This is a genomic window from Actinomadura monticuli, from assembly GCF_041463655.1.
GTDB classification, from domain to species: Bacteria; Actinomycetota; Actinomycetes; order Streptosporangiales; family Streptosporangiaceae; genus Spirillospora; species Spirillospora monticuli.
In genome coordinates this window covers 114,610-169,485 of record NZ_JAXCEI010000015.1, presented here as the reverse complement: position 1 = coordinate 169,485, position 54,876 = coordinate 114,610, and the positions used below count along the sequence as shown (strand labels likewise).

The window sequence follows — 54,876 nt, the reverse complement described above, 5'->3', positions numbered from 1 at the left end:
TCGTGGCGAAGCTGCCGGTCCGCGCGGGCGCGCAGGTCGCCCTCGACGCGGTACTGGTCGTGATCGAGGAGACTCGATGACCGCGGCGGAGCGAGGATCGTCGGGCCACCCGGCCCGGGGGTCCGGGGGGCGCCCCCCAGAAAGGAGAGCACGACGATGAGGACACCCCTTCCCGGTCTTCCGGAGCGGGTCACGATCTACGAGGTCGGCCCGCGGGACGGGCTGCAGAACGAGAAGGCGGTCGTCCCGGCCGAGGTGAAGTCGGAGTTCGTGACCCGGCTCGCGGACGCGGGGCTGCGCACGATCGAGACGACCAGCTTCGTCCATCCCCGGTGGGTGCCGCAGCTCGCCGACGCCGAGCAGCTCCTCGACATCCTGCCGCGCTCGCCCGAGCTGCGCTATCCGGTCCTCGTCCCCAACGAGCGGGGCCTCGAGCGGGCGCTGTCCAACGGCGTCACCGAGATCGCCGTGTTCGGCAGCGCGACCGAGACGTTCGCCCGCCGCAACCTCAACCGCACCGTGGACGAGTCCCTCGCGATGTTCGCCCCGGTCGTGGAACGCGCGCGCGCCGAGGGCCTCTGGGTGCGCGCCTACGTGTCGATGGCGTGCGGCGACCCGTGGGAGGGCGACGTCCCGATCCCGCAGGTCGTGTCCGTGGCGTCCCGCATGATGGACATGGGCTGCTCCCAGCTCAGCCTGGGCGACACCATCGGCGTCGGCACGCCCGGCCAGGTCACCGCGCTCATCGAGGCGCTGGGCGAGGCGGGGATCGGCACCGGGCGGCTCGCCGTCCACTTCCACGACACCTACGGGCAGGCGCTCGCCAACACCCTCGCCGCGCTGCGCGCGGGCGTCACGGTCGTGGACGCCTCGGCGGGCGGCCTCGGCGGCTGCCCGTACGCCGGGAGCGCCACCGGCAACCTGCCCACCGAGGACCTCGTGTGGATGCTGGACGGCCTCGGCATCGAGACGGGCGTCGACCTCGGCAGGCTCGTCGCCACCAGCCGCTGGATGGCCGGGCACCTCGGCCGGCCCAGCCCGTCCCGCGTAGTCCAGGCCCTTTCGCCGGAACCTTCCCCGGAATCGGAGTAACTCCATGATCGACTTCACGCTCGACGACGAGCAGGAGGAATTGCGGCGGACGGTCGAGCGGTTCGCCCGCGAGAGCGTCGCCCCGGTGATCGGGGACCTGTACGAGCGCGGCGAGTTCCCGTACGAGATCGTCGCCGCGATGGGCAAGATGGGGCTGTTCGGGCTGCCGTTCCCCGAGGAGCACGGCGGCATGGGCGGCGACTACTTCGCGCTGTGCCTCGCCCTTGAGGAACTCGCCCGGGTCGACTCGTCCGTGGCGATCACGCTGGAGGCGGGCGTCTCGCTGGGCGCGATGCCGATCTACCGGTTCGGGTCGGCCGCGCAGAAGGAGCGGTGGCTGCCGCTGCTCACGTCCGGCGAGCGGCTGGCCGGGTTCGGGCTGACCGAGCCGGGCGGCGGTTCGGACGTCCCCGGCGGCATGCGCACCACCGCCCGGCTGGACGGCGACTCCTGGGTGATCAACGGGTCGAAGGCGTTCATCACCAACTCCGGCACCGACATCACCGCGTTCGTCACCGTCACCGCGTTCACCGGCGCGAACGAGATCTCCACGATCATCGTCCCGAACGGCACGCCGGGCTTCACCGTGGGGCGCAAGTACTCCAAGGTGGGCTGGTCGGCGTCCGACACGCGCGAGCTGTCGTTCGACGACGTCCGCGTCCCCGCCGAGAACCTCGTCGGCGAGCGCGGCCGGGGCTACGCGCAGTTCCTCCGCATCCTGGACGAGGGCCGCATCGCGATCGCCGCGCTGTCGGTCGGCCTCGCCCAGGGCTGCGTGGACGAGTGCCTGCGCTACGTGCACGAGCGGCAGGCGTTCGGCAAGGAGATCGGCCGCTACCAGGCCATGCAGTTCAAGATCGCCGACATGGAGCTGCGCGCGCACACCTCCCGCCTCGCCTACTACGCGGCGGCCGCGAAGATGCTGCGCGGCGAGCCGTTCAAGAAGGAGGCCGCGATCGCCAAGCTGGCCGCCTCGAACGCCGCCATGGACAACGCCCGCGACGCGACGCAGATCTTCGGCGGCTACGGCTTCATGAACGAGTACGCCGTCGGCCGCTTCTACCGCGACGCCAAGATCCTCGAAGTGGGCGAGGGGACCTCCGAGGTGCAGCGGATGCTCATCGCCCGCGCCCTCGGCCTCCCGCCCTCCTGAGCGACTCGCCGCCCGTCCCCGGGGTCGCGGGACGGGCGGCGGTCGCGGCGGGCCGTCAGCGGATCTTCGAGAGGTCCAGCAGGGTCGTCACGTCCTTGCCGGTGAGGAAGAACCGCGGGTCGCGGTCGTTCTTCCCGCGGCCCATCACCTCGTTGTGCCGCCGTATCCCGGTGTCGAGCAGCGTGCCGGTCTCGACGTCGTACAGGACGTGCGTCTTGGTCGAGGGCCCCGCCGGGAAGTAGGGAAGGAAGCGCCCGTAGATCACGCTCGCCGGCGGTCCCGCCTGCTGGGCGGTCAGCAATCTGCCGGCCTTCCCGTCCCTGCGCTGCACGGCGGTGCCCACATCCGGGCGGTTGGCGGCGCACCAGGTCACGGAGCATGACCATGTTCCCCTGAACGGCGCGAGACGGGCGTTGCGGCGCTCGCCGGTCCGCACGTTCCGCAGCGACCGGTACGTGATGTCCCCGGACCGCGCCCCGTCCCGCACGGGTGAGCCGATCCAGGGCCAGGACACGATCCCGAAGCCGTCGGTGCCGGGGATCTTCGCGGGCTCGCCGCCCGACAGCGGCATCCGGTAGACGCCGTCGCCCATCCCCCACACGATGGTGGCGCCGTCGATGAGCAGCGTGGACACTTCCGCTCCCCGCATCCCGGCGAGCTTGCGCGCGGCGCCGCCGCGGAGCGGCGCCCCCCAGATCTCGACCGTGTCGCGGCCGTCCACCCGGTACGACAGCCACCAGACGACCCGGTCTCCCCCGACGGTGATGTCGGACGCGAAGATCTTCGACCCGCGCGGGACCACGATGTCGGTGATCGCGCTGGCCCGGCCGGCGCCGAGGTCGTAGGACCACAGCCTGTCCGGGCGCTGGAGGGACGACCAGGTCGCCCCCACCAGGGTGCCGTCGTCCAGCAGCTCGACGGGGTGCAGCCCGCGCCCGTTCGGCAGCCGGCCGGGGAGGCTCCGGACGGCGTCCGGCCATCGTTCGCGCACCTTCACCGGCGTGCCGAGGTCGGCGCGCGTCACCGGCTTCAGTTTCCCGGCCGTGGCGACGGGAGCCGCCTCGCCCCCCGAGCGCACCACCGCGCCGGCGGCGCCCGTCCCGGCGATGACCGCCGCGACGGCGAGCCCGGCGGCCGTCGCCCGGCGGCGCCGCATCCGGCGGTGGCCCGCCTCGACGCGCTCCAGCAGTTCCGGCGGGACCGCCGGCGCCTCCCGCGCCGCGGTCGACAGCGTGCCGCGCAGCGCGCGGTCCAGGTCATCGGTCATGGTGCCCTCCAGCGGCGGACGCGGCGGCCGGACGCCAGTCCGCGCGAAGCTTGTCGAGCGCGCGGGCGGCCTGGCTGCGCACCGTCCCGCGCGATATGCCGAGCGTCCCGGCGATCTCCTCGTCGGACAGGTCCTCGTAGTAGCGCAGCACCAGCACCGCCCGCTGCCTCGGCGGGAGCGTCCGCAGCGCCTCCCACAGCCGCGGGTCGTGCTCGGCCCGCTCCAGGCCGCGGTCGTCGTAGTGGCGCTCGGGCACCCTGCCGACGAGGTGCTCGCGTCTTCGCCGCCGCCACATGCTGATGTGCTGCCGCGCCATGATCTTCCGGGCGTAGCCCTCGGGGTCGTGCTTGTTGGCGACCCGTCCCCAGGCGCCGCGCAGCCTGATCAGCCCCTCCTGCAGCAGATCGGCCGCGTCGTCGGCGTTGCCCGTCAGGACGAAGCCGTAACGCAGCAGAGCCTGGGCGCGGGCCGCCACGAAATCCTCGTACGTCACGCCGTCCTCGTCCAAAGGCACATCCCTTCCTCGCCCCCAGGACGCGCGGCGCCCCGAAACTGTTGCACGCCCCTTCGCGCCGGGGGCGCGCGATAGGGTCGGCGGATGTTGCTGCGCGCCTATGGGATCGCCCGGTCGCTGGTCATGTACTACGGGGTTCCGGGCAAGCACCGGCGCGCGGCGCGCCTGTACGGCGAGTTCCTGCGGGACGGCGACGTCGCGTTCGACATCGGCGCCCACGTGGGCGGCCGGGTGCGGGTGTGGCGGCACCTCGGGGCGCGGGTGGTGGCGGTCGAGCCGCAGCCCGACTGCCTGCGCGTGCTGCGGCTGTTCTTCGGCCGGGACCGGGACGTCACGATCGTGCCGGGCGCGGCCGGGGCGGAGCGGGGGAGGGCGCGGCTGGCCCTGTCGTCCGCGACGCCGACGGTGTCGTCCATGTCGCCCGGCTGGATCGAGTCCGTGACGACCGACAGCAGCTTCGCCCGCGTCCGCTGGGACCGCTCGGTCGAGGTCGAGGTGACCACGCTGGACGACCTCATCGCGGCCCACGGCGTGCCCGCCTTCTGCAAGATCGACGTCGAGGGGTTCGAGGCGGACGTCCTCGCGGGCCTGTCGCGGCCGGTTCCCGCGCTGTCGTTCGAGTACATCCCGTCGGCGCACGACGCGTCCCTGGAGGTCCTCGGCCTCGTGGAGCGGCTCGGCGCGTACGAGTACAACTACTCCCCCGTCGAGACGATGCGGTTCGCCAGCCCTCGCTGGCTCGACGGCGACGCGCTGCGGAGGCGGCTGGAGCGCATCCGGCCGCGCGGCCGCTCCGGCGACGTCTACGCCCGGCTGCGCACGGACTGACCTCCCCGGTCAGGCGGCGCGCCGTCGCCCGCCGCGCCGGACGCGCCGTCCGCAGCGCCCGCGCCGCAATGAGCGTCAGCGGACGGCTCCGGCGATGACCGCGGCGACCATCGGGTGGACGGCGGCGCGCTCGGGCGGGCTGTCGGCCCGGTCCGCGACGAGTGGCTGGACGTGGTGCCGACGTTCGGCCCCCACGGCCAGATCCCGCCGGACGGGCGGGAGGAGGTCCTGGCGGGCATCGGAGCCGCCGTCGACGAGGCCGGCGGCGCGTTCACCATGCGCTACGCCACCATGGCGACCGTCGCGTCCCGCGTTTCGTGAACACGCGCGCCTCGCGGACGCCCGCGTCCGGTTGCTAGCCCGCGGGCGCCGCGAGGGCCGACAGGTGTCCCTCCACGGCTTCGGCGGGTAGTTCGCGGAGGCTGACGCGCGACTCCAGCGCCTCGTGGAGGACCGGGTACATGTTCGCCGGCGACCATTGCGCGTTGATCGACTTCTCGGCCAGGAAGAGGGTCGGGACGCCGTTGACGACGGGGACGTCCTCGATGGACGCGGACCCCGGGAAGAACAGGGTCGGGACCGCCCTCGCGCCGCCGTCGCCGCGCTCGACGCCCGGATAGTGGAATCCGAGACGCTGGCGGTCGATCAGTTGCCCGGCGTTCTGGTGGTCCTGCTGGGACAGGCCGCGGTTCTGCGCGTAGCGGACGGCGGCGGGGTCGGTCGGGTCGGCTCCGAGGTATCCGGGGCCCGCGTGGCGCAGCAGCGCGTCCTGGGCGAGGGCGAAGAAGTGGTACATCCGGTCCTGGACGCCGGTCAGGCCGAGGACGAAGCCGCGGCGGTTGCGCGCGTCGAGCAGCATGATCTCCCGGCCGTCCAGGAGGGCCAGCACTTCCCGGATGTAGTAGAGCGTCTCGTAGTGCGGTTCCAGCTCGTCGGCGAGCGGGGAGACGTGCGGCCGGTCGCGCAGCCGCCGCCGCGCCTGCTCGTCCCGGCTGAGCATCGTCATGGCCGCGAGCAGGACGAAGGGCAGGGCATGGTGGGCCCGGACGAGGTCGGGGTCGTCCGCGAACAGCTCGTCCTCCGCGCCCGCCCCGCCGTTCACGACGTAGTCCTTGGCCAGGCGCAGGCCGCGCTCCATCACCCGCAGGACCGCGTCGACCGGGACCGTCACCGTCCCGCCCCGCTCGACCAGGACCCCGCACACGAAGGCCATCATCCCGGCCCGGAAGACGTCGCCTGACTCCAGCGACGCGGCCACCTCCGCCATGGCCGCGTCGGGGTCGGTGATCGACCGCAGGAACGCCTGCACCTCGGCCCGGCCGATCAGGTCGGTCCCGGCCCGGCACTCGTCGAGATCGCTCGGCCCTGTGATGAACCCGGCGATCCCCGTCATCCGCGACATTCGATCATGGTAGCGGCGCGCCGCCCCCCGTCTACGGCCGTCCACCGAACCGGGCCGACCAGAGAGTAGTTGATAGCTTGACAGCTAACTCCATTAGCCTTAATTTGGCTAATGTCGTTAGCCACCCCTCCCCGGAAGGCCGCAGACCATGAGCGCCCTCACCGCACCCGGCAGGTTCTCCGCCGTCCGCACCGCCCGCCGCGTCGCCTGGTCGGCGAACGCCCTCTTCTGGGCCGCGTTCGCCGTCCTCGAAGGCGTCAACCACGGCTGGCTCGCCGCCCTCTTCGCCGCGGCCTTCTTCGCCGCCCCCGACCTGACCTTCCTCGCCGGTCTGCGGGACGCCCGCAAGACCGAGCACGGCCGGCTTCCGCCGCGCGCCGTCCCGTACTACAACGCCGCGCACCGGGCTCCGGTCCCGCTCGGGCTCATGGTGATCTACACGTTCGCGCCCGTGGCGTGGCCGCCGCTGTTCGCCGCGCTGTGCGGCTGGATGGCCCACATCTCCTTCGACCGCGCCCTCGGCTACGGCCTCCGCACCAAGGACGGGCTCCAGCGCGCCTGACCGCCCGCCCGCCGGCCGGGTCCATGCCGTGCGTCACACCTGCTCCGAGGCGGTGTCGAGAGTACACCAGTGTCTGCTAGAAAAACCCGGACGCTTGCAGGCCCAACGACGGGTGGCACATGGAACCCCTGCATCCCGGTGATCCCCGCCGGATCGGACCGTACGAGCTGGAGGCCCGGCTGGGCGCCGGCGGCATGGGGCAGGTGTTCCTCGGGGTCTCGCCCGGCGCCCGCAGCGTCGCCGTCAAGGTCATCCGCGCCGAGCACGCCGAGGACGAGCGGTTCCGCCGCCGGTTCGCCCGCGAGGTCGAGGCGGCCCGCAGGGTCGGCGGGTTCCACACCGCGCAGGTCGTCGACGCCGACCCCGAGGCCGACCCGCCGTGGCTGGTGACCGCGTTCATCCCGGGGCCGTCCCTGCGGGAGGTGGTCGCCGAGCGCGGCCCCCTCGACGCGGACGCGGTCCGGGCGCTCGCGGCGGGGCTGGCGGAGGGGCTCACCGCGATCCACGCGTGCGGGCTGGTGCACCGCGACCTCAAGCCCGGCAACGTCATCATGGCGGCGGACGGGCCCCGCATCATCGACTTCGGCGTCGCCCTCGCGACCGACGCGACCGCGCTGACCTCGCACAACGTGGTCGTCGGCACCTACGCCTACATGTCGCCTGAGCAGGTGCTCGGCGACGTGCCGGGTCCGCCCGGCGACGTGTTCGCGCTCGGCTGCGTGCTCGCCTACGCGGCGACCGGCGGCGGCCCCTTCGACGCCACGTCCATCCCAGCGATCGTCCACCGCGTGCTGCACGAGGAGCCGGACCTGTCGGCGCTCCCCGCGGACCTGCGCAACATGATCGCCGCCTGCCTCGCCAAGGACCCCGGGCGGCGGCCCACGCTGGACACGCTCATCAAGGCGCCGCGGAGCATCGAGGCCCCCGCGCCGGAACCGGCGGACTCGCCGGACGACACCGCCCGCACGCACGTCAACGCGACGCTCGCCGCGACCCGTCCGGGGGAGGTCCCGGCCGCCGCGCCGTCCGGCCCGGCCCCCGTCGGCCGGCGGGCGCTGCTCATCGGCGCCGGCGCGGTCACGGCCGCCGCCGTCGTGGGCGTCCCCGCCGCGATGTTCCTGACCCGGGGAGACGGGGAGGCGAAGGCGGCGGCGCCCCCGGCGCCCGCTCCCCGTCCGCAGGGCCTCGTCTCCCCCAGCGGTTCGCTCAGCGCCGGGGAGGTCAAGGCCCTCAACGAGGTCGCCATCACCGCCGACGGCCGGACCATCGCCGCCGGTGGCCTGGACTCCACGATCACGCTGTGGGACGTCGCCAGCGGACGCGTCCTGCGGACGATCCAGAAGACCGGCTGGGTGAGCGCGCTGGCGTTCAGCCCGGACGGCCGGTCCCTGGCCAGCTCGTGCAGCACCCCCGGGCTCCTGCTCATCTGGGACGCGGCCACCGGCCGCATCAAGGTCAACGTGCGGAGCGGGGAGTTCGGCCTGAACTCGCTGGCCTACAGCCCGGACGGCCGCACGATCGCGGGCGCCAACCCCGACGCCCAGCTCTTCGACGCCGCCACCGGCGGCAGGCTGCGGTCGTTCGACCTCCGCAACAGCGGCGTCAACGCGGTCGCCTACAGCCCGGACGGCAGGCTCGTCGCGGTCGGGGTGGACGGGTACTACGAGAAGCCGCCCGGCAGGACCGTCCAGCTCTTCGACGGCCGGACGCTGCGCAAGCGCGGCCAGTTCGTCGGCCACACCGCGGCCCTGACCGGCGTGGCGTTCAGTCCCGACGGCAAGCGGCTGGCCAGCAGCGGCGCCGACAAGACCGTCCGGATCTGGGACGTCGCGTCCCGGCGTGCCGTGCGCGTCCTCACGGCGGGCGAGGCGACCGTGCGGGACGCGAAGTTCTCCCCGGACGGAACGTCCGTCGTCGCCGCCTGCTCCGACCGGACCATCCGGATCTGGAACGCCGACACCGGCGCGCTCACCGCGACACTCGTCGGCCACGCCCAGCCGGTCGAGCGGATCGCCCTCACCCCGGACGGCCGGACCGTGGCCGGCGTGGGCGGCGGCAAGGCCGACGGCACCGTGACGCTATGGAAGGTCTGACCCTTGGATCCGCTCCGCAGTGACGACCCCCGCCAGGTCGGCCCCTACCGCCTGGACGGACGGCTGGGCGCCGGCGGCATGGGCGAGGTGTTCCTCGGCTCCTCGCCGAGCGGGCGCGAGGTCGCGGTGAAGGTCGTCCGCGCCGAGTACGCCGCCGACCCGGGCTTCCGCCGCCGGTTCGCCCGCGAGATCGAGGCGGCCCGCAAGGTCGGCGGGTTCCACACCGCGCAGGTCGTCGACGCCGACCCGGAGGCCGCGTCGCCCTGGATGGCGACCGCGTTCGTCCCCGGCCCGTCCCTGCGGCAGGTCGTGGCGCGCCAGGGGCCGCTCGCGCCGCCCGCGGTCCGGGAACTGGGCCGGGGCCTCGCCGAGGGCCTGGCCGCGATCCACGCGTGCGGGCTGGTGCACCGCGACCTCAAGCCCGGCAACGTCATCATGGCCCCGGACGGCCCCCGGATCATCGACTTCGGCATCGCCCGCGCGGCCGACGCGACCGCGCTGACCTCGACCGGCGCGGTCGTCGGCACCTTCTCGTTCATGTCGCCCGAGCAGCTGCGCGCCGACGCGACCGGCCCGGCGAGCGACGTGTTCGCGCTCGGCTGCGTGCTCGCCTACGCCGCGCTCGGCCGCGGCCCGTTCGACGCGCCGACCGTCCCCGCGATCGTCCACAAGATCGTCGGCGCGCCGCCGGACGTGGCCGGCCTCACCGACCCGCACCTGCGCGACCTGGTCGTCCGCTGCCTGGAGAAGGACCCCGGGCGGCGGCCGTCCGTCCAGGAGGTCCTGAGCGGGCTGAGCTCCGCACCGCCGCGCGGGCTCCCCCGCCGCGCCCTCCTGCTCGGCGGCGCGGCCGTCGCGGCGACCGCCGCCGTCGCCGTCCCGGCCGTCCTGCTGTGGCCCTCGGACGCGCCCGCGGCCAAGCGGAACGCCCCGAAGACCCCGATCGGCGTCCCGACCGGAATCAGCCTCCCGAATTCGGAGGTCGCGGTCTTCGACCTGGCGTTCTCCCCCGACGGCCGGACCCTGTGGGGGGCCGGCTACTCCTCGATCCTGCGCTGGGACCTGGCCACCGCGCAGGTCACCGCCCGCAAGATCGAGGACTACGACAAGACCTACAAGCGCCCCATGTCCTTCACCTCCGACGCCCGGACCCTCGCCACGGGCGGCGACGCCGGGACCATCCGCCTCTGGGACGTGGCGTCCGGGCGGATCCGCAAGACCGGGCCGCGAGGCGGCAAGGCGCTCGAATTCGGCCCGGACGGCCGGTCGCTCGCCGTCAGCAGCGAGGGCGGCTCCCCGTACGTCCAGATCTGGGACACCGTGACCGGCCGGACCGTGGCGATGAAGATCGACTACGCCGCCGGCACGCTGGCCTTCTCCCCGGACGGGAGGAAACTCGCCGGCGACCGGTCCCTGTCGGGCCGCTTCACGCTCTGGGACGCCTCGAACGGCGACGGCGCCGAGGTCTCGCCGCTCTACGCCACCGACGTCCCGTGCCTCGCGTTCAGTCCGGACGGGACGACCATGGCGGTCTCCACCGGCGGCTACTACGGGTTCGAACTCCGGAACGCGGACGACGGCGGCCTCAAGAAGACCGTCAAGGACCTCGACGGCGAAGTCCGGGCCGTGGCGTTCAGCCCCGACGGCGACACCCTCGTCACCGCCGACAAGAAGAACATCCGTCTCTGGCACGTCCCGACGGGCCGCAACACGGCGACGCTCCCCGGCGACCCCGACAGCGAGCAGACCGTGGTGTTCTCCCCCGACGGCCAGAACTTCGCCACGACCAGCGGCGCCGGCACCACCCGTCTCTGGACCTTCAGCCGGTGAACACCGCCACGGGCATCGTGCCGCGGGCCTTGGTCACAGCCGGGTCACAGCTCTTGGCGCCGTGCTGTGACCGCCCGCCGGATAGGAATGGCCGCGAAAGGCGATTCCGAAAGGTGTGACCATGGATGCGAATTCCGTACGCGGTGTCGACCGGCGGCGCCTGCTCGGGTGGGGCGGACTCGCGGCGGGCGCGGTGGCGGCGGGCGCGCCGCTGGCGAGCGCCCGGCCCGCCCACGCGAGCCCGGCGCATCCCCGCTCCGACATTCCACCGGACGCCCGGCCCGGCGGGGCCTACGACCGGTACATCGCGAAACTCGCCGCCGAGGACAAGTTCTCCGGCGTCGTGCTGCTCTCGCACAAGGGCCGGACGGTGCTGTCCCGCAGTTACGGCATGGCCGACAAGGAGAAAGGAATCCGCAACCACGAAGGTGTCGCGGTCAACCTCTCCTCGGGAATCCAGCCATTCCTCGCGGTGGCCGTCATGCAACTCGTGCAGCACGGTGAACTGGGCCTGGCGGACGCGGTGGGCGCCCACCTGACCGGCTTCGCCGAAGACGTCGCCGAGCAGGTGACCGTCCACCACCTGCTCACCGGCACCGCCGGACTGAGCGTCCCGAAGCTGGACCTGCAACGCGTCTTCAACAGCAAGGAAGAAGTGCATGAGTTCAACCGCCAGTGGACGCGGCAGGCGGAACTCGCGGCCCCTCCCGGCTCGGGGTCCCAGACCCACAGCGACGGCGCCGGCGCCGGCCTCTCCATCGCGGCGCAGATCGTGGAGGCCCTGAGCGGCATGGCGTACTGGGACTACGTGCACGAGCACGTCTTCCGGCGCTGCGGCATGACCGGCTCCGCGTTCTACACCAGGACGCAATGGCTCACCGACGCGCACATCGCCCACTCGTACATGCGGCAGGCCGACGGCAGCCGGGTCGACGCCGTCCGCAACCTGGACAAGGGCAGCGTCAATCCGGCGATCGCCGGCAAGAACCCGGGCCGCAGCTTCATCGGCTACGCCACGGACGACGGCTTCGCCACCGCGCCCGACCTGGTCCGGTTCGCGAACGCGCTGCGCGACGGCACGGTGCTCGGCCGCCCCTACGCCGACCTGCTGACCGGGGCCAAGATCCCCCGCGGGGAGGGCCGGGACGGCGCCCCGCTCACCCGCCCGTCCTTCACCGGCTACACGGGGCCGATCAAGATCATCGATGGCCAGTGGCTGTTCGGCCGCGGCGGCGGCACCGGCGGCAGCAGCACCAACTGGAACGTCTACCCGGACACCGGCTGGGTCGGCGTCGTCCTCAGCAACTACGACGACGTACCGATACAGGACATCCTCCAGCAGGAAACGCGGGCGATCACCGGCCAACCCTGACGCGCGGCCGGCGATCGAAGAAGTCGCGGACCGGCGCGCGGGGCGCCGGGGACGGACGAAAGCGGGGACGGCGTGATCTTCAGGAGCTGGCACGGCCTGCTCGGCACCTTCACCGGCGTCGTGCTCATCACGGTGGCCGCCCTGCCGCCGGCCGCGCTCGCGGCGTGGGCGCTGGCACACCGCCGGAGCGCGACCGGTGACCGGGCGTCGGCGTGGCGGACGGCGGTCGCCGACGTCGGCATCCTCTACGGGACGGTCCCCTGGGTATGGATGATCATGCTGCCGGGCGACCGTGCCGGAACCGTCCCCGGCCGGGTGAGCCTGGTGCCGCTGCGGGACCTGGTCACGATGCCGGCGGGCCAGATCGTCGGCAACCTGCTGGTGTTCGCGGCGCTGGGCCTCCTCGTCCCGCTGCGGTTCCCTGCGCTGGCGTCGCTGCCGCGGATCCTGGCGCTCGCGGCGTGCGGCTCGGCCATCGTCGAGACGGCGCAGTACGTCCTGCGACTGGACCGGGTGTCCTCGGTGGACGACGTCCTGCTCAACGCCACCGGCGCCGCGCTGGCCGCGCTATTGTCGCGTCGCTGGTGGCGCACCCCGGCAAGGCGCGCACCGGATAGGAACGATGTGGAGCCGTTCGTGGCACCGGAAGGCCGGTGAGCGGGCCGCACGCCGCCGTCTAACTCGAAGGATCTGCCGGATGGACACCCGAAGCCGAGATCCGCGGCCGGCCGGGTCGATGGAGGCCGGGTCGATGGAGTACGTCGGCCGGGTGCCGGCCCCGCCGCTCGACCTGTTCATCGACGATATTTATTGCCTGACCGGGGTCCCGCGCCACCACCGGATGAACGTCCCGCCGATGCCGTCGGCGCACTTGTTCATCAACCTGGGCGAACCCGCCCACCTCTGGGACTCCGATCCTTCGGTGCCTTCTGCGGTGTTCCCCGACGGATGGTTCATGGGCACATGGACCAGGCGTTTCCTCTACGAGTACCCCGCGCGGGTGCGGCTCGTCGGGGTGCATTTCAAGCCGTGGGGCATTTCGCCGTTCATCGACATGCCGGCGAGCGAGCTGCGGAACCGGTGGGCGCCGGTCGACGCCGTCTGGCGACGGTCGCTGGACCGCATCCGCAACCAGGTCGGCGACACGGTGTCGGCGGCCGAGACACTCCGGGTTCTGGAGGAGGAGTTGCGGTCACGGCTGGCCGAAGGGTCGTCGCGGGGTCTCGACCTCGTCCGGCACACGGGCAGGCGGCTGGAGGCGTCCCACGGCGCGATCCCGGTCGCCGCCCTCGCCGACGCAGCCGGGGTGAGCGGCAATCATCTGTCCGAGCAGTTCAAATGCCATGTCGGGGTCACCCCGAAGCGGGTGGCGCGGATCTACCGGTTCGCCCGGCTGATCCTGTCGGTGGACGCCCAGCGCCCGGTCGACTGGTCGGAGCTCGCCCACACGGCGGGCTACTTCGACCGGGCCCACTTCACCAGGGAGTTCAAGGATTTCACCGGCCACACACCGACGGAATACCTGGACCTGCGGCGCCGGTTCCCCGCCGACCGGGGGTTCCCGCCGGACAATGGTCCGATGCCCGCCGATTGATTTTTTACATGCACGCCCGCCGCCGCGGGCGGCAGGATCGGCGGCGAACGCGCAGGCGGACTTCGAGGGGGGACCCCGTGGGCACGGTGATCATGCACAGCGTGGCGTCGGTGGACGGCTTCATCGCGGACGCGAACGACGATGTGGGGCCGCTCCACGAGTGGTACTTCAACGGGGACGTCCCGCTCACCGAGGCCGGCGACGAGGAGTACGACCATTCCGGCTCCGGGAGCGCCATCAAGGTGTCACGCGCGTCGGCGGAGTACGTCCGGCCCATGTGGGAGTCGATCGGCGCGATCGTGATGGGCCGCCACCTGTTCGACCTGGTCAACGGCTGGGAAGGCCGGCCACCCGCGGGCGACCACGTGGTCGTCGTGTCGCACCGCCCGAAACCCGAGGGCTGGCACCCCGAGGCGTCCTACCACTTCGTGGACGACGTGACGGCCGCGATCGGCAAGGCCCAGGAGCTCGCCGGGGACCGGGTCGTCAGCGTGAACGCCGGCGAGGTCGGCGGGCAGATCCTCGCGGCCGGCCTCGTGGACGAGGTGGCCATGGACGTCGTGCCGGTGGTGTTCGGATCGGGCAAGCGCTACTTCGGCAGCATCACGGGGCAGCATCTGCTGGAGGAACCCGACGTGGTCGTCCAGGGCGACCGCGTCCTCCACCTCAAGTACAAAGTGCGCCGCTAGGACGTGATCACCGTGGATGACCTGGACGCGCACGCCCGCTCGCTCATCGACGCCAACCTGTACCTGACGCTCGGCACCGCCGACGCCGACCGATGTTGCGCGAGTGGGCGGCGTCGTGGGCGGACACCCAGTAGAACTCGGCGTAGTCGGCCGTCGCGAAGTACACGGGCGAGACCCACGGGCGGCCGACGCCTCACTCTGCCTGAGCGAGCTGGTCACCAACGCCCCGCGGTACACCGAGTCAGGGAAGGACGGTCAGATCCGTGTGGAGGTGACCCGCTCAAACGAACTCGTCCGCGTCGAGGTCATCGACGGCGGCGGCTCCAAGACCGTCCCCCGTCTGGCCACGGTGGACGAGATGGACGTCTGCGGGCGCGGCCTGCGCATCGTCGCCTTCCTCGCCGCCGACTGGGGCGTCATCGAGCGCGACGAGGGCCACGCCGTGTGGTTCGAGATGCGCGCCGGATGACCGTCGCCCTGATTCGCCCCGCGCGAGAGACTGAAGCGCTGGCTCGCGTCCGACTCGCGTCCCCACCTGAGGCAGGGATCACATGGCGGCGGGAGATCGCCAGCGGGTCCTCCGCTGCTTCGGACGCCATTTTCCAGCCCCTCACCTGGGATTACTACTGAAAGTATTCGCCACGTCGCATAGCGGGGCCAGTTCGGGTGAAGTTTTCCTTCCCGGACGGCGATGACTTCGGGGGCTGCCGGGGGTCTGCCCCCTCGTGACTCGTGAAGGGAGGGGTTCGGTGTCGCGTCGGTCACATCCGGTTGACCTCGAGTGTGGTCGAGGTCTCAGCCTGAAGCCCTGGGAGCTGCGCGGATCTGTCGGACCCCGCTGGAATACTCCCGGAGCGCTCGGAGTTTAACGGTTCGCGAAAGTGTCAGTCGCTGCAGTATTTTTGCGACACCCCCGGAAACATGCCCACGGTCCTCGCGTGCCCTCGTGCGGGCCTTGACGATTGGAAGAGAGTTGACCGCTCCCGCGTCCCAAGCGACCGCGGATGGCCCGCTGAAGGCACCCGACGCCGGCGGCGGCCTCGACCGCGGTGTGCTCGCCGTGGCGGGCGTCGTCGTGCTCGGCGCGATCATGTCCATCCTGGACGTGACCGTCGTCAACGTGGCCATCAACGACCTGGCCAAGGAGTTCAACACCTCGCTGGCGACGATCCAGTGGGTGGCGACGGGCTACACGCTGGCGCTGGCCACCGTGATCCCGATCACCGGATGGGCGTGCGCCAGGTTCGGGACCAAGCGCCTCTACATGGTCTCGATCGGGCTGTTCGTGATCGGCTCGACCCTCGCCGGCCTCGCCTGGTCGGCCGAGTCGTTGATCCTGTTCCGGGTCCTGCAGGGGCTCGGCGGCGGCATGATCATGCCGGCCGGCATGACGATCATGACGCAGGCGGCCGGCCCGCAGCGGGTCGGCCAGGTGATGAGCATCGTCGGCGTGCCGATGCTGCTCGGCCCGATCCTCGGCCCGATCATCGGCGGCTACCTCGTCGACGACGTGTCGTGGCGGTGGATCTTCTTCATCAACCTGCCGATCGGCATCGTCTCGCTGGTGCTGGCGGCCCGGATCCTCAAGAAGGACGAGCCCAAGCCGGCCGAGCGGCTCGACCTGCTCGGGCTGCTCCTGCTGTCCCCCGGCCTGGCGTCGCTGATCTACGGCGTCGCGCGCGGCGCCGAGGCGCGCGACTTCCTGAAGACCGAGCCGCTGGTGTTCACGGCCGTCGGCGCGGTGCTGATGGTCGGGTTCGTGATCCGGGCGCTGTTCGCCCGCAGCCCGCTGATCGACCTGCGGCTGCTGAAGCGCCGGTCGGTGGCCGCGGCCTCCGGCACGATGCTGCTGTTCGTGACCGCGTTCATGGGCGCGATGCTGCTGCTGCCGCTGTACTACCAGGTCGTGCGCGGCGAGGGCGCGATGGCGTCCGGCCTGCTGCTGGCCCCGCAGGGGCTCGGCGCGATGGTCACGATGCCCATCGGCGGCAAGCTCACCGACCGGATCGGGCCCGGACGGGTCGTGCTCGGCGGCATGGTCGTCGTGGTGCTGTCCGTGGCGGGCTTCGCGGCGGTGCTCGAGGGCGACACGTCCTACTGGACGCTCGGCGCGGTGCTGTTCGCGATGGGCCTCGGCATGGGCCTGACGATGATGCCGACGATGGCCGCGGCCATCCAGACCCTCACCCACGACGAGGTGCCGCGGGCCAGCACGATGCTGAACATCATCCAGCAGGTGTCGGCGTCCATCGGCACCGCGATGATGTCGGTGCTGCTGGCCAACCAGCTCAGCGCCAAGCTGGGCGGCGGGGCCGGCGGCGAGATCGGCAGCACCGAGAAGGTGCCCGCGGCGGTCATGGAGAAGATCGCCGGCCCGATGGCGGACGCGTTCCAGCACACCTACTGGTACGCGGTCGGCCTCATCGCCCTGGGGTTCCTGCCGGCGCTGCTGCTGCCGCGCAAGCGGCCGGAGACCAGCGCGGTCGACGCCCCGATGCCGATGCACTAGGACGTCCCTGGCGCATTCCAAGCCCCGCCCGGGTCCCGTGAGTGGACCCGGGCGGGGCTTGGCCGTTCACGGCCTTCTGAGGCCCCTCCACGGCCCATGCCGGGCCGTGGAGGGGCTGTTCAGGACGTCACGGGCGGCTTCGCGGCCCAGTACTCGTCCTTCAGCAGCCGCTTGTAGAGCTTCCCGGTCGGGTGCCGGGGCAGCTCGGGACGGAAGTCGACCGTCCGCGGGCACTTGTAGTGGGCGAGCTGGTCGCGGCAGTACGCGATCAGCTCGGCCTCCAGCTCGGGCCCGGCCTCGTCCATGGACAGGGGCTGGACGACGGCCTTCACCGCCTCGCCCATCTCGGCGTCCGGGACGCCGAAGACCGCGACGTCGGCGACCTTGGGGTGCACCGCGAGGACGTTCTCGGCCTCCTGCGGGTAGATGTTCACCCCGCCGCTGATGATCATGTAGGCGCGGCGGTCGGTGAGGTAGAGGAAGCCGTCCTCGTCGACGTAGCCGACGTCGCCGAGCGTCGTCCAGCCGCGGCCCTTCGGGTCGCGGGTCGAGGCGGTCTTCTCCTCGTCGCCGTGGTACTCGAACGTGGGGCCGTTGCCGAAGTAGAGGGTCCCGGACTCCCCGGCCGGCAGTTCCTCGCCGTTCTCGTCGCAGACGTGGACCTCGCCCAGGACGGGGCGTCCGACGGTGCCCTTGTGCGCGAGCCAGTCCTCGGAGTTGGTGTAGACGAAGCAGTTGCCCTCGGTGCCGGCGTAGTACTCGTGCAGGATCGGGCCCCACCAGTCGATCATCCGCTCCTTGACCGGGACGGGGCAGGGCGCGGCCGCGTGCACGGCGCAGGCCAGCGACGACATGTCGTAGCGGGCGCGGGTCTCCTCCGGGAGCTTCAGCATCCGGATGAACATGGTCGGCACCCACTGGCTGTGGGTGACGCGGTACTTCTCGACGGCGGCGAGGGCCTGCTCGGGGTCGAACTTCTCCATCACCACGACGGTGGCGCCGAGCCGGTGGAAGATGAGCGAGTACCGCAGCGGCGCGGCGTGGTAGAGCGGCGCCGGGGACAGGTAGACCGAGTCCGCGGTGGCCGCGAACAGGTGCGAGATCAGCATGTAGAGCGGCCCCGCCTCGCCCATGGGCGCCTGCGACAGCGGCGGCTTCACGCCCTTGGGCCGGCCGGTGGTGCCGGACGAGTAGAGCATGTCCATGCCCTCGCACTCGTCCTCGATCGGGGTGGGCGGGTGCCCGGCGACGCGTTCCTCGTACGACTCGTAGCCGGGGGCCGTGCCACCGAGCATGAGGCGCAGCGGCACGTCCGGCGGGTTCTGCGCGGCCGTCTCCATGGACGCGCTGGTGATGAAGACCTTCGCCTCGCAGTTGCCCACGATGTAGGCGAGCTCCTCGTGCTGGAGCCGCGAGCTGATGGCGGTGTAGTAGAGCCCGGACCGCTGGGCGGCCCAGGCGATGGCCAGGTAGAGCGGATGGTTCTCGAGCATGAACGCGATGTGGTCCCCCGGGCGCAGCCCCTCCGCGCGGAGCAGCTGCGCGAGCCGGTTGGACTCCTCGTTCAGTTCCCTGAAGGTGACGACCCGCCCGGAGCCCGCCATGATCACGGCGGGCTTATCGGGCGTCTGAGCTGCGATTTGCCCCAGGTGCATGGCCGCAACCTACCGGGCCGGACCGCCGAATGGAATGCCATTCGGTTTCTTGGGCCGAGCAAGCCGGGCCGGGACGACCGGACCGGACGGGCCGGCCCTCAGACGAGCATGTGGTCGAAGTCGCCGTCCTTGGCTCCGCCCACGAACGCCTCCACCTCCTCGCGCGTGTAGACGAGTACCGCTCCCTCGGGGTCCCGGGAGTTGCGCACGGCGATCTCCCCGTTGGGGAGTTCGGCCATCTCGACGCAGTTCCCGGACGGGTTGCTCCGCCGGCTCTTCTGCCAGACGAGCCCGCTGCGCCGGACGTCCGACATGTGGTGGCCGTCCATGTCTGCCCCCTCTAGGCGTCTTGGTCTCCCCGCAGGGAGACCGCGATCTCGCCCCACCCCACACAATGGTACGAGATGCACGTGCATTCGTTCTTGCATTCGTTCATGCAGACGGTCTTGCATCTGCACGGCTTGGGGAGCAAGATAGCGAACGCCCGCCGGTGACCACTCCGCACGCCTCTGAGGTTTGACCATGACCGTTGACCAGGCAGACGAAGTCGCAGCCCCCGCCGCCGTGGGAGGCGGCCGGCCGCGGCACGCCGCCGCCGCGGTGCACGCGCCCTGGCCGGACGCGGCCCAGATGCCGCCCCGGCCGAACGCGCCGGCACAGCCGCGGCCGAGCGTCCCGGTCGCCGTGCCCGGCCTCGCCGGGCTCTGGCCGGCCCCGCACGCCGGCACCCCGCGCACCGCGCGCCGGGTGCTGCCCGCGGAGATCACCGCGCCCCGCTCGGCGCGCGAGTTCACCCACGCCACGCTGGACGAGTGGGGTCTGTCCGGCGACGCCGGAGACGTGGTCGTCGCGGTGTCGGAACTGGTGACCAACGCGCTGCGGCACGGCCTGGAGGGGCTCCCCCAGCCGCTGCCGCTGTGCCCGATCCAGCTCGTGCTCGTCGGCCACCCGCGGCGGCTCGTCGTCTCGGTGACCGACCCGTCGGCGCGCGCCCCCGAGCCGCTGCCGAGCGAGCCCGACCGGTTCGTCGAGGGCGGCCGCGGCCTCGTCGTCGTCGGGGCGATCAGCGACGCGTGGGGCTGGGCGCGGCTCGCCACCGGCGGCAAGGCCGTCTGGGCGGCCTTCGACCTGCGGGTCAGCCCTCCAGTGCCGCCGGAAGCGGCTGCTCGTCCGGGACGGACCGCTCCGGACGCTCCAGCTCGCTGAGGAACGACCGGGCCCAGCGGTCCACGTCGTGCTCGATGACGCGGCGGCGCATCGAGCGCATCCGTCGCGCCTGGTCGGCCGGCTCGGCGTGCAGCGCCTCCAGCAGCGTGTCCTTGAGCCCGTCGATGTCGTACGGGTTGACCTGGAACGCGCCGCGCTTCAGCTCGGCCGCCGCGCCGGTGAACTCGCTCAGCACCAGGGCGCCGCGCAGGTCCTTGCGGCAGGCGACGTACTCCTTGGCGACCAGGTTCATGCCGTCCCGCAGCGGGGTCACCACCATCACGTCCGCGGCCAGGTAGAGCGCGGTCAGCTCGGCGCGGTCATACGAACTGTGCAAATAGTGGATGACCGGAAATCCGATCTCGCCGTACTCCCCGTTGATCCGCCCGACCTGCTGCTCGATCTCCTCGCGGAGCAGCTGGTACTGCTCGACGCGCTCCCGGCTCGGCGTGGCGATCTGCACGAACACCGCCTGGCCCGGCTTGAGGTGGCCTTCCTCGAACAGCTCCCCGAGCGCCTGCAGCCGCTGCGTGATGCCCTTGGTGTAGTCGAGCCGGTCCACGCCGAGCAGGACGGTGGCGTCGCCCAGGTCGGAGCGGATCTCCTGCGCCCGCTCCTGGACGTCCGGGCGCCCGACCAGGTCGTTCAGCTCGCCGACGTCCACCGAGATGGGGAACGCGCGGGCCCGCACGACGCGGTCGTCCCAGAAGACGTCGTGCTTGACGTAGCGGGCGTCCAGGAGGCGCCGGCAGAGCCGCACGAAGTTGGCCGCCGCGCCGGGCAGCTGGAACCCGACCAGGTCGGCGCCCAGCAGGCCCTCCAGGATCCGCCGCCGCCACGGCAGCTGCCAGAACAGCTCGACGGGCGGGAACGGGATGTGCAGGAAGAAGCCGATGCGCAGGTCGGGGCGCAGCTCGCGCAGCATCGACGGGACGAGCTGGAGCTGGTAGTCCTGCACCCAGACGATCGCGTCCTTCGCCGCGACCTTGGCCGCCGCCTCCGCGAACCGCTTGTTCACGCCGACGTAGGCGTCCCACATGGCGCGGTCGTAGACGGGCGGGGCGACGACGTCGTGGTAGAGCGGCCAGAGCGTCGCGTTGGAGAAGCCCTCGTAGTAGAGCTCGACCTCCCGCGCCGACTGCGCGATGGGGTGGAGCGACATGCCGTCCTCCTCGAACGGCTCGATCTCCTCGTCCGGCGCGCCGGTCCAGCCGATCCAGGTGCCCTGCCGCTGCCGCATGACCGGGGCGATGGCGCTCACCAGCCCGCCCGGACTGCGCCGCCAGCGGGGGACGCCGTCCGCCCCGACGCTCCGGTCGACCGGAAGCCGATTGGCCACCACAACGAACTCACTACCGCGCGACACCTGCGACCCGCCTCTCCGAGAACCCTCAGCGAGCACTCATGCCCAAAAACGGTCATCAGGAACATCTTGTCACTTCGACGCTAAGGATCAGGAGGCGGAAAAGGCGGATGTCAGGGGCCTGGGAGGACGCTCCCGGGCGATTGGAGCGGACCATATTCCTTTCCGGGCAGGTGACCGGTCCTGACGCGATGGTCACGGCACCTGGAGCGGAGGCCGGAATGTTGCCCAGATCACATTTCCCGCGGGCCGGGCCCCGGGCGTGGCGCGGCCCGGCCCTGATCAGGGCGGTCAGGCGGGCACGGACCGCCGTTCGGGCGCGGGTTCGCGGCGGCGGCCCCACAGAACGGAGTCCACGGAGAAGCGGCCGGCGCCCGTGAAGGCGAAGAGCAGGCAGACGGCGCCGAGGATGAGCACGTACTCGTACCCGCCCTCCTGGTTGAAGAGCCCCTTGCCCATGTGGACGTACCAGAAGGCCCCGGCCATGTCGAGGGCGATGAGGACGCCCGCCAGGGGCACCAGGACGCCGGCGATGAGCGCGAGGCCGCCGAGCAGTTCGACCCAGGTGCCGTAGACGGCGGCGAGCCCCGGCAGTGGGATGCCGAGATGGTCGAACGTCCGGGCGACGGCGCCGTGGCCCTCGTCGGCGAGCTTCTGCCAGCCGTGCGCGACGAAGACGGCGCCGACCGCCAGCCTGCCGATCAGCAGACCGGTGTCGGGCAGGGCGGGATGGCGGCGGGGTGGGAGCATGCCTCGTCTCCTCCAGGTCGGGGATGGGAACGGGTCCTAGCGGGACGCCGACCAAGATGATTCAAATTCAGACCATTTAGAAACTTCAAGGGTGTTTTCATGCCAACTAGAATCACCGCATGAACGAAGCGGGGGACGCGCTGGAACCGCGCGAGCTGCGCGCCTGGACGGCCTTCCTCGCCGCGGGCCACTTGATCGACCACGAGATCGAGCGGCAGCTCAAGCACGACGGCGGGCTGTCGCACGCCGAGTTCGAGGTGCTGGTGCGGCTGCGCTCCGCGGCGGACCGCCGGCTGCGCATGTCGGACCTGGCGCGGGAGGTGATGGTGTCCAAGAGCCGCCTCACCTACCAGGTCACCCAGCTCGAACGGGCCGGGCTCGTCAAGCGGACGGGCTGCGCGACGGACCGGCGCTCGGTGTGGGCGGAGCTGACCGACGACGGCGCCGCCGCCCTCGACCGCGTCAGGCCGGGGCACCGCCGAGTCGTCCGGGAGGCGCTCATCGACGTGCTGTCGCCGGAGGAGATCGACCTGCTGGGCGACGCGCTCAGCCGCGTGGCCGACCGGCTGCGCGGCCACTAGCCGCCCGCCCGCTAACGTGGTCGGTGGGCACCGTCACCGGCCGGGGGGCACGAGCATGCGCGACTTCGGGGGGATCATCGAGCGCTCGCCCGCGCGCGCCGTCCGGCCCGCCTCGGCGCAGGAGGTCGTTTCCGCCGTGCGCGAGGCCGCGGCGGACGGCCTGGACGCGGTCCCGCGCGGCGCCGGACACTCCGCATACGGCCAGTCGGTGACCACCGGCGTCTCGATCGACCTGCGCGGGCTCGCCGGCGTCCGCGAGGTCGGCGCGCGGCACGCCGTCGCCGGGGCCGGGACGACCTGGCGCGAGGTCCTCGACGCGACGCTGCCGCACGGCCTGACGCCGCCCGTCCTGATCGACTACCTGGACGCGACGGTCGGCGGGACGATCTCCACGGGCGGCGTCGGCGGGACGTCCCGCCTGTACGGGACGCAGGCCGAGAACGTCCTCGCCCTGGACGTGGTCGCCGACGGGGACCTGGAGTCCTGCTCGCCCTCCGTCCGGCCCGAGCTCTTCGGCGCCGTCCTCGGCGGGCTGGGGCGGCACGGCGTCATCACGGCCGCGACGCTGCGGCTCGTCCCCGCACCCGAGCATGTGCTGGCCTGCACGATCCCGTGCCGGGACGCCGCCGGCATGCTCCGCGTCCTGCGCGAGGCGCGCGCCGAGCACGTCGCGGGCCAGGTCAAGCCCGCGGACGGCGGCTGGGCCTTCGAGGCCAAGGCCGTCCTGTACGGGGACGAAGGCGCGCCGCCGCCGGGCACCGCGGAGACCGAGCGCCTCGGCTACCTCGACTTCGCGGACCGGATGCGCCCCGACGTGGCGGAGTTGGTCGTGCTCGGCGAGTGGGCGCGCCCGCACCCGTGGGGGACGGTCTTCCTGCCCGCCCCCCGCGCCGCCGCCGTGATCGAGGCGACGCTCGCCGGGATGACGGCTGACGACCTGGGCCTGAGCGGCGTCATCGTGGTCAAGCCGCTGCGGGCCGGCCGCCTCCCGGCGCCGGCCCTGCCGGACGACCCGGTCCTGTTCGGCGTCCTGCGCACGGCCTCGCCGGGCTGCGCGACCGTCCCGCGGATGCTCGCCGCCAACCGCGTGCTCCTCGAGAGGGCCCTGGCCGTCGGCGGAACCCGCTACCCCATCGACTCGACCGGGTAGGCGGCCTGGAAGGCGAGCCGCCGGTCGGCGGGCGCCTGACCCGCCCGGGAGGGGCCCGGGTCCGTCAGCGCGCGGCCCAAGGCGTCGGGGGCATGGCCGCAGGCCGGCGGGTCGCGGGGACGGCGCGGGGGCCCGCGCGCCGGTCTCAGAGGGCCAGGGCGAGGACCTCGGCTCCGGGGAGGCCCGCGACGGCCTTGCCGGGGAGGAGGATCTTCGACTTGCGCAGGCCGCTGCCGATGACGACGTGCGGGGCGGCGGCGACGGCCTCGTCCACCAGGATCGGCCAGCCCCCGGGCAGGCCGACCGGGGTGATGCCGCCGTACTCCATGCCGGTCAGCGAGGTCGCGTCCGCCATCGGCGCGAACGACGCCTTGCGGGCGCCGAGGTGCTTGCGGACGACGCCGTTCACGTCCGCGCGGCCGGTGGCGAGGATCATGCACGCGGCGTAGGAGACTTCGCCCCCGCGCTTGGCGGCGACGACCACGCAGTTGGCGCTGGCGTCGAGGGGGACGCCGTAGCGCTCGCAGAACGCGGCGGTGTCGGCGAGTTCCGGGTCGATCGGGGCGGCCTCGGCGTCCGGCAGGGCGCCGATCGCGGCGGCGACTGGGTCCGCCAGGAGGTCGGGCCGCGCGTTCGCCGGTCCCCAGTCGAGCGTGCCGAGCATGTGTTCCGTCCCCTCTCGTTCCTTCCCGGCCCTCCAGCCTGCCACGGTCTTGACGCCGGAACGCATTCCGTGGTCCAGTGGCTGAGCCACTAGACCTCTGGAGGTTCCCCGGTGCCGTCCACGCCGATCCCCCGCGACACCGTCGTCGACTCGCTCGTCGGGCGGCTGCGCGACGACGTGCTGAGCGGCCGCTACCCGCCCGGCTCCTACCTGCCGCCCGAGCGGGAGCTCGCGGCCGGCTACGAGGTCACCCGGACGTCGCTGAAGCACGCGATCGTCCGGCTCGCGCAACTGGGCCTGGTGGAGACGCGGCACGGGGTGGGGACGCGGGTCCGCGACTACGAGCGGCTCGGCGGCCCGGAGCTGCTGCCGATGCTGGTCAGCACCGTCGGGCCGGCCTGGATGGCGGAGATCTTCGAGGTGCGGCGCGAGGTCGGCGCGCAGGTCGCGGCCAAGGCGGCGGCGAACGCGACGGACGCGCAGCGGGCGCGGCTGCGGGAGCTCGCCGCCGAGGTGCGGGAGGCCGCCGGCGGCGAGGCGGCGCAGCTCGTCGAGTGCGAGATCCACCGCGTCATCGCGGCCGCCACCGGCAACCGGGTGTACGGGTTCATGGTGAACGCGCTGCTGAACGCCTACCTGACCGTCCGCGAGGGCTTCGCGCACGCGTTCGCCGACCCGCCCGCCGCGGCCGACCGCCTCGCCCCCCTGATCGGCGCCCTGTGCGACGGGGACGCCGAGCGCGCCCGCGCCGCCGCGAGCGCCTACTTCGCCGAAACCGAGTCGGTCATGCTGGACGCGCGATGACCGCGCCGTGCCGGAGCGAGGGGACGTGCGGCGCGGTGCTCCTCCTCGCCGCGATCGCCGGGAGGTCTCGATGAGCGGACGGCTGACGACGTTCAGGGAGGTCATGGAGGGGACCCTGCGGCTCGCCGGAGAGGACGCGGAGCGCCCGATGCGGTTGGAGCTGAGCGTCCGCCTGCCGGGCGTCCTGCGGCCGTGGGGCGACGTCGAGGGCGATCTGGCCGGGCGGCTGCGCGTGCCGGGCTGGGCGGACGTCCCGGTCGCGGGGCGGCTGCGGGTGGCGCCGGTGGCGGCGCGGCGGATCCGGTACACGCTGGAGTTCACCGCCGGTGACGGCCGGCGGCTCAGGCTGGACGGGTGGAAGTCGGTGTCCGCGCGGCGGCCCGTCCGGTCCATGACGGTCCTGCCGGCGACGGTGACCGACGCGGACGGGGGCGTGGTCGGCGAGGCCCGGCTGCGGTTCCACCTGCGGCGCGATCTTGCGGCGTTCCTCGCGAGCTTCCGGGTGCCCGCGCCGCCGGACGATCCCATGCGGTCGCGGTGGCGGGGGCAGGCGGGGCGGCTGGAGGTCTGGTACACGACGCTGACCGACCCGGCGACCGGCACCGGCGTGTGGCTCCACCACGAACTGGTCGCGCCGGTCGAGGGCGGGGCGCGCGCGCACGGGTGGGCCGCCGTGTTCCCACCCGGCGAGAGGCCCGTGCTCGCACGGTTCGGCCCGTACGGGTGGGAGCGTCCCGAGGACGCCGCGTTCGCGGCCGGGCCCGTCGCGCAGACCGCCGAGCGGCTCACCGGCACGGCCGGGACGATCTCCTGGGACCTGCGCGAGTCGGGCGGAGGGCGGCCGGTCTGCACGTTCCCGCGCTGGGCGTGGGAGCGAGAGCTGCTGCCGGCGGCGCAGATCGTCCCGAAGCCGGCGGCGGCGTACGACGGCCTGGTGCGCTTCGGCGACCGGACGCTGGAGCTGGCGGCCGCGCCGGGCGCGTCCGCCCGGATCTACGGGCACGGGAACGCGCGCCGGTGGGCGTGGCTGCACGCCGACCTCGGCGGCGGGGACGTGTGCGAGATCGTGGCGGCCGTGTCGACGCGGCCGGGCCTCGACCGGCTGCCCCCGCTTCCGTTCGTCCGGCTGCGGGTGGACGGGCGGGACCTGCCGTCCGGCGACCCGCTGCTCGCGGCGCTCCGGCTGCGCGCCGGCATCGGGCTGCCGACCTGGACCGTCCGGGGACGGATCGGTGACCGGTACCTGCGCGTGGAGGTGACGCAGCGGCCGGAGGAGTCCGTCCGGGTCGACTACGCCGACCCAAACGGCGCCCCGGCGGTCTGCCACAACTCCGAGCGCGCCGACGTGCGGATCGTCCTGGCGCGCCGTGCGGGACGCTCCTGGGAGACCGAGCGCGAGTGGCGGCTGGACGGCACCGGCCACGCGGAGGTGGGGCTGCGGTGACCACCATGGACGGGACGATCTCGATGCTGCTCGGTATCGAGGACGCGGACGAACTGGCCCGCGTCGCCGCCGGCGCGGAGGCGATCACGCGGACGCTGCCGGGCCCGGCGCGGCTCGGGCTGGCCGCGGGCGCCGGCACGCTGGACGCGCTGTCGCGCCTCACCACCGGGCGGCCCCTGGACCGCCTCGACGCGGGCCGCCGGGAGGCGTTCTGCGCCCTGCTGACGTCGCGCGCGTCCACCGCCCGGATCGTGGAGACGGTGAAGATCCCCCTGCTGCTGGCCGCCGGCACCGGGCTGCTGCCGGGCCCGCCGCCGCCCGGCGGGCTGGTGCGGCCCGACGCCGCGCTGGACTGCACGCCGTCCGCCGGGTGGCCCGCCTGCACGACCGCCGACGCCGTCGTGATCGGGTCCGGCGCGGGCGGCGCCATGGCGGCGCGGACCCTCGCCCGGCGCGGCATGACGGTGGTCGTCCTGGAGGAGGGGCGGCGGTTCACGGCCGGCGAGTTCCGGGAGCGCCCGCCGCTCGACCGGTTCCTCGACCTGTACCGGGACGGCGGCGCGACGGTGGCGCTCGGACGCCCGCCCGTGCTGCTGCCCGAGGGCCGCGCGGTCGGCGGGACGACCGTCGTCAACAGCGGGACCTGCTACCGGACGCCCGACCGGGTGCTGCGGCGCTGGGCGTCCCTCGGCGTCCCGGTGGAGGGCTTCGGCGCCGACCTGGACGAGGTCGAGGCCACCCTGCGCGTCGCGCGGCAGCCGGTCGGGCCGCTCGGCCGCAACGGGCTGCTCGCGCTCGCGGGCGCCGAACGGCTCGGCTGGCGGGCCGCCCCGCTGCGCCGCAACGCGCCGGGCTGCAGGGGCAGCGCGCAGTGCGCCGTGGGATGCCCCCACAACGCCAAGTACGGCGTCCACCTGAACGCGCTCCCGCAGGCGTGCGAGGCGGGGGCGCGCATCGTGACCCATGCGCGGGCCGAGCGGATACTCGTCGAGCGCGGGGCCGCGACCGGTGTGCGCGCGCGCCGCCCGGACGGCACGGCGTTCGAGATCCTCGCGTCCCGCGTCGTCGTCGCGGCCGGCGCCACGCAGACGCCGCTGCTGCTGCGGCGCTCGGGTCTCGGCGGGCATCCGGAGCTGGGCCGGGGCATGGCCGTCCATCCCGCGACGAACGTGGCGGGACGCTTCGCCGAGCCGGTCGAGTCGTGGTCGGGCGTGATGCAGAGCGTCGGGATCGAGGAGCTCCACGGCGACGGCATCCTCATCGAGGCGACGGCGACCCCGCCGGGGATGACCTCCTTCCCGCTGCCCGGCATCGGGCGGGGGCTGCGCGGCGAGCTGGACGGCGCCCGGCACCTGGCCGTCCTCGGCGCGATGATCGCGGACGCCCCGTCCGGCCGGGTGTACGGCGCCCGGCACCGCGCGCTGCTCCGCTACGACCTGACCCGGGAGGGCGCCGGGCGGCTCCGGCGCGCGATGGTCGCCATGGGGCGGGTCCTGTTCGCCGCCGGGGCCGAGGAGGTGCTGACCGGGCTGGCCCGCGACCCCGCCGTCCGGGACGAGGCCGCGCTGACCCGGGCGGTCGCGGCGGCGACGCGCGCCGACCTGCACCTCGCCGGCTTCCACCCGACCGGGACGGCGAGGCTCGGCGCGGACGCGGCCACCGCCCCGGTCGACGCGTCCGGGCGGCTGCGGGGCGTGCGGGGCGTGCACGTCGCGGACGCCTCCGTCCTGCCGACGTGCCCCGAGGTGAACCCGCAGCTCACCATCATGGCGATGGCGCTGCGGATCGCCGGCGGCATCGGGTGACGGGCCCGCGGCCTCGCGGTCGCGAGCCCGCCTCCCTCAGGCCGCGGCGCCCAGCACCCCGTGCGGGTCGAGGATGTACTTGCGCGCCGCGCCCCGGTCGAACTCGGCGTACCCCTCGGGAGCCTGGTCGAGCGGGATGACGGCCGCGTTGACGTTCCGCGCGATCCGCGTCCGGTCGTGCAGGATCGCCATCATCAGCTGCCGGTTGTAGGACATCACCGGGCACTGGCCCGTGACGAAGTACTCCGACTTCGCCCAGCCGGTCCCGATCCGCAGGCCGAGCTGCCCGACCCTGGCGTTCTCGTCCGCCGCGCCCGGGTCGCCGGTCACGTACAGGCCGGGGATGCCGATCCCACCGGCGGCGCGGGTGATGCCCATCAGCGTGTTGAGGACGGTCGCGGGCTGCTCCTCGCGCGCCCCGTCGTGGCCCTGGCCGCGCGCCTCGAACCCGACGCAGTCCACGGCCGCGTCCACCTCGGGGACGCCGAGGATCTGCTCGATCTGCGCGCCCACGTCGGCGTGCTCCGACAGGTCGATCGTCTCGCAGCCGAAGCCGCGGGCCTGCGCGAGCCGCTGCTCGTTCATGTCGCCGACGATCACGACGGCGGCGCCGAGCAGCAGGCAGGCGGTCGCGCACGCGAGGCCGACCGGTCCCGCGCCCGCCACGTACACGGTCGAGCCGGTGGTGACGCCGGCGGTGTAGGCGCCGTGGTAGCCGGTCGGGAAGATGTCCGACAGCATCGCGAGGTCGGGCAGCTTCGCCATCACGGTGTCGCGGTCGGCGGGGAACTTCAGCAGATTGAAGTCGGCGTACGGGACGACCGCGTACTGGGCCTGGCCGCCGTGCCAGCCGCCCATGTCGACGTACCCGTAGGCGGCGCCCGGCCGGTCCCGGTTGACGTTCTCGCACACGCCGGTGTGGCGCTCCTTGCAGTTGCGGCAGCGGCCGCACGCGATGTTGAACGGGACGCTGACGAGGTCGCCCTCCTTGACGAACTCGACGTCCCTGCCGGTCTCGATCACCTCGCCGGTGATCTCGTGCCCGAGCGTGAGCCCGGCGGGCGCGGTCGTCCGGCCGCGCACCATGTGCTGGTCGGAGCCGCAGATGTTGGTGGCCAGGACCTTCAGGATCGCGCCGTGCTGGAGCTTGCGGCCGTCCTGCTCGGCCAGTTCGAGCCTGGGGAAGTCAAGGTCCTCGACCGTGACCTCGCCCGGCGCCTGGTAGACGACGCCTCGGTTGGTGTCCGCCACGATCTCTCCCTCCACGTTGAGGATCGATCCAGAACCCATACCCGACTTATGCCCGTTAGTCCGATTTTGGACGGGTCATTCAGGTTCCCAGGTACCGGAGGACCGCGAGGACGCGGCGGCTGTACCCGGCGGCGTGCGAAAGGTCGAGCTTGTCGAAGATCGCGTTGATGTGCTTCTCGACGGCGCTCTGCGAGATGTGGAGGCTGGCGGCGATCGAGGCGTTCGTATGGCCCTGCGCCATGGTGTCGAGGACGTCCCGCTCGCGCGGGGTGAGGCGGGCCAGCGGGTCGGCGTGCGCGCTGTGCGCCAGCAGCCGCCGGACCACCTCCGGGTCGAACGCCGCGCCGCCCGCGCCGACCCGGTCGAGCGCGTCGAGGAACTCGTCCACCTGCGCGACGCGGTCCTTCAGGAGGTAGCCGACCCCGGAGGTGTCCGCGGTGATCAGCTCGGTCGCGTACCTCTTCTCCACGTACTGGGACAGGACGAGCACCCCGACGCCCGGCCAGCGCCGCCGGATCTCCAGCGCGGCGCGCAGCCCCTCGTCGGTGTGCGTCGGCGGCATCCGGACGTCCACGACCACGACGTCGGGCGGGCCCTGCTCGCCCGCCGCGGCGATCGCGGCGAGCAGCGCGTCGCCGTCGCCGACGGCCGCGGCCACCTCGTGGCCCTCCTCGGCCAGCAGCCGCACCAGCCCCTCGCGGAGCAGCGTCGAGTCCTCGGCCAGCATCACCCGCACGGCAGCTCCGCGATGATCACGGTCGGGCCGCCCGCCGGGCTGTGCACGGCGAACGTCCCGTCCAGCGCCGCCACGCGGCGGGCCAGCCCCGCCAGCCCGCCGCCGCCCGGGTCCGCCCCGCCCGCCCCGTCGTCCTCGATCCGCACGCCGATCATTGTCCCGGACCCCTTGACGCCGACCCGCACGGTGACGGCGCCGGAATGCTTGGCGGCGTTCGTGACGGCCTCGCAGACGACGAAGTACGCGGCGGTCTCCACCGCGTGCGGCGGACGTCCGGGCACGTCGTAGTCGATCGTCACCGGCACCGCGGACCGCTCCGCCACGGTCTCCAGCGCCGCGTGCAGCCCCTCGCCGTCCAGCGCGGCCGGATAGACCCGCCAGGTCACCTCCCGGAGGTCCGCGAGGGCCCGCTGCGCCTCCTCGTGCGCCTGCCGCAGCAGCTCCGCGGCCCGCTCGTGTCCGCCCGCCCCGTGGTCGCCGGCGCGGCGGGCACGGCCGATCAGCATGCCGAGCGCGACGAGCCGCTGCTGGACGCCGTCGTGCAGGTCGCGCTCGATGCGGCGGCGCTCGTCGTCCACCGCGTCCACCACCTGCGCCCGCGTGACCGACAGCTGCGCGATGCGGCGCTCGTACTCCACCAGGGGGCTCGGCCCGAGGCAGCGCCGCGCCACGGCCCGCTCCAGCGCCGCGACCCCGACCAGCCCCTGCACGGCGAGGAAGAGCAGCACCACGCCCGCGACGGCGGTGTAGAGGACGATCCACCAGTGCGGCGGGATCCCGTCGAGGTGGTCGCCGGTGATCCACCAGCCGACCGCCAGCCGCACCGCGACCGCCGCCCCGTAGGCGACCAGCAGCAGGATCACCCCGCCGAGCAGCCCGACGGGGACCCGCAGGACGAGATACGCGAGCGCTCTCAGCGGCCCGTACCGGACGGCCAGGTCCTCGCCCAGGAAGGCGCGGAGCCGGCGGCGCTCCAGCTCGGTCGCGAACTCCGCGCCGTCCGCGACGGCCGCCGGGACCGTCCGCCGGCCACGCGAGAACGCCAGCGAGTACGCCAGCAGAAGCGCCGCGAACGCCAGCAGGATCAGCTCCAGCCCGGCGGAGACCGCGCCGAGGAGCAGCCCCGCCACGACCCGCCCGGCCATCGCGGGGCCGCGGCGAACGGCGGCAGAGGGGTCAGAGGTTTCAGAGGGTTCAGAGGTTTCAGAGGATTCGGTCACGTTCGCGTTCTCTTGTCTCCGCCCGGTGCGCCCCTGCCGGCCGCCGGTCCGCGGCCCGCCGTGCCTTCACGATACGTACGGCGAGGAACGCCACGGCCGCCAGGACGGCCAGCGCGACCACCGCCTTGGAGTAGACGCCGACGTACTCCTCGACCGTCCGCCAGTTGTCGCCCAGCCCGTACCCGGCCAGCACGAACGCGGTGTTCCACAGGAGGCTGCCGAGCGTCGTGTAGAGGACGAACGTCGCCACGCGCATGCGCTCCACCCCCGCCGGGACGGAGATCAGGCTGCGGAAGATCGGGATCATGCGGCCGAAGAACACCGCCTTGGCGCCGTGCCGCGCGAACCACGCCTCCGTCCGGTCCAGGTCGGCGACCTTGACCAGCGGCACCCGGAGCACGAGCGCGCGGACCCGGTCCCGCCCGATCAGCGCCCCGATGCCGTAGAGCGCGAGCGCACCCGCGACGCTGCCCAGCGTCGTCCACACGAGCGCCGACGTCAGGCTCATCCCGCCCTGCGCGGCCGTGAACCCGGCGAGCGGGAGGATCACCTCGCTCGGCAGCGGCGGGAACAGGTTCTCCAGCGCGATCGCCAGCCCCGCGCCGGGCGCGCCCAGGCTGTCCATCAGGTCGGTCGCCCAGCCCGCGATGCCGCCGGTGGGGCCGTTTCCGGACACAGCGTTCACCATTCCGATCATGGCTACGACGCTAGGAACCGGCCGGGCCCGTCACCATGGAGAACACCGCCCGCCTTCCCGGCCGGTTCCCGCACCCCCGCCCTGCGGAAAACCGCACCCCACCGGACTCGGACCACGCATGGCAGAGTCCGCTGGCCCTCCGCATCTACCGGCTGCCCTCCGGGTTGGACCCCGGCCGCGCGCCCGAGGAAACGGTGATCGGCGGGCGCGAAGGATGGGCTGAACCGTCCGACGGGCAAGGGGTTTCGGCTTAGGGTTGGGGCCTCAGGATCGCCTGGCGCGGGCCGTGCGGGCGTAGGACGGAAGGAGCCGCAGATCGTGGCCGATGATCTCCCCGAGAGCGCGCCTCCCGGCATCGATCCCTCCACGCCGACGTTCGCGCGGGTGTACGACTACTTCCTCGGCGGCAAGGACAACTTCGCGGCCGACCGCGAGGTGGCCGACATGGTGATGCAGCTCGTGCCGGAGGCTCCGGTGGTGGCGCGGGGCAACCGGGTCGCCATCGAGCGGGCCGTGACCTACATGGCGCGGGACCTGGGCATCGACCAGTTCGTCGACATCGGGTCCGGGCTGCCGACCTCGTCGAACGTGCACCAGTTCGCGCGGTCGGCGAACCCCGCCGCGAAGGTCGTCTACGTCGACAACGACCCGATCGTCCTGGCGCACGGGCGGGCGCTGCTCACCGAGGACGGCGTCGCGACGTTCATCCAGGGCGACCTCTACGAGCCCGCGAAGATCTTCGCCGACGCGGGGCTGGCCAGGCTGATCGACATGTCGCGGCCGGTCGCGGTCGTGCTGGCGGCGGTCATCCACCATGTGCCGGACGAGCGGGACCCGGCCGGCGTCGTCCAGGCGCTGCTCCCGTTCCTCGCGCCCGGCAGCCACGTCGTCCTGACGCACCTGCACGACGCGGGGAACGACCCGCGGGTCGAGGAGGCCAAGCGCATCCTGCAGTCGGGGCTCGGCGGCTCCTACTTCCGCCCCTCCTCGGAGATCGAGCGGTTCATGGAGGGGCTCACGATCCTGGAGCCCGGGGTGGCGCACGTGACCGAGTGGCGCCCGGACGGGCCGCCCGGTCCGCTGGAGCACCCGCTGCACACGCAGATGGTGGCCGTGCTCGGCCGGAAGGACTGATCGACTCCGGGAAAACCCGGATTCAGCGGAGAGTGAAACCGCGCCGCCGGGCGCGGGCCGTCCGGGAGGGTCGGAGGCCCGGTTCCCGCAGGCCGCGCGGTTGCGGACGCGGTGACCGCCCGGTTTCGGACACCGGGCCCGGTCATGATTCAGTAAAGGATCTTTCTGATCGACTTTTCCGTTGTCAACCCTTTCTTGTAGCGTTCGCAGCGTTTTGTGAAGTGCATTCATGATCGGACCTCCCCGCCACAAGATCATCTGAGGACGCCGCGATGCCCCTGGCGACAGGCCTGGCCGCGGCCGCGCTCCTGGGCCTGCTGACGCTCCTGGCCACCGCGCGGCACGGCAGGCGCCGACCGTGCCCGGAGAACGGGCACCCCGAGTCCCTGACGACCGTCCTCGGACCGGGGGACGAGGAGTACCTCGCGTGGCTGGCCGACCACCACTGGCCCGGGGACGAGTACCTCGACCTCGAGCACGACTGGCTGGACGAGCTGGCCTTCGGGGAGCCGCCGGGGCCGTACGAGGCGCCGCTGTGCCCCCGCTGCGACCGGCGCCGCGAGGACGTGTGGCCGTGCCCGACCTGCGGGCGGCTCCTGCACTCCTCGTGCGGCCACGGGATGCGCCGCCGGACGGTCGACCGCCCGTACCGGACGCACGCCACCAACTCCGAGGCCGTCATCGCCGAGTGGATCTGCACGGGCTGCACGACCGTCGTGGGCCTGGACGTGGACCGAGGCGACGAACCCGACGGCGGCCTCCTGCGGTGAAACGTCCGGATTGCCCGACTTTGTCGCCTCTCACACGTGGCGAACAGTAAAGAATTCGCCATCCACTTGCATATTTCGGACGCACGGCGGCAGGCTGCACTATGTCCTTAATCACAGGGACACCGTGGAGGAACCCCGTGACCGCTCAGAACGAGACCATCTGCACGCACGAGCCGCACTGTCCGGCGCCGGACGACGTGGACCGCGAGGCCGCGCGCACCGTCGCCAACCACCCGGAGCAGGGCTGGAGCCTGCTCTGCAACGGCATCGTCGTCTTCGAGGACACCGGCGAGCTGCTGCCCGACGGCCGCGTGATCGCCCCGCACCGTCCCGTCACGACCGCCTAGGATCCCGCCGGGGGCACGGGTCGGCCGATCACGTGCCCGTCGTAGCCGAGCCGGGCGAGCTCCTCGAACGCCGCCCAGGCCGCCGCCGGGACCGGCGCCGGTACCTGGTGGCCCCGCTCCGCGTAGACGACCATCCGCTGCAGGTCGCCCACCATCAGCTCGATGAACTGGCGCTCGTCCGCGCCGAACGCCTCGAACCCGAGTTCGGGCGCGGAGGCGGACCAGCCGACGCCGGGCCACTGGCGCTGCGCCGTCGCGAGCGCCCGCCTCGTCATGTAGGGCTTGGCCGCCAGGATCCCGCGCTCCACCGCGATCCCCCGCTCTTCCAGCAGCCGCCGGGACGCGGTGATGTTCTCCCCCGTGTTGGTCGCCGTCTCCTCCAGCAGGAGCGCGCCCTCGGGGACGCCGTGCTCGCGCACGACCCGCCCGAACACCCGCGCCTCCGTCTCGTCCCACCCGGAGGTGATCTTCCCGCGCCCGCCCGAGACGATCACCAGCGGCGCCCATCCTTCGTGCCAAAGCCTCGCCGCGTGCGCCGCCACCCGCGTGTCGTGGCACCCCAGCGCGAGGATCACGTCAGCCTGGGAGAGGGGGCCGGACAGGACGAGGTGATCCCAGATGATCCTCGCCAGCTCGCGCGCACGCGCGTCCACATGAGACTCCACGGGGTGCACAGGGTCGAGGGGGTTCACGGGGCTCACGGGGTCATTGTCCCCGGCGGCCCGCATGTCGGGCTGCCATCCGGCGGACCGTCCCGATAACGTTCAACTGTTTTGCTACTTACGCAAGAATCATGTGGAACTCGACCGCGAAAGGACGGTGTGGTGTGATCACAGTCCTGGTCCTCGTGTCCCTGCTCGCCATGTTCGGCCTCTGCCTGCCCAGCCTGCTCCGCCCGATGCCGCCGAGGCCCGCTCCCGGCCCGGCGCCCGCCGAGGACGCCCATCCGGAGTCCATGACCGCCGAGCTCGACCCGGGCGACGAGGAGTACCTCGCCGGCCTCGCCGACGAACTCTGGCCCGAGGACGAGTACCTGGAGATGGAGCCCACCACCGACGGCGAAGAGGAATCCGGCGGCAGCGGCATGCGCCTCTGACCCGCCTCCGCCTCCGCGGAGGCGGCCCCCGCCCGCCCAGCCCGACCCTGGCCAGAGCTCACCGGCCAGGGTCTGCTGCCGCGCGCATGGCCGGAGATCAGTTTCGGGTCAGGCGGTGGGAAGGGGGGCGCCTGTTTCCAGGAGCGTCTTCAGGCCGGAGAGGACGTGCGGCCAGCCGTGCCGGGACATGCCGAGGAGCGTCTCCCCCGCCTCGTGGACGACGGTGAGCTTGACCGTCTCGCCGGCCGGTTCGATGTCGAAGGTCACCTTGGAGCGGGGTTCGGCCATGAGCTTCCGGCGCGTCTCCTCGTCCACGCCCACGCTCTTCGCCCACTCGGGCGTGAAGGTGTGCCAGGTGTAGGAGAGGCGGCGGCCGGGCTCGGCCTCCAGGACGACCTGCTCGGTGTCGGCCGTCGTGGCGCTCTCCTCGTGCCAGGTGATCGTGGAGCCGGGCTTCCAGTCGGTCTCGAAGGCGACGCCCCAGTAGCGGCGGGTGAAGGCGGGGTCGGTGAGGGCCTCCCAGAGGCGCTCCGGCGTGGTCTTGACGTAGGTCGTGTAGACGAACTCGTTCGCGGTCATCGGGGCCTGCTCCAATGCGGTCTTCAGGTCGGCGAGCGCGCGCGCCCGCTCCCGGTCGTACCGGCTCATCCACCGGTCGGCGATGGCGTTGATCGGGGCGGCGTCGAGGTAGTGGAGCTTCTCGCGCCCGCGGCGCAGCGTCGTGACGAGGCCGGCGGCCTCCAGGACCGCCAGGTGCTTGCTGACCGACTGCCGGGTCATGTCCAGGCCCGCGCACAGCTCGCGGAGGGTCTGGCCGTTGCGGGCGTTCAGCCCGTCCAGCAGCCGGCGGCGGCTCGCGTCGGCGAGCGCCTTGAAGACCTCGTCCATGCCGTCGTCCCAACATGCAGCCATTTGGTTGCCTGAAACGTTAGGCAACCAAATGGCTGCATGTCAAGGCGGACGCGCTACGGCTTGCGGCCCACGCCGCCGTAGGCGTCGACGGCCTCCGGCTCGCCGGGCGCGTCCGGTCGCCAGTGCGTCACCGGGACGATCCCCGGCTCCAGCACCTCCAGGCCCTCGAAGAACCCGGCGATCTGCTCGGGCGTCCGGAGCACGAGCGGCGCGTTGCCGGAGGCGTTCCACACGTCCACGATCCGGTCGGACGCCTCGCCGTGGACGACGTTCGTCCCGTCGTACATGGCGAAGTAGCTGCCGGAGGGCACCGCGTCGAGCAGCCGCCGCGCGATCCCGTACGGCCCGTCCTCGTCGGGCAGGAACTCCAGGACGCCCATCAGCGTGAACGCGATCGGCCGGCCGAAGTCGAGCGTCTCGGCGGCGCCCTCCAGGATGCCCTCCGGCTCGCGCAGGTCGGCGTGGATGTAGGCGGTGCGGCCCTCCGGAGTGCTGGTGAGGAGGGCCTTCGCGTGCTCCAGGACGAGCGGGTCGTTGTCGACGTAGACGATCCGCGATTCGGGCGCGGCCCGCTGGGCGACCTCGTGGGTGTTGTCGACCGTGGGCAGGCCCGTCCCGATGTCGATGAACTGGCGGATGCCGGCCTCGGCGGCCAGATGCCACACGACCCGGTTCAGGAACAGCCGGGACGCGCGCGCCAGCCGCGCCACGTCCGGCAGCATCCCGAGGATCTGGTCGCCGACCTCGCGGTCCACCGGGTAGTTGTCCTTGCCCCCCAGCCAGTAGTTCCAGATGCGCGCCACGTGCGAGACACTGGTGTCGATGCCGGGGGCCGGTCTCTGTTCGCTCATGCGCACCTCCCCCCCGCTCTCCTTCCCGGCCCCCGAGATCGTCAGTCCTCGCCGTGGTCCATTCCGTGCCTGTCACCGTGCCCGTCGCCGTGCCCGTCGCCGTGCCTCTTCCCGTGGTCCGCCCGGTGCCCGCGGCCGTCCTTCTCGGCGGTCCTCTTGGCGAGGATCTCGCCGGTCGCGGCGTCCACGATGACGCCGTGGCGGGCGCCGTCCTCGCCGGTCACGCGGACCTTCCAGTCGGCCTTGCCGCCCTCGTGCTCGAACTCGGCGGACGTGGCGCGTCCCGGGACGGCCTTCAGCGCCGCTTCCACCGCGGCCGGCGCCGCCACCTTCGCACCGCGCAGCGCGGCCGCGCCGCCGTCCCCGTCGTCGCCGCCGCGGTGGTCCCCGTCGTCGCCGCCGCGGTGGTCGCCGTCGCGGCCCCGGTCGCCGCCGCGGTCGTCGGCGCGGTTGGCCAGGACCTTCCCGTCGCCGGCGTCGACGGTCACATCGCGCCGCTCCCCGCTGCCGGACAGGACGTCGACCTCCCAGACGGTCCTGCCGTTCTCGTCCTCGAGCTCCACCTCGGCGACCGTGCCGGGCACCGCCTTCAGCGCCGCGTCCGCCGCCTGCGCGATCGACACGGCCGCCTCGGCGGCCTCCGGCCGGCCGTCATGCCGCCCATCGGACGGGGACGCGCTCGGCGAGGGGTCAGCGTGCGCGACGGCGAAGGCGGCCGTCGTCCCGCCACCCGCCAGCACGCCCGCGGCGACGGCCGTCACCAGCAGCCTGCGTCCGGTGAGCATGCGCCTTGCGTCGATCTTCATCGGGTCCCGCCTTCCGTGTGGTCTCCCCTTGCGAGATCGACGGTGCCGCGCGTTCCTGTAGCGATCCTGAACCAACCTGAAGCCCCCTTCAGGTGCCGTTTGGCACTCTGAGGGCATGCGCCTGCTCATCGTCGAGGACGAGAAACGCCTGGCCACGTCCCTCGCCCGGGGGCTGTCGGCCGAGGGGTTCGTGGTGGAGACCGTCCACGACGGCGCGGAGGGCCTGCACCGGGCGCTCGGCGGCGGCTACGACCTGATCATCCTCGACATCATGCTGCCCGGGATGAACGGCTACCGGGTGTGCGCGGCCCTGCGGGCGGAGGGCGACGAGACGCCGATCCTGATGCTGACCGCGAAGGACGGCGAGTACGACGAGGCCGAGGGCCTGGACACGGGCGCCGACGACTACCTCACCAAGCCGTTCTCGTACGTGGTGCTGGTGGCTCGCGTCCGCGCGCTGCTGCGCCGCCGGACGCGGGGCGCCGCGCCCGTCATCGCGCTCGGCGACCTCACCGTGGACCCGGCGGCGCGGCGGGTGTTCCGGGGCGGCACGGAGGTGGAGCTGACCGCCAAGGAGTTCGCCGTGCTGGAGCACCTGGCGGAGAACGCGGGGCAGGTGGTGTCGAAGGCGCAGATCATGGAGGCTGTCTGGGACTTCGCCTACGCCGGCGACCCCAACATCGTCGAGGTCTACGTGAGCGCCCTGCGCCGCAAGCTCGACGTCCCGTTCGGGCGCCGGTCGATCACGACGGTGCGCGGCGCGGGGTATCGGCTGGCCCGGGACGGGGGCGCCTGACATGGCCCGCCTCCCGGGGTCGGTACGGGCCCGGACGACCGCGGCCGCGACGGCGGTGGTGGCGGTCGCGCTGGTCGTCGCCGGGCTCGCGGTGGTGCTGCTGCTGCGCGCCAACCTCGCCGGGCAGGCGGACCTGCGGGCCGAGGTGGCGGCGCGGGAGGTCGCGTCCCGGCTGGCGGCGGGCACGCCCTACGGGAGCCTCGACCTGCCGGACGCCGAGGAGGTGCCGGTGGTGGTCGTGGGCGAGGACGGCGGTGTCCTCGCGGTGAGCAGCGGCCTGCAGGCCGTCCACGGCACCGGCGCTCCCGCCGTGCGGCCGGGCGCGTCCCCGCGCGGCCACGGCGAGGACGACGGGCACGGCCGCGGTGACAGGCACGGCGACGATCCGGGACGGGGCCAGGTGTCGGACCGGGACCCGGAGCTCACCACCGGCAGCGCGACCGTGGACGGCCGGACCGCCGACTACCGGTTCGCGGCGGTCGAGGTGACGACCCCGCGCGACGAGACGGTCACCGTGTACGCGGGCGCCGACCTGGCCGCCACGCGGAACGCGGTCGGCACGGTCACCCGCGCGATGCTCACCGGGCTGCCGCTGCTGCTCGCCATCGTCGCGGGCGTGACGTGGCTGGTCACCCGGCGGGCGCTGCGTCCGGTGGAGGCGGTCCGGGCGGAGCTGGCGGAGATCACCGCGTCCGGCGACCTGGCCCGGCGGGTGCCCGTGCCGGACGCGCGGGACGAGATCGCGGGGCTCGCCGCCACGACGAACGAGACCCTCGCCGCCCTGGAGGAGTCGGTGGCGCGGCAACGCGGGTTCGTCGCGGACGCCTCGCACGAGCTCCGCAGCCCGATCGCATCGCTGCGCACGCAGTTGGAGGTCGCGGCGGCGCACCCGGAGCTGCTGGACGTGGACGGCCTCGTCGAGGACGTCGTGCGGCTCCAGCATCTCGCCGCCGACCTGCTGCTCCTCGCGCGGATCGACGCGGGCGAGCGCCCGCCGGCCCGTCCGGTCGCGCTGGGCCGGCTGGTGCGGGAGGAGCTGGACCGCCGCGCGGCCGGCGACCGGATCGCCGTCCAGGCGTCGATCGATGGGGACCCGCAGGTGATGGGCGTCCCGGGACGGCTGGCGCGGGTCGTCGGCAACCTGCTCGACAACGCCGAGCGGCACGCGGACGCGGCCGTCCGGCTGTCACTGCGCGAGGAACCGGGCGCGGCGGTGCTGCACGTGGCCGACGACGGGCCGGGGGTGCCGCCCGCCGACCGCGAGCGGATCTTCGAGCGGTTCGTGCGGCTGGACGACGCCCGCAGCCGGGACGAGGGCGGCGCCGGGCTGGGCCTCGCCATCGCCCGGGACCTGGTGCTGGCGCACGGCGGGAGCCTCACCGTCGGCGAGGCCCCCGGCGGCGGCGCGCTCTTCGAGGTGCGGCTGCCGGCTACTTGAGGAGCTGGCGGGCGATGACCATGCGCTGGATCTGGTTGGTGCCCTCGTAGATCTGGGTGATCTTGGCGTCGCGCATCATCCGCTCCACCGGGAACTCCCGCGTGTACCCGTACCCCCCCAGAAGCTGGACGGCGTCGGTGGTCACGTCCATCGCCACATCCGAGGCCAGCGCCTTGCACGCCGACGACACCAACGTCAGATCCGCCACCTTCTCCCCGCCCATCGCCCGCTCGGACTTGATCGCCGCGTGGTAGGTCAGCTGCCGGGCCCCCTCCAACCGCATCGCCATATCGGCCAGCATGAACTGCACACCCTGAAAATCGGCGATCGCCTTCCCGAACTGCCGCCGCTCCCTCACATACCCCAGCGCGAAATCCAGCGCCCCCTGCGCGATCCCCAGCGCCTGCGCCGCGATCGTGATCCGCGTGTGATCCAACGTCGCCAGCGCCGTCTTGAAGCCGGTGCCCTCGGCGCCGATGATCCGATCGGCCGGGATCCGGGTGTCCTCGAAGATCACCTGCCGGGTCGGCGACCCCTTGATCCCCAGCTTGCGCTCCTTGGGACCGAACGAGACCCCCGGATCGGACTTCTCCACCACGAACGCCGAGATCCCCCGCGCACCCGCCGACGGATCGGTCACCGCCATCACCGTGTAGAACTCCGACACCCCCGCATTGGTGATCCACATCTTCGCCCCGTTGAGCACCCACGCATCACCATCACGCACCGCACGGGTCTTCATCCCCGCCGCGTCCGACCCCGCATCGGCCTCCGACAACGCATAGGAGAACATCGCCTCCCCCCGCGCCACCGGCCCCAGATACCTCTCCTTCAGCTCCCGCGAACCCGCCAGCAGCACCGGCACCGTGCCCAGCTTGTTCACCGCCGGGATCAACGACGACGACCCGCACGCACGCGCGACCTCCTCGATCACGATCACCGTCGCCAACGCGTCCGCCCCCGCACCCCCGTACGATTCGGGCACGTGCACCGCATGCAGGCCATTGGCCACCAGCGCGTCCAGGGCCTCCTGCGGGAACCGCGACTCCTCGTCCACCTCCGCCGCGAAAGGAGCGATCTTGGCCTCGGCCAGCTCACGCACCGTAGCCCGCAGCAGCTCATGCTCCTCAGACGGCGCGTACGCCGGGTAGTCGCTCATCGCCCCTCCACCTGACCGTTACTTTGACGACCAATATTTGAACGACAAAATAATTGACGTCCCGGATCCGGTCAAGACGCCTCAGAGGTGCCGGAGCAGCTTCGCGAGCGCCGGATTGTCGTTGCTCCGCCGCCAGGTGAGGCTCAGCTCGACGGGGTCCGGCCCGGCGAGGGCGACCGGCCGGAGCGTCACGCCCGCGTAGCGGAGCCGGGACGCGGCGGCGGGCACCATGGCGACGCCCCAGCCGCAGCCGACCAGCGCGAGGATGCTGTGCACCTGGCTGAGGTACTGCGCGTACACGGGTGAGACGCCGGCCTGCCGGAACAGGCTGATCACCAGCTCGTGGAAGTAGCGCGCCTCGACGGGCGAGTACATGATGGGTTCTTCTCCCTCGCGCCCGAGGAGGTCGGCCGGGTGGTGCGCGCCGCCGTCGAGGAGGCGCCGGACGGCCTCCCGGTGATCGCGCCCGCCGGGTACGGGACGGCGACGGCGGCGCGGATGGCCCGCGAGGCCGAGGATGCGGGCGCCGACGGGGTGCTGCTGTTCCCGCCCTACCTGACCGAGGCGTCCCAGGACGGCCTGGTCGCGCGCGGGCATGCGGGTCACCGGGCGGTCCGCCGGGCCCGTCCGCCCGCCGCTCACGGACCTCACCGGCGCCGAGACCGCCGAGCTCGCGGAGCTCGTGAGGCGGGTGCGCTGAGGTGCCGGGATCGCCCGCCGGGGCGGCGGCCCCCGACCGGGTCGCCTGGACGACGCGGCGGGCCCGCATCGCGGGCGGCCGTGAACGGCGGCTGCTGGAGCAGGGGTCGAACCCGCATGACGTGATCCAGAATCACGCATCCTGCCATTGGACGATCCAGCATTGGGCGCCCTGCGGCGGGCGGTGGCGTCCGCCCGCCTCGGGCACGTGCAGAACCGGCCGGGGGTCGTTACTCCCTTCGGTCCAGTCCAGAGCCGCACCCGAGAATTGAACTCGATTCTCCTGATTGGAAGTCAGGCGCCTCACCCATTTAGGCCTGTGCGGCGTGCGGCGGGACGCTGAAGGCCCCGCCGGGTGGATCGGGCCGGACTCGAACCGGCAACCTCCCGCTTGCAAGGCGGGCGCTCTTCCCATTGAGCTACAGACCCTTGACGTGCATGAATTCGTTACTCATAGGGTGCTGGACGGCCCGCGAACGCGCAAAGCATTTTTTACGCGCGAACGCCCCGGGCCGTTCGAGGGGGGTACGGCCCGGGGCGTTCCGTTTTACGTCGCGCCCTTAGCGCCGGGTGCGGGTCGCGCGGCCTCGGGAGGGGGTCAGAAGCCGTTGCAGAACCCGGATCGGAAGGGTCACGATGCTGATGATCGTGCCGACGATCGCGCTGAGCGCTGCACTGATGCGGCGCATTGTTTTCACTCCTTCAGGTCGTCCTGACCGACCTGTACCCACCCGACGGGTTTTACACAGGTTTTGCTCCGACGATGACGGTCGCGTAGAACTCCTCGGACGTCGCGACCGCGGCGGCCAGCCCGCCCCGCTCGACGGCGGCGACCGCCTCAGGGACCTGCCGCTCGCTCGTCTCGAACAGCAGGTGGCCGCCGGGGATCAGCCACCGCGACGCCTCGGCCGTGACGCGGCGCAGGACGTCCAGGCCGTCCGGGCCGCCGTCCAGCGCCACCCGCGGCTCGTGGTCGCGCGCCTCCGCGGGCAGCGTCGCGACGTCGCCCGTCGGCACGTAGGGGACGTTCGCGAGCAGCACGTCGACGCGCCCGCGCAGCGCGTCCGGGAGCGGCGCGAACAGGTCGCCCTCGTAGGCGTGGCCGCCGAACGGCGCGATGTTGCGGCGGGCGCAGCGCACCGCGGCGGGTTCGACGTCGGCGGCGTGCAGGGCGTACTCGTCCAGGCCGGCGACGAGCGCCGCCCCCAGCGCGCCGGAACCGCAGCACAGGTCGACGACGACGGGGCGCGGCGGGGCGAGCGCGGCGGCCCGCCGGACGAGGAACTCGGTGCGGCGGCGCGGCACGAACACCCCGGGCTCGACGGCGATCCGCAGGCCGCAGAAGTCCGCCCAGCCGAGGACGTGTTCGAGGGGCAGCCCAGCGGCGCGCCGCTCCACCATGGCGGAGGCGTCGTCCGGCGTGCGGGCGGTGGCGAGGATCAGCCGCGCCTCGTCCTCGGCGAACACGCAGCCTGCGGCGCGCAGCCGGGCGACGATGGCGGACTCGGTCATGGGTGTCGTCATGGGCGTTTCCGGACTGTATCCCACCGTGCCCGTCCGGAGCAGGGGCGGCGGAGGGCGAGAATGGACGTTGTCCACGGACGGAGGCGCGGGGTGACCGAGCGGGCGGGCCTGAAGGCCGACTGCGCGAACTGCCTCGGCCTGTGCTGCGTCGCGCTGCCGTTCGCCGAGTCGGCCGACTTCGCGTTCGACAAGGGCGCGGGCGAGCCGTGCCGCAACCTGCTGGCCGACTTCCGCTGCGGCATCCACGCCGACCTGCGGCGGCGCGGCTTCGCCGGCTGCACGGTCTTCGACTGCTTCGGCGCGGGCCAGAAGGTGTCGCGGGAGACCTTCGCCGGCCGCGACTGGCGCGCGGACCCGGGCCTCGCGCGCCGGATGTCCGAGGTGTTCCCCGTCATGCGGGGGCTCCACGAGCTGCTGTGGTACCTGGACGAGGCGGTGGCGATGCCCGCGGCCGCTCCCGTCCGCGACGAGCTGCGGCGGGCCTTCGACGAGGTCGACCGCCTCACCCTGGGCGGTCCCGAAGAGGTCGCCGCGGTGGACGTCGCGGCGGTGCGCGACCGGGTGAACGCGCTGCTCCTGCGCGCCAGCGAGCTGGCCAGGGCCGCTGTGCCCGGCCGCCGGAGGAACCGGCGGGGCGCCGACCTCATCGGGGCGCGGCTGAAGGGCGCGGACCTGCGCGGCGCCTGCCTGCGCGGCGCGTACCTGATCGCCGCCGACCTGCGCGGCGCCGACCTGCGCTCGGCCGACCTGATCGGCGCGGACCTCAGGGACGCCGACCTGCGCGGCGCCGACCTCACCGGGTGCCTCTTCCTCACGCAGGCGCAGCTGAACTCGGCGCGCGGCGACGCCGCCACCCGGCTGCCCGCCGCCCTCGAACGCCCCGCGCACTGGTGACCACCGCGCACCGATCTCGTTTAGGGCCGCCGTCAAGGGGCATTTCGGCAGCGCACGTCATCGGGGGGTCACGTGGCGCGGGTGAGATGGTGGGGCACTGGGCTCGTGGCCCTCGTACTGCTCGTCCTCGGCGCGGGCCTGCCCCTCCTCGACACCGCCCTCGGCAGCGCCGGCAAGCCCCTCGCGGCGGGGACGGTCCTGTCGGTGGGGGTGCGGCGCGACGGCGTCCGCCCGGTGACGTTCACGGTGCCCTCGGCGGGCTGGGTCCTCGACCGGGCGCGGTCCTCGCTCACCAGCAACGTCGAACTGGCCAACTCCGGGGTCGGCCTCTCCGTGAGCGTCGTCGTGCCGCTGGGGCCGCTGGACGCGCGCAGGCTCTGGAACGGCCTCGGCCGGATCGTCGCCGTCGGGGGGCGGTCGCGGCTGCACGCGCAGCCCGTCCCGATCACCACCGCGCACGGGCTGACCGGGCTGACCGGGCGGCTCGCCGGGCGGGAGCGCGCCGGCATGGCGACCGTGTTCGCCCGGGACACGCTCGGCGCGACCGTGACCGCGGCGGGCCCGCCGGGCGCGTACCAGAGGCTCTCTTCGGAGGTGGAGGCCATGGTGCGGACCATCACGATCTCGGCGCCGTCATGACGCGCCGGCCGGCGTTCTGGCTGTGGGCGGCGGCGTGCCTGCTCGGCGTCTGGATCGCCTTCCGCGGGATCGGCGTGGGCGTCGCGGCGTTCCCGGCCGGCGCGATCATCGGGTTCGCGCTGCTGACGCCGACACTGGTGGTGGGCGTCTGGGTGCTGCGGCGGCTGCACCCCGTCCGGTCCCGCCCGCTGGGGTACGCGCTGATCGCGGTGGCGTGGGGCGGCCTCGCCGCGTTCGGCATGGCGCTGCCCGCCAACGCGGCGTTCCAGGCGATCCTCGGGAAGACGGCGGGACCGGGATTCAACTCGGTGTGGGGCGCGTCGATCGCCGCGCCCGTCGACGAGGAGATCCTGAAGCTGCTCGGCGTCGCGGTGCTGGCGCTGATGGCGCCGGCGGCGGTCCGCGGCCCGCTCGACGGCTGGGGGTACGGGGCGCTCGCCGGGCTGGGCTTCCAGTTCGCCGAGAACTTCCTGTACGTCCTGAACACGATCGTGCTGACGGGCGCCACGCAGGACGCGAACGCGGCGTTCTTCTCCTTCGGCAGCCGGGTGATCGGCGGGGCGTGGTGGAGCCACTGGGCGATGACGGCGGTCGGCGGCGCCGGGCTCGGCTGCCTGCTCGGCCGCGCGTCCCGGACGAGCCTGGCCGTCGCGGCGGGCGCGCTGCTGCTGGCGATGGCGCTGCACTCGTGGTGGGACGCGCCCGTCCTGCCCGGGGTGCTGCTGCTGCCGGTGAAGGGCGCGCCGATCCTGCTCGCGGCCATCGTGGCGTACAGGATCGCGAGGCGGCGCTACCTGTCGCACTTCCGCCGGACGGTGCACGCCGAGACGGCGAAGGGCGTCCTCGTCCCGGGCGAGGGGCACGTGCTCGCGTTCCGCAAGTGGCGCCGCAAGGAGTGGTGGGGCGTGCCCGCCGGGGAACCGCGCCGGCTGCTCGCCCGGCTGCGCGCCGACCAGCTGGAGCTGATCGAGGCGGGGCTCGGCGGCCTGGAGCCGGACCCGCTGGCCGCCGACCGGCTGCGGGCCGACATCCAGATCGTCCGGCACCGCCTCGGCTCCGCCGGCGGCCCGCGCGCGGCGTGACCCTCCGTTTGCGGTGATGCGGCTCGGGTACCCGCCCAGCGGAGAACGAGGCTCGGCCAGGGGAGACGCGCGATGGCGAGACGGAAGGGACGGTCGGGTTCGCAGAGGCTGGGGAACCTGGTCGAGGGGGTGAACGACCGGCTCGGCTCCACCACGTTCCTGGACGAGAACATCAAGAAGGCGTTCCCCAAGCACTGGTCGTTCCTGCTCGGCGAGATCGCGCTCTACTCGTTCGTCATCCTCATCCTCACGGGCGTGTTCCTCACGCTGTTCTTCAAGCCGAGCGGCGCGGTGCAGGTGTACGACGGCTCGTACGCGCCGCTCAAGGGCGTGCGGATGAGCGAGGCGTACTCCTCCACGCTGCACCTCACGTTCGACGTCAGGGGCGGGCTGCTGATGCGGCAGATCCACCACTGGGCGGCGAACGTCTTCGTCGCGGCGATCATCGTCCACCTGATGCGGATCTTCTTCACCGGGGCGTTCCGCAAGCCGCGGGAGATCAACTGGGTGATCGGCGTCACCATGTTCGTGCTGGCGCTCCTCGAGGGGTTCGCCGGCTACTCCCTCCCGGACGACCTGCTCTCCGGCACCGGCCTGCGGATCGCCCAGGGCATCATGCTGTCGATCCCCGTCGTCGGGACGTACGTGAGCATGTGGGCCTTCGGCGGCGAGTTCCCGGCGAGCGAGGAGTTCATCCCGCGGCTGTTCACCGTGCACATCCTGCTCGTCCCCGGGATCCTGATCGCGCTCGTCACCGTCCACCTGATGATCCTCTGGCACCAGACGCACACCACGTGGCCGGGCCGGGGCCGCCGGGAGATGGCGGTGAGCGGTGAGAAGACCTTCCCGCACTTCGCCACCCAGAGCGCCGCGTACTTCCTGTTCACGTTCGGCGTCCTGGCGGCGCTGGCGACGTTCTTCCAGATCAACCCGGTCTGGCTCTACGGCCCGTTCGCGCCGGACCAGGTCTCGATGGGCTCGCAGCCCGACTGGTACGTCGGCTTCCTCGAAGGCTCGCTGCGCGTCATGGGCCCCCTGTCGACGACCGTGGCCGGGCACACCGTCTCGTGGAACGTGCTGCTGCCCGCCGTCGTCCTGCCCGGGGTCTTCTTCACGCTCATCGGGCTGTACCCGTTCGCGGAACGCTGGGCCACGGGCGACGAGCGCGTCCACCACCTGCTGGACCGGCCGCGCAACGCGCCCACGCGGACGGCGATCGGCGCCGCCGCCGTCGCCTGGTACGTCACCCTGCTACTGGCGGGCGGCAACGACATCATCTCCTACACCTTCAGGATCCCGCTCTTCTGGACGACCTGGTTCGCCCGCGTCGGGTGCTTCGTCGCCCCCGTCCTGGCGTTCGTCATCGCCCGGCGCGTCTGCCTGAGCCTGCAGCGCCGCGACCTCCGGATCCGCGAGGAGGGCGTGGAGAGCGGCCTGATCTCGCTGAGCCCGGCCGGCGGCTTCGAGGAGCGGCACGAGCGGCCGTCCGAGGAGAGGGAGGCGATCGTGCGGACCCGGCAGCCGGGCGAACTGGTCGCCCCCTACCCCGACCACCTCATCCCGCTGCCGACCCCGGACCGCGCCCGCACGCAGGTGCGGACCCGCGCCAACCGCTTCTACCTCGACTACCAGTCCGAGTCGTACGGCGGCGGCCAGGGCGACCTGGAGCGCGGACCGGCGGAGGACGGCCGGGGCGACTGACCCGGCCCCGGCCGGCCCGGTCTCTCAGGACTCGCGCGGCTCTCAGGACTCGCGCGGCGGCGGCAGCGCCGGCTCGGCCTCCTGCGGCGGCTCCAACGCCGGGTAGTGCAGGTCGAACGCGGGACGCACGGAGCGGATGCGCGGCATCGACGTGAAGTTGTGGCGGGGCGGAGGGCAGGACGTGGCCCACTCCAGCGAACCGCCGGCCCCCCACGGGTCGTCGGTGTCGACCTTCTCGCCGCGCCGCCACGTCCGCAGGACGTTCCACAGGAACGCGAACGTCGAGGCGCCCAGGATGAACGCGCCGATCGACGAGACGAAGTTCAGGGTGGCGAACTCGTCGGGGTAGTCGGCGTAGCGGCGCGGCATGCCCTCGGCGCCCAGCCAGTGCTGGACGAGGAACGTCAGGTGGAACCCGAGGAACAGCGTCCAGAAGTGGATCTTGCCCCAGCCCTCGTGCAGCATGCGGCCGGTCATCTTCGGCCACCAGAAGTAGAAGCCGCCGAACGTCGCGAAGATGATGGTGCCGAACAGCACGTAGTGCAGGTGCGCGACGACGAAGAACGAGTCGGTGAGGTGGAAGTCGAGGGCGGGCGAGGCGAGGAGCACCCCGGTCAGGCCGCCGAACAGGAACGTGACGAGGAACCCGAGCGCGAACAGCATCGGGGTCTCGAACGTCAGGTGCCCCTTCCAGAGCGTGCCGACCCAGTTGAAGAACTTGATGCCCGTCGGGACGGCGATCATGAAGGAGGTGATGGAGAAGAAGGGCAGCAGGACGCCGCCGGTGGCGAACATGTGGTGCGCCCAGACCGTCATCGACAGCCCCGTGATCGAGATGGTCGCCGCCACCATCCCGAGGTAGCCGAACAGCGGCTTGCGGGCGAACACCGGCAGGATCTCGGTGACGATCCCGAAGAACGGCAGCGCGACGATGTAGACCTCGGGATGGCCGAAGAACCAGAACAGGTGCTGCCAGATCAGCGCGCCGTGGTGCGCGGGGTCGTAGATGTGCGCGCCGAGCTTGCGGTCGGCCTCCAGCGCGAACAGCGCGGCGGTCAGCACGGGGAACGCGAGGAGCACCATCAGGCTGGTCAGCAGCACGTTCCAGGTGAAGATCGGCATCCGGAACATCACCATGCCGGGGGCGCGCATCGCGACGATCGTGGTGGTGATGTTGACCGCGGTCAGGATCGTCCCGAAGCCCGACAGCACCAGCCCCATGATCCACATGTCGGGGCCGAGGCCGGGCGAGAACGTCTCGGACGTCAGCGGCGCGTAGGCGAACCACCCGTAGGCGGCGGCGCCGCCCGGCACGATGAACGACGCGAGGACCATCAGGCCGCCGAACAGGAACAGGTAGTAGGTGAGCGCGTTCATCCGGGGGAACGCGACGTCCGGCGCGCCGATCTGCAGCGGGACGATCACGTTGGCGAAGCCGAGGAAGGTCGGGGTCGCGAACAGCAGCATCATGATCGTGCCGTGCATGGTGAACAGCTCGTTGTAGAGGTGGTTGCCGACCACCTGCTTGCCGGGCTCCAGGAGCTCGGCCCGCATGATCATGGCCATGAGCCCGGCGGCGAGGAAGAACATGAACGACGTCGTGAGGTACAGGTAGCCGATCACCTTGTGGTCGGTGGTGGCCAGGACGTCGCCGACCCGCGTGCCCTTGCGGTGCCGCGCGAGCGCGTCGGCGACGCTGGTGTCGTTCCTCCCCCGCACGGCCGTCATCCGCGGCTCTCCTCCCTCGTCCGGACCCATCGGGGGACTTGCCGCGCGGGCCCCTTTCAAACGCGGGCGGAGGGGCGCGGGCGCCGGGGCCCGGCGTCACACCTCGTCGCCGCGGTCCAGCTCCTCCTCGAACGGCGACCGCTCGGTGTGCCGCAGGTGCTCGCCGAGGCCGGGCTTCTCGTGGTGGCGGCGCTGGTGGTCCCGCTCGGACGGGGTCCGCCCGGGGTCGGGGTCGAGCGGGACCGACCGCACCACCTCGGCCACGCTGTCGTAGGTGCCGAGCGGCAGCGACAGCAGCGCGTGCTCGGCCTCCCCCTCCGGCCGCCGGTCGTGGGCGTGCTCGACGATCCGCTCCTTGCTCGCCGGGAACGCCAGGTCCCCGAGGATCTCCTTGATCTCCCGCGCGTCGGCGAATGCCATGACGTGCTCCCCCCATGAGCGTGCGCCGGGTGGCGCCGTCCTGGTCGCGGAACTGCCCGCCGCGCCGCGCGCCAAACGGGCCCGCGGGACGCTCAGGTGACGGCGCGCAGCGACGCGCCCCGCAGGGTCATGGGCCGCTGCTCGGGGAACGGCTCGGGAGCGCGCCCCCGCACCGCCTCGTCCAGCCGGTGCAGGAAGATGCCCTCGCGGAGCGCCCACGGGCAGACGTCGAGGCGGTCGAGGCGGAGGACGTCCATCACGCCCTCCGCCACGATCGCGCCCGCGAGGATCTGATGGGCGCGGGACGCCTTCACCCCGCGCAGCCGGGCCCGCTCCTCGTCCGGCATCTTCGCGAGCTTCGGGATCCAGTCGTGCAGATCGCGCCGGTCGAGGCGCCGCGCCCGGTAGGGTCCGGCCTTCGCCTTCGGCGCGCCGCACAGCAGGGCGAGCTGGGTGAACGTCTTGGACGTCGCCACGGCGCGGACCGGCGCCGGCAGCCCCGCGATCCCGGCCGTCGCCTCGTGGAGCACGGACCGGACGTGCGCGCGCAGCGCCCTCCGGGTGCGTTTGGGCACGGGCGGCCGCGGCGGCAGATGGTGCCGGGTGAGGCGGCCCGCGCCGAGCGGCACCGACAGCGCGACCTCCGGTTCCCGCCCGGCGCCGTAGGCCAGTTCCATGGAGCCGCCGCCGATGTCGGCGAGCAGCATCGGCCCGGCCGACCACCCGTACCAGCCGCGCGCGGCGAGGAACGTCAGCCGTGCCTCCCGCTCGCCGGTGAGGAACCCGAGCCGCACGCCGGTGGCGGCGCGGACCTCGGCGGCGACGTCGTCGCGGTTGGCGGCGTCGCGCAGCGCGGACGTCGCGTACGGGACCAGCTCGTCGACGCCGAGGGCCGCCGCGGCGGCGACCGCCTCCCGCACCGCGGCGATCAGCCGCCCGACGGCGGGCCGGCCGATGACGCCGTGCAGGTCGGTGGCCTCGGCCAGCCGGACGCTGCTCTTCACCGAGCGGACGGGCATGGGCGGCAGCCCGGGGACGAGGTCGGCGACCCGCAGGTGCGCCGAGTTGGAGCCGATGTCGAGCACGCCGAGGCGCAGGGGGGCATCGTTCATGCAGCCTGCTTTACCCCTTGTTTACGCTCTCAGTCCGGACCGGCCCGCCGGAACACCCCCGGCGGTCCGCACGGCGGCGGGCCCCCACCGCCGCCCGTGGCGGACGTTTCGCCCTGCTCGTCAGGGTAGGGCGGGCTGGGAACGAGGCCGTCCCGTGTCCGAGGAGGAAGACGATGAAGGCTGTCACCTGGCACGGCAAGCGCGACGTCCGCGTCGACAGCGTGCCGGATCCGACGATCAAGGAACCGGACGACGCGATCATCAGGGTGACCTCGTCCGGCATCTGCGGGTCGGACCTGCACCTGTACGAGGTGCTCGGGCCGTTCATCGACGAGGGCGACATCCTCGGCCACGAGCCGATGGGCGTCGTCGAGGAGACCGGCCCGGACGTCTCTCACGTCAAGCCCGGCGACCGCGTGGTCATCCCGTTCAACATCTCGTGCGGCCGGTGCCACATGTGCGGCATGCAGCTGTACGCGCAGTGCGAGACGACGCAGGTCCGCGAGCACGGCTCGGGGGCGGCGCTGTTCGGCTACACCAAGCTGTACGGGCAGGTGCCCGGCGCGCAGGCCGAGTACCTGCGGGTGCCGCAGGCGCACTTCGGCCCCATCAAGGTGCCGGAGGGCCCGCCGGACGAGCGGTTCGTGTACCTGTCGGACGTGCTGCCGACCGCGCGGCAGGCCGTGGACTGGGCGGACGTCCCGGACGGCGGGTCGGTCACCGTGCTCGGCCTCGGCCCGATCGGGCAGATGTGCGCGCGGATCGCCCGCCACCTCGGATACCGGGTGATCGCGGTCGACTTCGTCCCGGAGCGGCTGGAGATGGCGCGGCGGCACGGCATCGAGGTGGTCGACTCCGACGACGCCGACGACGTGCCCGACGCGGTCCGCCAGCTGACCGGGGGCCGCGGCACCGACTCGGTGATCGACGCGGTCGGCATGGAGGCGCACGGCTCGCCGGGCGCCAAGCTGGCGCAGACCCTCACCGGGCTGATGCCGGGCAACTCCGCCGCGCCGGTGATGCAGCGCGTCGGGGTGGACCGGCTCGCCGCGCTCGGCACCGCGATCGAGATCGTCCGGCGCGGCGGGACGATCTCCGTGATCGGCGTGTACGGCGGCATGACGGACCCGCTGCCGATGCTCAGGATGTTCGACAAGGGCATCGGGCTGCGGATGGGCCAGGCGCACGTCAAGAAGTGGATCGACGAGCTGATGCCGCTGGTCGCCGACGACGCCGACCCGCTCGGCGTGATGGACCTCGCCACGCACCGCTGGCCGCTGGAGAAGGCGCCGCGGGCGTACGAGATGTTCCAGAAGAAGCAGGACGGCGCGATCAAGGTGCTGCTGCAGCCGGGCGCCTGACGCCGCTCCCCGCGGTGATCGCGGACGGGCCCCGCTCCCCCTAGGCTTTCGCCACGTCCTCACGGGGCGTGCCGATGACCCGAGCCCTGGAGGTGGGCCCCATGCACCCGTTCCGCGCGGCCATTGAGAAGGGCGACGTCGACGCCCTCCCGGCGCTGCTGGCCGAGGACGTCACGTTCCTCAGCCCGGTCGCGTTCGCGCCGTACGAGGGGCGGGCCGCCGTCACCGCGATCCTGCGCGCGGTGACCCGGGTGTTCACCGGCTTCCGCTACGTCCGCGAGATCAGCGACGGCAGCGACCACGCGCTGGTGTTCAAGGCGCGGGTCGGCGACCGCGAGGTGCACGGCTGCGACTTCCTGCACCACGACGACACCGGGCTCATCGACGAGTTCTGCGTGATGGTCCGGCCGCTGTCGGGCGCCCGCGCGCTGGCGGACGCGATGGCGGTCGAGTTCGAGAAGGTCCGGCGGGAGATGGGGCTGGCGTGAGCGGTGGGGGCAGCGACGCCTCCTGCGCGCGGCGGCCCTCGCCCCCCGGGCGCGGGACGCGGTCGCTCGTCAGCCGCGCGGACGTGAGGGCGGCGCGGAACAGCTGGATGCCGCGCGCGGAGCTGGGGTCGACGCCGGACAGGTCCCGGATGCGGTCCAGCCGGTAGTGCAGGGTGCGGCGGTGGATCCACAGCTCGCGGGCGGCGCGCTCGCGGTCCAGGTTGCAGGCGAGCAGCACCTCCAGCGTCCGCCGCAGGTCGGTGCCGGCGTCGAGCGGCTTCAGCACGGCGGCGAGCCGGCCGCGGATCGCGGGCTGCTCCAGGATCGCCAGCTCCACCAGCAGCTCGTCCGCGCGGTAAGGGGAGGTCGCGGAAGCGCCCCAGGTCGTCGTCCGGCAGCGGCTCGCCGGTGAGGACGAGGGTGATGAGACGGGTGCAGGTCTCCCCGCGCCCGCCGAACATGGGCCCGGCGGCGCGCCGGATCGGCAGGTAGGCGGGGTGTCCGTGCAGGGCCTCGCCGACCGCTGCGGCGATCCGCGGGCCGTGCGAGACGAGGAGGTCGGAGAGTCGGCCGGGAGCGGTCATCGGCGCCGGCCCCCTAGGCCACGGCCAGGCGGGGCCTGGGCAGGTGGGCGACGGTCTCGTCGACCAGCCCGTGCAGTTCCCGGACGCACCCCGGCTCGCCGCCGAGGAGGTCGAGCAGGCAGTGCGCCCGCCCGACCAGCGGCGCGACGGACGCGGCGTAGGCGTCGACGACCTCGTCGTCGAGCATCCAGGCGGTCAGCTCGGCGCGCGCGGGCGCCGAGTGGCGGGCGGCGGCGTGCAGCGCCAGCCAGCCGCGCGACAGCTCCGCGCCGAGCGCGGCGCGGGTCGTGGCGGTCACCGGCAGGCCGGCGAGGAGCCGGGCGGGCAGGTGGCTGCCGACGGCGAGCGCGGTGAGCACCTTGCCGCCCGCGGCGGCGCCGCCGGGGCCGGGCGCGCGCCGCACCGTGCCGGCGCGCGGGGCCGCCTCGCCGGGACCCGGCCCCGGGGGGCCGCCCGCGCGACCGCAGCCCGTCGGCGCGGGCGGCCGGCTCCAGCAGGCCGCTGAAGAGCGGCATCCCCGGCACATGGTCGAGCGGATGATCGAAGTAGAAGGGATCCGACTCGTCGACGACCAGCGCGCGGAATCGCTCGATAACGGACGCGGCCATGCGCCCTCCCTCCAATTGCCGACCCTGCCTCCACGGCCCCCGCCTACCGAAAACGGCGTCGAGCGCCCTTCTCGGTAACGGCGGATAAGCCGATCGGACGGCCGTCATCTTGCTACAGAAATGCGCATCGATGAACTGCACCCCTGGGCAGTCCGGCCGGTGCCGGGCTGCCCAGGCAGGCAACCGGGCCCCGCCCGGGGAGGCGGCGCGCGGGGCCGTCCCGGCTTGGAAACCGCATGTCAGGGTCCGCTTGCAGGTCGCGGCGGGCCGCCTCGCGGGCCGACCGCGCACGTCACCCGGCCGCAATGCGGATCGATAGGCGCGCGTTTCACCGCGCCCGCCCGGCGCGTTTTACCGGACCGGTCGCACAAGATATATTTTCAGAATTTCGTTCAAATCAGCACGGATACCGGCGCGGCTGTGAGGTTGCCCACAATCAATTGGCAGAATGCGGTCATGCGGGAGCCCGGCCCGGCGGCGCGCACCGCGCCTCGGC

General features: G+C 73.1%; 58 protein-coding genes and 3 tRNA genes (1 of these 61 only partly in view). 33 read left to right on the top strand and 28 right to left on the bottom strand.

Annotated elements, in window-relative coordinates; genetic code table 11:
- The 3 genes from SM611_RS29440 to SM611_RS29430 all read left to right on the top strand — a co-directional run.
- Positions 1-80, top strand: the end of a protein-coding gene (locus SM611_RS29440) for an ATP-binding protein (RefSeq protein WP_371953554.1). It extends 1,873 nt beyond the left edge of the window; 80 of the gene's 1,953 nt are visible here — the last part of the coding sequence; the start codon falls outside the window, past its left edge; it ends in the stop codon at positions 78-80.
- 76 nt (positions 81-156) lie between these two features.
- Complete coding sequence (locus SM611_RS29435) at positions 157-1,092, top strand: hydroxymethylglutaryl-CoA lyase (protein ID WP_371953553.1); 936 nt, start codon at positions 157-159, stop codon at positions 1,090-1,092.
- A 4-nt stretch (positions 1,093-1,096) separates the two neighbouring features.
- Positions 1,097-2,245 (top strand): acyl-CoA dehydrogenase family protein, encoded by a 1,149-nt coding sequence (locus tag SM611_RS29430; RefSeq protein WP_371953552.1) that lies wholly within the window; start codon positions 1,097-1,099, stop codon positions 2,243-2,245.
- Between the two features lie 55 nt (positions 2,246-2,300).
- On the opposite strand, the gene SM611_RS29425 is transcribed toward SM611_RS29430, so the two are convergent.
- The gene (locus SM611_RS29425) at positions 2,301-3,512 is read right to left on the bottom strand and encodes a TolB-like translocation protein (RefSeq protein WP_371953551.1); all 1,212 of its coding nucleotides are present in this window, start codon (positions 3,510-3,512) and stop codon (positions 2,301-2,303) included.
- Positions 3,502-4,026 carry a SigE family RNA polymerase sigma factor gene (locus SM611_RS29420; RefSeq protein WP_371953550.1) on the bottom strand — a complete coding sequence of 175 codons (525 nt, stop codon included), beginning with the start codon at positions 4,024-4,026 and terminating at the stop codon, positions 3,502-3,504. Before SM611_RS29420 ends, SM611_RS29425 begins: the two co-directional genes overlap by 11 nt.
- An 84-nt stretch (positions 4,027-4,110) precedes the next feature.
- On the opposite strand from SM611_RS29420, the gene SM611_RS29415 reads away from it, so the two are divergent.
- Positions 4,111-4,854: an FkbM family methyltransferase gene (locus SM611_RS29415; RefSeq protein WP_371953549.1), complete on the top strand. Its 744-nt coding sequence runs from the start codon at positions 4,111-4,113 to the stop codon at positions 4,852-4,854.
- A gap of 114 nt (positions 4,855-4,968) precedes the next feature.
- A complete protein-coding gene (locus SM611_RS29410; protein WP_371953548.1) occupies positions 4,969-5,175 on the top strand; it encodes a hypothetical protein in 207 nt (68 codons plus the stop codon).
- 34 nt (positions 5,176-5,209) lie between these two features.
- Here the strand turns inward: SM611_RS29410 and SM611_RS29405 are convergent, their stop codons facing one another.
- The gene (locus SM611_RS29405) at positions 5,210-6,256 is read right to left on the bottom strand and encodes a hypothetical protein (RefSeq protein ID WP_371953547.1); all 1,047 of its coding nucleotides are present in this window, start codon (positions 6,254-6,256) and stop codon (positions 5,210-5,212) included.
- A 148-nt stretch (positions 6,257-6,404) separates the two neighbouring features.
- Here SM611_RS29405 and SM611_RS29400 point away from each other — a divergent pair, with 148 nt between their 5' ends.
- The 9 genes from SM611_RS29400 (at position 6,405) to SM611_RS29360 (ending at position 16,905) form a co-directional block, all read left to right on the top strand.
- On the top strand, positions 6,405-6,818 hold the full coding sequence (locus SM611_RS29400; protein WP_371953546.1) for a DUF4260 family protein: 414 nt from the start codon (positions 6,405-6,407) through the stop codon (positions 6,816-6,818).
- A gap of 119 nt (positions 6,819-6,937) precedes the next feature.
- Complete coding sequence (locus SM611_RS29395) at positions 6,938-8,911, top strand: WD40 repeat domain-containing serine/threonine protein kinase (protein WP_371953545.1); 1,974 nt, start codon at positions 6,938-6,940, stop codon at positions 8,909-8,911.
- Between the two features lie 3 nt (positions 8,912-8,914).
- Positions 8,915-10,741: a WD40 repeat domain-containing serine/threonine protein kinase gene (locus SM611_RS29390; protein ID WP_371953544.1), complete on the top strand. Its 1,827-nt coding sequence runs from the start codon at positions 8,915-8,917 to the stop codon at positions 10,739-10,741.
- Between the two features lie 121 nt (positions 10,742-10,862).
- Positions 10,863-12,113, top strand: a complete 1,251-nt coding sequence (locus tag SM611_RS29385) for a serine hydrolase domain-containing protein (protein ID WP_371953543.1) — start codon at positions 10,863-10,865, stop codon at positions 12,111-12,113.
- A gap of 72 nt (positions 12,114-12,185) precedes the next feature.
- A complete protein-coding gene (locus tag SM611_RS29380; RefSeq protein ID WP_371953542.1) occupies positions 12,186-12,770 on the top strand; it encodes a VanZ family protein in 585 nt (194 codons plus the stop codon).
- A gap of 40 nt (positions 12,771-12,810) precedes the next feature.
- The gene (locus tag SM611_RS29375) at positions 12,811-13,707 is read left to right on the top strand and encodes a helix-turn-helix domain-containing protein (protein ID WP_371953541.1); all 897 of its coding nucleotides are present in this window, start codon (positions 12,811-12,813) and stop codon (positions 13,705-13,707) included.
- Between the two features lie 77 nt (positions 13,708-13,784).
- Positions 13,785-14,396 carry a dihydrofolate reductase family protein gene (locus tag SM611_RS29370; protein ID WP_371953540.1) on the top strand — a complete coding sequence of 204 codons (612 nt, stop codon included), beginning with the start codon at positions 13,785-13,787 and terminating at the stop codon, positions 14,394-14,396.
- A gap of 103 nt (positions 14,397-14,499) precedes the next feature.
- On the top strand, positions 14,500-14,865 hold the full coding sequence (locus tag SM611_RS29365; RefSeq protein WP_371953539.1) for an ATP-binding protein: 366 nt from the start codon (positions 14,500-14,502) through the stop codon (positions 14,863-14,865).
- A gap of 504 nt (positions 14,866-15,369) precedes the next feature.
- Positions 15,370-16,905, top strand: coding sequence for a DHA2 family efflux MFS transporter permease subunit (locus SM611_RS29360; RefSeq protein ID WP_371953538.1), 1,536 nt, complete (start codon positions 15,370-15,372; stop codon positions 16,903-16,905).
- 119 nt (positions 16,906-17,024) lie between these two features.
- On the opposite strand, the gene SM611_RS29355 is transcribed toward SM611_RS29360, so the two are convergent.
- Positions 17,025-18,560, bottom strand: a complete 1,536-nt coding sequence (locus SM611_RS29355; protein ID WP_371953537.1) for an acyl-CoA synthetase — start codon at positions 18,558-18,560, stop codon at positions 17,025-17,027.
- Positions 18,561-18,658: 98 nt separating this feature from the next.
- The gene (locus SM611_RS29350; protein WP_371953536.1) at positions 18,659-18,889 is read right to left on the bottom strand and encodes a DUF397 domain-containing protein; all 231 of its coding nucleotides are present in this window, start codon (positions 18,887-18,889) and stop codon (positions 18,659-18,661) included.
- Between the two features lie 193 nt (positions 18,890-19,082).
- Between SM611_RS29350 and SM611_RS29345 the strand changes: the two genes are divergently transcribed.
- Positions 19,083-19,766: an ATP-binding protein gene (locus SM611_RS29345; RefSeq protein ID WP_371953535.1), complete on the top strand. Its 684-nt coding sequence runs from the start codon at positions 19,083-19,085 to the stop codon at positions 19,764-19,766.
- Here the strand turns inward: SM611_RS29345 and SM611_RS29340 are convergent.
- Both SM611_RS29340 and SM611_RS29335 read right to left on the bottom strand, forming a co-directional pair.
- A complete protein-coding gene (locus tag SM611_RS29340; protein ID WP_443112151.1) occupies positions 19,696-21,105 on the bottom strand; it encodes an alpha,alpha-trehalose-phosphate synthase (UDP-forming) in 1,410 nt (469 codons plus the stop codon). The two genes, SM611_RS29345 and SM611_RS29340, sit on opposite strands and share 71 nt — an antisense overlap.
- Positions 21,106-21,420: 315 nt before the next feature.
- Entirely contained in the window at positions 21,421-21,879 is a 459-nt protein-coding gene (locus SM611_RS29335; RefSeq protein ID WP_371953533.1) for a DoxX family protein, read from the bottom strand.
- A gap of 119 nt (positions 21,880-21,998) precedes the next feature.
- Between SM611_RS29335 and SM611_RS29330 the strand changes: the two genes are divergently transcribed.
- Together SM611_RS29330 and SM611_RS29325 are read left to right on the top strand one after the other, a co-directional pair.
- Positions 21,999-22,460, top strand: a complete 462-nt coding sequence (locus SM611_RS29330) for a MarR family winged helix-turn-helix transcriptional regulator (RefSeq protein ID WP_371953532.1) — start codon at positions 21,999-22,001, stop codon at positions 22,458-22,460.
- A 55-nt stretch (positions 22,461-22,515) separates the two neighbouring features.
- Positions 22,516-23,610, top strand: a complete 1,095-nt coding sequence (locus SM611_RS29325; RefSeq protein WP_371953531.1) for an FAD-binding protein — start codon at positions 22,516-22,518, stop codon at positions 23,608-23,610.
- Positions 23,611-23,755: 145 nt separating this feature from the next.
- On the opposite strand, the gene SM611_RS29320 is transcribed toward SM611_RS29325, so the two are convergent.
- The gene (locus SM611_RS29320) at positions 23,756-24,274 is read right to left on the bottom strand and encodes a YbaK/EbsC family protein (protein WP_371953530.1); all 519 of its coding nucleotides are present in this window, start codon (positions 24,272-24,274) and stop codon (positions 23,756-23,758) included.
- A 111-nt stretch (positions 24,275-24,385) separates the two neighbouring features.
- Here SM611_RS29320 and SM611_RS29315 point away from each other — a divergent pair, with 111 nt between their 5' ends.
- The 3 genes from SM611_RS29315 (at position 24,386) to SM611_RS29305 (ending at position 28,327) form a co-directional block, all read left to right on the top strand.
- A complete protein-coding gene (locus SM611_RS29315) occupies positions 24,386-25,078 on the top strand; it encodes a FadR/GntR family transcriptional regulator (protein ID WP_371953529.1) in 693 nt (230 codons plus the stop codon).
- Positions 25,079-25,148: 70 nt separating this feature from the next.
- Entirely contained in the window at positions 25,149-26,522 is a 1,374-nt protein-coding gene (locus SM611_RS29310; protein WP_371953528.1) for a tocopherol cyclase family protein, read from the top strand.
- 5 nt (positions 26,523-26,527) lie between these two features.
- Positions 26,528-28,327, top strand: a complete 1,800-nt coding sequence (locus SM611_RS29305; RefSeq protein WP_371953564.1) for a GMC family oxidoreductase — start codon at positions 26,528-26,530, stop codon at positions 28,325-28,327.
- A 36-nt stretch (positions 28,328-28,363) separates the two neighbouring features.
- Here the strand turns inward: SM611_RS29305 and fdhA are convergent, their stop codons facing one another.
- From fdhA to SM611_RS29285, 4 genes are all read right to left on the bottom strand, one after another.
- Complete coding sequence (gene fdhA / locus SM611_RS29300) at positions 28,364-29,578, bottom strand: formaldehyde dehydrogenase, glutathione-independent (protein ID WP_371953527.1); 1,215 nt, start codon at positions 29,576-29,578, stop codon at positions 28,364-28,366.
- A gap of 79 nt (positions 29,579-29,657) precedes the next feature.
- Positions 29,658-30,314: a response regulator gene (locus SM611_RS29295; protein WP_371953526.1), complete on the bottom strand. Its 657-nt coding sequence runs from the start codon at positions 30,312-30,314 to the stop codon at positions 29,658-29,660.
- The gene (locus tag SM611_RS29290; protein WP_371953525.1) at positions 30,305-31,459 is read right to left on the bottom strand and encodes a sensor histidine kinase; all 1,155 of its coding nucleotides are present in this window, start codon (positions 31,457-31,459) and stop codon (positions 30,305-30,307) included. The genes SM611_RS29295 and SM611_RS29290 overlap by 10 nt, the downstream gene beginning before the upstream one ends.
- Positions 31,460-31,517: 58 nt before the next feature.
- A complete protein-coding gene (locus tag SM611_RS29285) occupies positions 31,518-32,231 on the bottom strand; it encodes a DedA family protein (protein WP_371953524.1) in 714 nt (237 codons plus the stop codon).
- Between the two features lie 318 nt (positions 32,232-32,549).
- On the opposite strand from SM611_RS29285, the gene SM611_RS29280 reads away from it, so the two are divergent.
- From SM611_RS29280 to SM611_RS29270, 3 genes are all read left to right on the top strand, one after another.
- A complete protein-coding gene (locus tag SM611_RS29280) occupies positions 32,550-33,365 on the top strand; it encodes an SAM-dependent methyltransferase (RefSeq protein WP_371953523.1) in 816 nt (271 codons plus the stop codon).
- Between the two features lie 272 nt (positions 33,366-33,637).
- Entirely contained in the window at positions 33,638-34,135 is a 498-nt protein-coding gene (locus SM611_RS29275) for a hypothetical protein (RefSeq protein ID WP_371953522.1), read from the top strand.
- A 158-nt stretch (positions 34,136-34,293) separates the two neighbouring features.
- On the top strand, positions 34,294-34,482 hold the full coding sequence (locus tag SM611_RS29270; RefSeq protein ID WP_371953563.1) for a DUF5999 family protein: 189 nt from the start codon (positions 34,294-34,296) through the stop codon (positions 34,480-34,482).
- On the opposite strand, the gene SM611_RS29265 is transcribed toward SM611_RS29270, so the two are convergent.
- Positions 34,479-35,183 carry a YdcF family protein gene (locus SM611_RS29265; RefSeq protein ID WP_371953521.1) on the bottom strand — a complete coding sequence of 235 codons (705 nt, stop codon included), beginning with the start codon at positions 35,181-35,183 and terminating at the stop codon, positions 34,479-34,481. The two genes, SM611_RS29270 and SM611_RS29265, sit on opposite strands and share 4 nt — an antisense overlap.
- A gap of 125 nt (positions 35,184-35,308) precedes the next feature.
- On the opposite strand from SM611_RS29265, the gene SM611_RS29260 reads away from it, so the two are divergent.
- Positions 35,309-35,578 carry a hypothetical protein gene (locus tag SM611_RS29260; protein WP_371953520.1) on the top strand — a complete coding sequence of 90 codons (270 nt, stop codon included), beginning with the start codon at positions 35,309-35,311 and terminating at the stop codon, positions 35,576-35,578.
- Positions 35,579-35,686: 108 nt separating this feature from the next.
- Here SM611_RS29260 and SM611_RS29255 read toward each other — a convergent pair whose 3' ends face one another.
- From SM611_RS29255 to SM611_RS29245, 3 genes are read right to left on the bottom strand one after another with little or no spacing between them, the layout of a single operon-like run.
- Positions 35,687-36,490 (bottom strand): ArsR/SmtB family transcription factor, encoded by an 804-nt coding sequence (locus SM611_RS29255; protein WP_371953519.1) that lies wholly within the window; start codon positions 36,488-36,490, stop codon positions 35,687-35,689.
- Between the two features lie 53 nt (positions 36,491-36,543).
- Positions 36,544-37,341, bottom strand: coding sequence for an SAM-dependent methyltransferase (locus tag SM611_RS29250; protein WP_371953518.1), 798 nt, complete (start codon positions 37,339-37,341; stop codon positions 36,544-36,546).
- Positions 37,342-37,382: 41 nt separating this feature from the next.
- Positions 37,383-38,147 (bottom strand): PepSY domain-containing protein, encoded by a 765-nt coding sequence (locus tag SM611_RS29245; protein WP_371953517.1) that lies wholly within the window; start codon positions 38,145-38,147, stop codon positions 37,383-37,385.
- A gap of 115 nt (positions 38,148-38,262) precedes the next feature.
- Here SM611_RS29245 and SM611_RS29240 point away from each other — a divergent pair, with 115 nt between their 5' ends.
- On the top strand, positions 38,263-38,943 hold the full coding sequence (locus tag SM611_RS29240; protein ID WP_371953516.1) for a response regulator transcription factor: 681 nt from the start codon (positions 38,263-38,265) through the stop codon (positions 38,941-38,943).
- 1 nt (position 38,944) lies between these two features.
- On the top strand, positions 38,945-40,381 hold the full coding sequence (locus SM611_RS29235) for a sensor histidine kinase (protein WP_371953515.1): 1,437 nt from the start codon (positions 38,945-38,947) through the stop codon (positions 40,379-40,381).
- Here SM611_RS29235 and SM611_RS29230 read toward each other — a convergent pair.
- Together SM611_RS29230 and SM611_RS29225 are read right to left on the bottom strand one after the other, a co-directional pair.
- On the bottom strand, positions 40,374-41,540 hold the full coding sequence (locus SM611_RS29230) for an acyl-CoA dehydrogenase family protein (RefSeq protein ID WP_371953514.1): 1,167 nt from the start codon (positions 41,538-41,540) through the stop codon (positions 40,374-40,376). The two genes, SM611_RS29235 and SM611_RS29230, sit on opposite strands and share 8 nt — an antisense overlap.
- A gap of 81 nt (positions 41,541-41,621) precedes the next feature.
- Positions 41,622-41,915 (bottom strand): LysR substrate-binding domain-containing protein, encoded by a 294-nt coding sequence (locus SM611_RS29225; RefSeq protein ID WP_371953513.1) that lies wholly within the window; start codon positions 41,913-41,915, stop codon positions 41,622-41,624.
- Here SM611_RS29225 and SM611_RS29220 point away from each other — a divergent pair.
- Entirely contained in the window at positions 41,883-42,365 is a 483-nt protein-coding gene (locus tag SM611_RS29220) for a dihydrodipicolinate synthase family protein (protein ID WP_371953512.1), read from the top strand. The genes SM611_RS29225 and SM611_RS29220 overlap by 33 nt on opposite strands.
- Here SM611_RS29220 and SM611_RS29215 read toward each other — a convergent pair.
- The 5 genes from SM611_RS29215 to SM611_RS29195 all read right to left on the bottom strand — a co-directional run bounded on the left by SM611_RS29215 (position 42,332) and on the right by SM611_RS29195 (position 43,763).
- Positions 42,332-42,402, bottom strand: a tRNA-Gln gene (locus tag SM611_RS29215). The genes SM611_RS29220 and SM611_RS29215 overlap by 34 nt on opposite strands.
- Before the next feature lie 90 nt (positions 42,403-42,492).
- A tRNA-Gly gene (locus SM611_RS29210) sits at positions 42,493-42,565 on the bottom strand.
- A gap of 30 nt (positions 42,566-42,595) precedes the next feature.
- A tRNA-Ala gene (locus tag SM611_RS29205) sits at positions 42,596-42,668 on the bottom strand.
- 131 nt (positions 42,669-42,799) lie between these two features.
- Complete coding sequence (locus SM611_RS29200; RefSeq protein ID WP_371953511.1) at positions 42,800-42,928, bottom strand: LPFR motif small protein; 129 nt, start codon at positions 42,926-42,928, stop codon at positions 42,800-42,802.
- 52 nt (positions 42,929-42,980) lie between these two features.
- Entirely contained in the window at positions 42,981-43,763 is a 783-nt protein-coding gene (locus SM611_RS29195; RefSeq protein ID WP_371953510.1) for a putative protein N(5)-glutamine methyltransferase, read from the bottom strand.
- 60 nt (positions 43,764-43,823) lie between these two features.
- Here SM611_RS29195 and SM611_RS29190 point away from each other — a divergent pair, with 60 nt between their 5' ends.
- The 4 genes from SM611_RS29190 (at position 43,824) to qcrB (ending at position 48,079) form a co-directional block, all read left to right on the top strand.
- Complete coding sequence (locus SM611_RS29190; RefSeq protein WP_371953509.1) at positions 43,824-44,657, top strand: pentapeptide repeat-containing protein; 834 nt, start codon at positions 43,824-43,826, stop codon at positions 44,655-44,657.
- 105 nt (positions 44,658-44,762) lie between these two features.
- Entirely contained in the window at positions 44,763-45,296 is a 534-nt protein-coding gene (locus SM611_RS29185; protein ID WP_371953508.1) for a hypothetical protein, read from the top strand.
- Positions 45,293-46,378, top strand: a complete 1,086-nt coding sequence (locus tag SM611_RS29180) for a PrsW family glutamic-type intramembrane protease (protein WP_371953507.1) — start codon at positions 45,293-45,295, stop codon at positions 46,376-46,378. The genes SM611_RS29185 and SM611_RS29180 overlap by 4 nt, the downstream gene beginning before the upstream one ends.
- Before the next feature lie 72 nt (positions 46,379-46,450).
- The gene (gene qcrB, locus SM611_RS29175; RefSeq protein ID WP_371953506.1) at positions 46,451-48,079 is read left to right on the top strand and encodes a cytochrome bc1 complex cytochrome b subunit; all 1,629 of its coding nucleotides are present in this window, start codon (positions 46,451-46,453) and stop codon (positions 48,077-48,079) included.
- Between the two features lie 42 nt (positions 48,080-48,121).
- On the opposite strand, the gene ctaD is transcribed toward qcrB, so the two are convergent.
- From ctaD to SM611_RS29160, 3 genes are all read right to left on the bottom strand, one after another.
- A complete protein-coding gene (ctaD, locus tag SM611_RS29170; RefSeq protein ID WP_371953505.1) occupies positions 48,122-49,807 on the bottom strand; it encodes an aa3-type cytochrome oxidase subunit I in 1,686 nt (561 codons plus the stop codon).
- Positions 49,808-49,903: 96 nt separating this feature from the next.
- The gene (locus SM611_RS29165; protein WP_371953504.1) at positions 49,904-50,227 is read right to left on the bottom strand and encodes a DUF2795 domain-containing protein; all 324 of its coding nucleotides are present in this window, start codon (positions 50,225-50,227) and stop codon (positions 49,904-49,906) included.
- 92 nt (positions 50,228-50,319) lie between these two features.
- Entirely contained in the window at positions 50,320-51,339 is a 1,020-nt protein-coding gene (locus tag SM611_RS29160) for a Ppx/GppA family phosphatase (RefSeq protein ID WP_371953503.1), read from the bottom strand.
- Between the two features lie 173 nt (positions 51,340-51,512).
- Between SM611_RS29160 and SM611_RS29155 the strand changes: the two genes are divergently transcribed.
- Both SM611_RS29155 and SM611_RS29150 read left to right on the top strand, forming a co-directional pair.
- Positions 51,513-52,700, top strand: coding sequence for a zinc-dependent alcohol dehydrogenase (locus tag SM611_RS29155; RefSeq protein WP_371953502.1), 1,188 nt, complete (start codon positions 51,513-51,515; stop codon positions 52,698-52,700).
- A 74-nt stretch (positions 52,701-52,774) separates the two neighbouring features.
- On the top strand, positions 52,775-53,188 hold the full coding sequence (locus tag SM611_RS29150) for a nuclear transport factor 2 family protein (protein ID WP_443112150.1): 414 nt from the start codon (positions 52,775-52,777) through the stop codon (positions 53,186-53,188).
- On the opposite strand, the gene SM611_RS29145 is transcribed toward SM611_RS29150, so the two are convergent.
- Together SM611_RS29145 and SM611_RS29140 are read right to left on the bottom strand one after the other, a co-directional pair.
- Positions 53,079-53,525, bottom strand: coding sequence for a PucR family transcriptional regulator (locus tag SM611_RS29145; protein WP_371953501.1), 447 nt, complete (start codon positions 53,523-53,525; stop codon positions 53,079-53,081). The genes SM611_RS29150 and SM611_RS29145 overlap by 110 nt on opposite strands.
- A gap of 260 nt (positions 53,526-53,785) precedes the next feature.
- Entirely contained in the window at positions 53,786-54,175 is a 390-nt protein-coding gene (locus tag SM611_RS29140) for a hypothetical protein (protein ID WP_371953500.1), read from the bottom strand.
- Positions 54,176-54,876 lie beyond the last annotated feature (701 nt).

What these genes read in the sequence shown, in the direction of transcription:
- SM611_RS29195 (WP_371953510.1), bottom strand. Translation starts at nt 43,763, where the DNA reads ATGACGACACCCATGACCGAGTCCGCCATCGTCGCCCGGCTGCGCGCC.
- SM611_RS29165 (WP_371953504.1), bottom strand. Translation starts at nt 50,227, where the DNA reads ATGGCATTCGCCGACGCGCGGGAGATCAAGGAGATCCTCGGGGACCTG.
- SM611_RS29395 (WP_371953545.1), top strand. Translation starts at nt 6,938, where the DNA reads ATGGAACCCCTGCATCCCGGTGATCCCCGCCGGATCGGACCGTACGAG.
- SM611_RS29200 (WP_371953511.1), bottom strand. Translation starts at nt 42,928, where the DNA reads ATGCGCCGCATCAGTGCAGCGCTCAGCGCGATCGTCGGCACGATCATC.
- SM611_RS29230 (WP_371953514.1), bottom strand. Translation starts at nt 41,540, where the DNA reads ATGAGCGACTACCCGGCGTACGCGCCGTCTGAGGAGCATGAGCTGCTG.
- SM611_RS29160 (WP_371953503.1), bottom strand. Translation starts at nt 51,339, where the DNA reads ATGAACGATGCCCCCCTGCGCCTCGGCGTGCTCGACATCGGCTCCAAC.
- SM611_RS29155 (WP_371953502.1), top strand. Translation starts at nt 51,513, where the DNA reads ATGAAGGCTGTCACCTGGCACGGCAAGCGCGACGTCCGCGTCGACAGC.
- SM611_RS29275 (WP_371953522.1), top strand. Translation starts at nt 33,638, where the DNA reads ATGCCCCTGGCGACAGGCCTGGCCGCGGCCGCGCTCCTGGGCCTGCTG.
- SM611_RS29150 (WP_443112150.1), top strand. Translation starts at nt 52,775, where the DNA reads ATGACCCGAGCCCTGGAGGTGGGCCCCATGCACCCGTTCCGCGCGGCC.
- SM611_RS29310 (WP_371953528.1), top strand. Translation starts at nt 25,149, where the DNA reads ATGAGCGGACGGCTGACGACGTTCAGGGAGGTCATGGAGGGGACCCTG.
- SM611_RS29290 (WP_371953525.1), bottom strand. Translation starts at nt 31,459, where the DNA reads ATGGCCGGGCGGGTCGTGGCGGGGCTGCTCCTCGGCGCGGTCTCCGCC.
- SM611_RS29415 (WP_371953549.1), top strand. Translation starts at nt 4,111, where the DNA reads ATGTTGCTGCGCGCCTATGGGATCGCCCGGTCGCTGGTCATGTACTAC.
- SM611_RS29355 (WP_371953537.1), bottom strand. Translation starts at nt 18,560, where the DNA reads ATGCACCTGGGGCAAATCGCAGCTCAGACGCCCGATAAGCCCGCCGTG.
- SM611_RS29350 (WP_371953536.1), bottom strand. Translation starts at nt 18,889, where the DNA reads ATGGACGGCCACCACATGTCGGACGTCCGGCGCAGCGGGCTCGTCTGG.
- SM611_RS29335 (WP_371953533.1), bottom strand. Translation starts at nt 21,879, where the DNA reads ATGCTCCCACCCCGCCGCCATCCCGCCCTGCCCGACACCGGTCTGCTG.
- SM611_RS29180 (WP_371953507.1), top strand. Translation starts at nt 45,293, where the DNA reads ATGACGCGCCGGCCGGCGTTCTGGCTGTGGGCGGCGGCGTGCCTGCTC.
- SM611_RS29400 (WP_371953546.1), top strand. Translation starts at nt 6,405, where the DNA reads ATGAGCGCCCTCACCGCACCCGGCAGGTTCTCCGCCGTCCGCACCGCC.
- SM611_RS29235 (WP_371953515.1), top strand. Translation starts at nt 38,945, where the DNA reads ATGGCCCGCCTCCCGGGGTCGGTACGGGCCCGGACGACCGCGGCCGCG.
- SM611_RS29255 (WP_371953519.1), bottom strand. Translation starts at nt 36,490, where the DNA reads ATGGCTGCATGTTGGGACGACGGCATGGACGAGGTCTTCAAGGCGCTC.
- SM611_RS29435 (WP_371953553.1), top strand. Translation starts at nt 157, where the DNA reads ATGAGGACACCCCTTCCCGGTCTTCCGGAGCGGGTCACGATCTACGAG.
- SM611_RS29405 (WP_371953547.1), bottom strand. Translation starts at nt 6,256, where the DNA reads ATGTCGCGGATGACGGGGATCGCCGGGTTCATCACAGGGCCGAGCGAT.
- SM611_RS29285 (WP_371953524.1), bottom strand. Translation starts at nt 32,231, where the DNA reads ATGATCGGAATGGTGAACGCTGTGTCCGGAAACGGCCCCACCGGCGGC.
- SM611_RS29325 (WP_371953531.1), top strand. Translation starts at nt 22,516, where the DNA reads ATGCGCGACTTCGGGGGGATCATCGAGCGCTCGCCCGCGCGCGCCGTC.
- SM611_RS29240 (WP_371953516.1), top strand. Translation starts at nt 38,263, where the DNA reads ATGCGCCTGCTCATCGTCGAGGACGAGAAACGCCTGGCCACGTCCCTC.
- SM611_RS29330 (WP_371953532.1), top strand. Translation starts at nt 21,999, where the DNA reads ATGAACGAAGCGGGGGACGCGCTGGAACCGCGCGAGCTGCGCGCCTGG.
- ctaD (WP_371953505.1), bottom strand. Translation starts at nt 49,807, where the DNA reads ATGACGGCCGTGCGGGGGAGGAACGACACCAGCGTCGCCGACGCGCTC.
- SM611_RS29375 (WP_371953541.1), top strand. Translation starts at nt 12,811, where the DNA reads ATGGACACCCGAAGCCGAGATCCGCGGCCGGCCGGGTCGATGGAGGCC.
- SM611_RS29190 (WP_371953509.1), top strand. Translation starts at nt 43,824, where the DNA reads ATGGACGTTGTCCACGGACGGAGGCGCGGGGTGACCGAGCGGGCGGGC.
- SM611_RS29305 (WP_371953564.1), top strand. Translation starts at nt 26,528, where the DNA reads ATGGACGGGACGATCTCGATGCTGCTCGGTATCGAGGACGCGGACGAA.
- qcrB (WP_371953506.1), top strand. Translation starts at nt 46,451, where the DNA reads ATGGCGAGACGGAAGGGACGGTCGGGTTCGCAGAGGCTGGGGAACCTG.
- SM611_RS29245 (WP_371953517.1), bottom strand. Translation starts at nt 38,147, where the DNA reads ATGAAGATCGACGCAAGGCGCATGCTCACCGGACGCAGGCTGCTGGTG.
- SM611_RS29320 (WP_371953530.1), bottom strand. Translation starts at nt 24,274, where the DNA reads ATGCTCGGCACGCTCGACTGGGGACCGGCGAACGCGCGGCCCGACCTC.
- SM611_RS29250 (WP_371953518.1), bottom strand. Translation starts at nt 37,341, where the DNA reads ATGAGCGAACAGAGACCGGCCCCCGGCATCGACACCAGTGTCTCGCAC.
- SM611_RS29430 (WP_371953552.1), top strand. Translation starts at nt 1,097, where the DNA reads ATGATCGACTTCACGCTCGACGACGAGCAGGAGGAATTGCGGCGGACG.
- SM611_RS29225 (WP_371953513.1), bottom strand. Translation starts at nt 41,915, where the DNA reads ATGTACTCGCCCGTCGAGGCGCGCTACTTCCACGAGCTGGTGATCAGC.
- SM611_RS29425 (WP_371953551.1), bottom strand. Translation starts at nt 3,512, where the DNA reads ATGACCGATGACCTGGACCGCGCGCTGCGCGGCACGCTGTCGACCGCG.
- SM611_RS29385 (WP_371953543.1), top strand. Translation starts at nt 10,863, where the DNA reads ATGGATGCGAATTCCGTACGCGGTGTCGACCGGCGGCGCCTGCTCGGG.
- SM611_RS29345 (WP_371953535.1), top strand. Translation starts at nt 19,083, where the DNA reads ATGACCGTTGACCAGGCAGACGAAGTCGCAGCCCCCGCCGCCGTGGGA.